This window comes from Pseudomonas inefficax, from assembly GCF_900277125.1.
GTDB classification, from domain to species: domain Bacteria; phylum Pseudomonadota; class Gammaproteobacteria; order Pseudomonadales; family Pseudomonadaceae; genus Aquipseudomonas; species Aquipseudomonas inefficax.
Window position 1 is genome coordinate 114,381 of record NZ_OPYN01000232.1, and the last position, 49,734, is coordinate 164,114.

Genomic DNA, 49,734 nt, shown 5'->3' on the forward strand with positions numbered 1-49,734 from the left:
TGGACGGCCGCCGCATGGAGTGTGGCCGCGGCAAGGGCCTGGGCGGCTCGTCGCTGATCAACGGCATGTGCTACATCCGCGGTAACGCCATGGACTTCGACGGCTGGGCAGAACTGCCAGGCCTGGAAGACTGGACCTACCTGGACTGCCTGCCGTACTTCCGCAAGGCCGAAACCCGCGACATCGGCCCGAACGACTATCACGGCGGCGAAGGTCCGGTCAGCGTGACCACGCCAAAAGCTGGCAACAACCCGCTGTTCCACGCCATGGTCGAAGCCGGCGTGCAGGCCGGTTACCCGCGCACCGAAGACCTCAACGGCTACCAGCAGGAAGGCTTCGGTCCCATGGACCGTACCGTGACCAAGAACGGCCGCCGTTCCAGCACCGCTCGCGGCTACCTGGACCAGGCCAAGAAGCGCCCGAACCTGACCATCGTCACCCACGCCCTGACTGACCGCGTGCTGTTCGACGGCAAGCGCGCCATTGGCGTGACCTACCTGGTCGGCGACAGCGAAGAGCGCGTCGAAGCCCGTGCCCGCAAGGAAGTGATCGTCAGCTCCGGCGCAATCGCTTCGCCGCAATTGCTGCAGCGCTCCGGCGTTGGCCCGCGCGCCCTGCTGGAAAGCCTCGACATCCCTGTGGTGCACGACCTGCCGGGCGTTGGCGAAAACCTGCAGGACCACCTGGAACTGTACCTGCAGTACGCCTGCACCCAGCCGGTGTCGCTGTACCCGTCGCTGCTGTGGTGGAACCAGCCGGCCATCGGTGCCGAGTGGATGTTCAACGGCACCGGCATCGGCGCCAGCAACCAGTTCGAGGCCGGTGGTTTCATTCGTACCCGCCCTGAATTCAAGTGGCCGAACATCCAGTACCACTTCCTGCCGGTCGCGATTAACTACAACGGCTCCAACGGTGTGAAGGAACACGGCTTCCAGGCGCACATGGGCTCGATGCGCTCGCCAAGCCGTGGCCGTATCCAGGCCAAGTCGAAGGACCCGCGCCAGCACCCGAGCATCCTGTTCAACTACATGGCCACCGAGCAGGACTGGCAGGAATTCCGTGACGGCATCCGCCTGACCCGCGAAATCATGGCCCAGCCGGCGCTGGACCCGTACCGTGGTCGCGAGATCAGCCCGGGCGCGCACGTGCAGACCGACGAAGAACTGGACAAGTTCATCCGCGAGCACGCAGAAACCGCCTTCCACCCGTCGTGCTCGTGCAAGATGGGCACCGACGACATGGCGGTGGTCGATGGCGAAGGCCGCGTGCATGGCATGAAGGGCCTGCGTGTGGTCGATGCGTCGATCATGCCGATCATCATCACCGGCAACCTCAACGCCACCACGATCATGATCGCCGAGAAGATCTCGGACAAGATCCGTGGCCGCAAGCCGCTGCCGCGCAGCACCGCCAAGTACTACGTGGCGGGCGATGCACCGGTGAAGGGCAAGCCGATGCGTGAAGTGAAGCAGGCCTGATAAATCCCGGGGGCCGCTTTGCGGCCCATTCGCAGCGCAAGGCTGCTCCTACAGGAATACCCACTCCCCTGTAGGAGCAGCCTTGCGCTGCGAAGAGGCCCACCCAGGCAACACCAGAAAGGCACCCACCGCGGTGCCTTTTTTTCATCTGCAGAAACGCTTTACAGCCTGCCAATTCATCAGGTTAGAATCGATTGGCACGCGACTTGCCAGTCAAGTCCTCTTTCCGCAATACCCCGGAGTACCTGCCTTTGGATGCAAGCACCATCAACAGCCTGTTCCTGATCGGCGCATTGCTGGTGGGCGCAAGTATCCTGGTCAGTTCGCTGTCGTCGCGCCTGGGCATTCCTATCCTGGTCATCATCCTCGCCGTCGGCATGGTCGCCGGCGTCGATGGTGGCGGCATCATCTTCAACAACTACCCGACCGCCTACCTGGTGGGCAACCTGGCGCTGGCCGTGATCCTGCTCGACGGCGGCCTGCGCACGCGGGTGGCGAGCTTCCGCGTGGCACTGTGGCCGGCGCTGTCGCTGGCCACCATCGGCGTGATGATCACCACCGCCCTCACCGGCCTGGTCGCCGCCTGGCTGTTCGACCTGAGCCTGATCCAGGGCCTGCTGATCGGCGCCATCGTCGGCTCCACCGACGCCGCCGCGGTGTTCTCGCTGCTTGGCGGCAAAGGCCTGAACGAGCGGGTCACCGCCACCCTGGAGATCGAGTCGGGCAGCAACGACCCGATGGCGGTGTTCCTCACCGTTACCCTGATCGACATGATCGCCAGCGGCCAGACCGGCCTGCACTGGAGCCTGCTCACTCACCTGCTGCGCGAGTTCGGCATCGGCGGGCTGCTGGGCCTGGGCGGCGGCTGGCTGATGCTGCAACTGGTCAATCGCATCAAGCTGGCTGGTGGCCTGTACCCCATCCTGGTGATCGCCGGCGGCCTGGTGGTGTTCTCGTTGACCAACGCCCTGCACGGCAGCGGCTTCCTCGCCGTGTACCTGTGCGGCCTGGTGCTGGGCAACAAGCCGATCCGCAGCCGCCACGGTATCCTGCACATGCTCGACGGCATGGCCTGGCTGGCGCAGATCGGCATGTTCCTGGTGCTGGGGCTGCTGGTCACGCCCCACGACCTGCTGCCCATCGCCCTGCCGGCGCTGGGCCTGGCGCTGTGGATGATCCTGGTGGCGCGGCCGCTGTCGGTGGTCGCCGCGCTGCTGCCGTTCAAGGCTTTCCATGGCCGCGAAAAGGGCTTTATCTCCTGGGTCGGCCTGCGCGGTGCGGTACCGATCATCCTTGCGGTGTTCCCGTTGATGGCGGGTCTGCCGGACGCCCAGCTGTTCTTCAACCTGGCCTTCTTCATCGTGCTGGTGTCGCTGCTGGTGCAAGGCACCAGCCTGCCGTGGATGGCCAAACTGCTGAAAGTGACGGTTCCGCCAGACCCGGCACCAATCTCCCGTTCTGCCCTGGAAGTGCACATCACCAGCGAGTGGGAAATGTTCGTCTACCGACTGGGCGCCGAAAAATGGTGCATCGGCGCCGCCCTGCGCGAGTTGAAAATGCCCGAAGGCACGCGGATCGCCGCGCTGTTCCGGGGCGAACAGTTGCTGCACCCGTCGGGCAGCACCGTGCTGGAAGTGGGTGATATGCTCTGCGTGATCGGCCACGAGCACAACCTGCCGGCTCTGGGCAAACTGTTCAGCCAGGCGCCACAACGTGGCCTGGACCTGCGTTTCTTCGGCGACTTCGTGCTCGAAGGCGATGCCGAACTGGGTGCGGTGGCAGCTCTGTACGGCCTGAAACTCGACGGCCTGGATGCGAAAATGCCGCTGGCCCAGTTCATCCGACAGAAGGTCGGAGGCGCTCCAGTAGTAGGTGACCAGGTCGAATGGCATGGCACGATCTGGACCGTGGCCACCATGGACGGGAACAAGATCCAGAAAGTGGGCGTCAGATTCCCCGAAGGAACGCGACCCGGACCAGGATTGTTCCTCTAAACTTCGTTTCTGCCGGATCCACAAGTAATCTGCCTATGTCTCTGCGCGTGTACCTTCGCACAGCCCTCCTCGGGCTGTGTCTGTCTCTCTCTTTTGCAGCCACTGCAGCAGAAGCCCCGACCACCGCCAGCATCCAGAACAGCCTCGACAAGATCGCCGAGCGCAAGCTGCCCGAGGCCGAGCAGAAAGCCCTGCAGCAGGTGCTGGAGCAAACCCTCAGCCTGCTCGCCAGCAAGGAAGACAACGAGAAGAAACTCGCCGCGCTGAAGCAGCAGCTGGCCGGCGCGCCGAAAGAAACCAGCGACAGCCAGCGCGAACTGGCCAAGTTCAAGGAAAGCAAGCCTCAGCCGGTCGCCCAGCGTTACGCCACCCTGTCGGTGCCGCAACTGGAGCAGATGCTCAGCGAGCGCAGCACCCTGCAGGGTGAGCTGCAGAAGGCGTTGTCCGAAGCCAACAGCCTGATCATCAACTCGCAAACCCGCCCGGAACGCGCCCAGGCCGAAATCAGCAGCAGCCAGGCGCGTACCCAGCAGATCAACAACATCCTCAAGACTGGCAAGGACGCCGGCAAACCGATCAACGCCGACCAGCGTAATCAGTTGAATGCCGAACTGGCCTCGCTAAACGCGCTGACACTGCTGCGCCGCCAGGAGCTGGCCGGCAACAGCCTGCTGCAAGACCTGGGCAACGCCCGCCACGACCTGCTGATCGAGCGCGCCGCGCGCCTGGAGCAGGAAATCCAGGACCTGCAGACCCTGATCAACGACAAGCGCCTGGCCCAGTCCCAGGAAGCGGTCACCCAGCAGTCGATCGAAGCCCAGAAAGCCGGCGGCAGCAGCCTGCTGGCCACCGAAAGCGCGGTCAACCTCAAGCTCTCCGACTACCTGCTGAAAAGCACCGACCGCCTCAACGAACTGACCCAGCAGAACCTGCGCACCAAGCAGCAACTGGACAGCCTGACCCAGGCCGACCAGGCGCTGGACGAGCAGATCAACGTGCTCAAGGGCAGTCTGCTGCTGTCGAAAATCCTATACAAGCAGAAGCAGACCCTGCCGCACCTGAAGGTCGATCGCGACCTGGCCGACCAGATCGCCGACACCCGCCTGTACCAGTTCGAAGTCAACCAGCAACGCGAGCAGATGAGCAGCCCGGTCACCTACGTCGACAAACTGCTGGCTGCCCAACCACAGGAAGAGGTGACGCCACAGCTGCGCAAGGCCTTGCTGGAAGTGGCGATTACCCGCAGCGACCTGCTCGAGCGGCTGAACCGCGAGCTGTCGGCGCTGCTCAACGAATCGATCACCCTGCAGCTCAACCAGAAGCAGCTGCTGGACACCGCCCAGAGCCTGCGCACCACCCTCGACGAGCAGATGTTCTGGATCCCCAGCAACAAGCCGCTGGACTGGGACTGGCTGCGCTATGTGCCGGAGCGCCTGGCCGACCAGGTGGCCAACCTGCCGTGGGGCTCGGGCCTGAAGGAGCTGGGCGACGGCCTGAGCCAGCGCCCGTTGCTGTTCCTGCCGCTGCTGCTGGTGATCGGCGCCCTGCTGTGGCGGCGCAAATACCTGTACCAACGGCTGGGCAAGGTGCACCAGGACATCGGCCACTTCCGCCGTGACAGCCAGTGGCACACGCCCCAGGCGATCCTCATCAACATCCTTCTGGCGATGCCGGTCAGCCTGGGCCTGGCCCTGTGCAGCTACGCCCTGCAGATCGACGCCCGCGGGCAGAATGCCAACCTCGGCGCCGCCCTCTGGCAACTGGCCCAGGCCTGGCTGGTGTTCTACACCGCCTACCGCATCCTCGCCCCGGGCGGCGTGGCGGAAATCCACTTCCGCTGGCACAAGCCGCAGGTCGAGTTCCTGCGCGGCTGGGTGCGCCGCCTGGGCACCGTGGTACTGGCACTGGTCGGTGTGGTGGCGGTGGCCGAACATCAGCCTTCAGCCCTGGCCGATGATGTGCTGGGCATCGGCGTGGTGCTGACCTGCTACGCCCTGATGGCCTGGCTACTTAGCCGCCTGCTGCTCAGCAGCCCGGCACACCGCGACACCTCGCTGTTCCGCAAGGCCGTGGGCGTGGCCTTCACCGCCCTGCCCATCGCCCTGTTCGTGGCCGTGTGCTTCGGCTACTACTACACCGCGCTGAAACTTACCGACCGTCTGATCTATACCTTGTACCTGCTGCTGTTCTGGCTGGTGATCGAAGCCGCCTTCGTGCGTGGCCTGTCGGTGGCGGCACGGCGCCTGGCCTACCAGCGCGCACTGAGCAAACGTGCAGCGGCCAAGGAAGGGCTGGATGGCGAAGTCATCACCGAAGAACCAACGCTGGACATCGAACAGGTCAACCAACAGTCGCTGCGCCTGATCCGCCTGGCGCTGCTTGGCGGCTTCATCGCTGGCCTGTACTGGGTGTGGTCGGACCTGATCTCGGTGTTCGCCTACCTCAACAACTTCGTCCTCTACGAATACACCAGCGGCACCGGCGCCGCCGCCAGCATGGTGCCGATCAGCCTCGGCGACCTGCTGGGCGCACTGGTGATAGTCGGCATCACCTTTGCCCTGGCCGGCAACTTGCCGGGCCTGCTGGAAGTGCTGGTGCTGTCCCGCCTGAACCTCGCCCAGGGCAGTGCCTACGCCACCACCACGCTGTTGTCGTACACCATTGTCGGTATCGGCATCGTCAGCACCCTGTCGACCCTGGGGGTCAGCTGGGACAAGCTGCAATGGTTGGTGGCCGCGCTGTCGGTGGGCCTGGGCTTCGGCATGCAGGAGATCTTCGCCAACTTCATCTCCGGCATTATGATCCTGTTCGAGCGCCCGGTACGGATCGGCGACACCATCACCATCGGCAACCTGTCGGGCACGGTGAGCAAGATCCGCATCCGCGCCACCACCATCACCGATTTCGACCGCAAGGACATCATCGTACCCAACAAGACCTTCATCACCGGCCAGCTGATCAACTGGTCGCTGACCGACACGGTCACCCGGGTAACGCTGAAGCTGGGCATCGACTATGGCTCGGACCTGGACCTGGTGCGCGATCTGCTGCTCAAGGGCGCCCACGAAAACCCACGCGTGCTCAAGGACCCGGAGCCGATCGTGTACTTCCTCAACTTCGGCGAGAGCTCGCTGGACCACGAGCTGCGCATGCACGTACGCGACCTGGGCGATCGCAACCCGACGCTGGACGAGATCAACCGCTACATCAACCGCGAGTTCAAGGCCCACAACATCAAGATCTCGGTACGCCAGGTCGAGGTGTTCCTGATGGACTCGAAGGGCGGCAAGCAGCAGCTGATTCCAATGGAACAGCCGAAACCGGATGGCACTGCTTCGGCCTGAGTGGGCTCTAATACTTTATTCTGTGCAGAATCCCTGCGAGGGCTTCGCCCTCGTTCGCGGGCACGCCCGCTCCCACAAGGGCCGCGCCGCTCTCAGGCACTGCGCAATACCTGTGGGAGCGGGCTTGCCCGCGAAGGGCCGCAAAGCGGCCCCAGTCCATCAATCTCTGGAGCCGGCCCCGTGAAAGCCCTCGACCAACTCACCTTCGACAACCGCTTCGCCCGCCTGGGCGACGCGTTCTCCACCCAGGTCCTGCCCGAACCCATCGCAGACCCACGCCTGGTGGTAGCGAGCGAGTCGGCCATGGCGCTGCTCGACCTCGACCCGGCCCAGGCAGCACTGCCGGTTTTTGCCGAACTGTTCAGCGGCCACAAGCTATGGGAAGAGGCCGACCCGCGGGCGATGGTCTATTCCGGCCATCAGTTCGGCTCCTACAACCCGCGCCTGGGTGATGGCCGCGGTCTGCTGCTGGCCGAAGTGCTGAATGACCAGGGCGAGCACTGGGACCTGCACCTCAAGGGCGCCGGACAGACGCCCTACTCGCGCATGGGCGATGGCCGTGCTGTGCTGCGTTCCTCGATCCGCGAGTTCCTTGCCTCCGAGGCCCTGCACGCCCTCGGCATTCCCAGCAGCCGGGCACTGTGCGTGATCGGCTCGAGCACCCCGGTGTGGCGCGAAACCCGCGAGAGCGCGGCCATGCTCACCCGCCTGGCGCAGAGCCATGTGCGTTTCGGGCATTTCGAATACTTCTACTACACCAGGCAACCAGAACAACAGCGCGTGCTGATCGACCACGTACTGGAGCAGCACTACCCCGAATGCCGCGATGCCGAGCAGCCCTATCTGGCCATGTTCCGCACCATCGTCGAGCGCAATGCCGAGCTGATCGCCCGCTGGCAGGCCTATGGCTTCTGCCACGGGGTAATGAACACCGACAACATGTCGATCCTCGGTATCACCTTCGACTTCGGCCCATATGCCTTCCTCGACGACTTCGACGCCAACTTCATCTGCAACCACTCCGACGGCCGTGGCCGCTACAGCTACGCCAACCAGGTACCGATCGCCCACTGGAACCTCAGTGCACTGGCCCAGGCGCTGACCACGGTGATCGAAGTCGAACCGCTCAAGGAAGCGCTGGGCCTGTTCCTGCCGCTGTACCAGGCACACTACCTGGACCTGATGCGCCGGCGTCTGGGCCTGACCACCGCGGAAGACGACGACATGGCGTTGGTAGAGCGCCTGCTGCAGCGCATGCAGAGCGGTGGCGTGGACTACAACCTGTTCTTCCGCAAGCTGGGCGATCAGCCGGTGGCCGAGGCGCTGAAGGTGGTACGCGACAACTTCATCGACCTGGCCGGCTTCGACGCTTGGGGCACCGACTACCTGGCCCGCTGCGAGCGCGAAGCGGGCAATGCCGAGGGTCGGCGGGAACGGATGCACGCAGTGAACCCGCTGTATGTATTGCGCAACTATCTGGCACAGAAGGCCATCGAAGCGGCCGAAGCGGGGGATTACAGTGAAGTGCGACGGCTGCATGAGGTGCTGAGCAAGCCCTTCGAAGAGCAGCCAGGGATGCAGGCCTACGCCGAACGCCCGCCGGAATGGGGCAAGCACCTGGAAATCAGCTGCTCATCATGAATCCTGGGGCCGCTGCGCGGCCCATCGCGACACAAGGCCGCTCCTACATGGGTACGCGGACTCCTGTAGGAGCGGCCTTGTGTCGCGATGGGCTGCAAAGCAGCCCCAAAAATCTCAAGGAAACGACATGTCCGAACCACTGGTAATCCCCTGCCCCCACTGCAACGGCCTCAACCGCCTGCCCGCCGAGCGCCTGGGCGACGCGCCGAAATGCGGCCGCTGCAAACAGGATGTGCTGCTGAGCACCCCCTTCGAACTTACCGAAGCCAGCTACGCCAGCCAGATTAAAGGCGACCTGCCGCTACTGGTCGACATCTGGGCTGACTGGTGCGGCCCGTGCAAGTCCTTCGCCCCCACCTTCGAACAGGCCGCCCGCCAGCTGTCCGGCCGCTGCCGCCTGGCCAAGCTCGACAGCGAAGCCAACCGCAACCTGGCCGGGCAACTGGGCATTCGCTCGATCCCCAACCTGCTGCTGTTCAGGAATGGCCGTGAAGTCAGCCGCCAGGCCGGGGCGTTCCCACTCCAGTCGTTGCTGGATTGGTTGCGTAGCCAGGGGGTCTAAGCGTTCTCTTCGAGCAGCGAATGCAACTCGACAAACTGCTGGGTCAGCTTGTGCTTGGGCTCAAGGTGAATCAGCGGCAGGCTGGCATGGTGCGACTCACGCATTTTCACCGAGCTACCCAGGTACACCGGTAGCACCGGCAGGCCTTCTTCCAGCAGTTCGTCGAGCATCTGCTGCGGCAGGCTGGCGCGAGACTGGAACTGGTTGACCACGATGCCTTCGACCACCAGTTCTTCGTTGTGATCTTCCTTGAGCTCTTCGATCTCGGCCAGCAGGCCGTACAGTGCCTGGCGCGAGAAGCTATCGCAGTCGAAAGGGATCAATACACGATCGGCGGCGATCAGCGCGGAAACCGCGTAGAAGTTCAGTGCTGGCGGGGTATCGATATAGATCCGCTCGTAGTCCTCGTCCAGTTCGTCGAGGAGCTTACGCAGCTTGTTGATCTTGTGCTTGGCCTCCAGCTTGGGCTGCAGGTCGGCCAGTTCAGCCGTGGCGGTGACCACGTGCAAGTTGTCGAACGGGGTTTCATAGATATCGACCTTGTTCTTCTTGCTGAACGGCCCGCTGGACAGGCTCTGCTTGAAGAAATCGGCAATCCCCATGGGGATGTCCTCGCCGGTGAGGCCGGTGAGGTACTGGGTCGAGTTGGCCTGGGCATCCAGGTCGATCAGCAGTGTCCGGTAGCCTTCATTGGCACTGACCGCCGCCAGGTTGCAGGCAATGCTAGACTTGCCCACGCCACCTTTCTGATTGAACACCACGCGCCGCATGATTGACCTCCGTGTATCAACGAATGCCCGAGTATGTGGCGCCGCTGCGGCAATGGCCAGTGCCATTTGACCGGGAGCGACAGTCTTGCGCTGCCTGCCCTGGCCCATCGCCGGCAAGCCAGCTCCCACACCGACCGCGTTAGCCTTCAGCCATCTGCAGTCCCTGTGGGAGCTGGCTTGCCGGCGATGGGGCCAGATCAGCCAACTACACTACCCCGCCAGCCACCTGCCCCGTAAGCAACTCCGCAAATGCCTTGGCCATCACCGAATTGCCCCGCTCGCGCTGCACCAGCCACACCGCCGACATCGCCCCTTCATCCAGCAGCGTGCGATAAACCACCCCCTCGATGCGCATGCGCTGGAACGACGCCGGCAGCACCGATACCCCAAGCCCTGCCGACACCAGCCCGATGATGGTCATCGCCTCCCCCGCCTCCTGAGCAAAATGCGGGCTGAAACCCGCCTCGCGCGCCAGGCTCAGCAACTGTGCATGCAACCCGCTGCCATAGCTGCGCGGGAAGAATACGAACGGCTCATTGGCCAGGGCGGCCATGTGCACGCCATGCTCCGTGCCTTCGGCCAATGGATGCGAAGCATTGATCACCGCCACCAGCGGCTCGCGAAACAGCTCGGTGACCACCAGCCCTTCCGGCAGCGGCATCGGCCGCATCAGCCCGACCTCGATGGACTCGTCGAACACCCCTTCTGCAACGTCGCGACTGCTCATTTCCTTGAGGCTCAGGTGCACCGCCGGGAAACGCTGACGGAAAGCGTGGATGGCCTTGGGGATCTTCGAAGTGAACGGTGCCGAGGAGGTAAAGCCGATCTTCATCTCCCCCAGCTCCCCCAACTGCGCACGCCGGGCAACATCGGCAGCCTTTTCTACCTGCGCCAGCACCTGGCGGGCTTCCTCGAGGAACAACCGCCCTGCCTCGCTCAGCTCGACTCGACGGTTGGTACGCTCGAACAGCCGGGCCCCCAGCTCCTGCTCCAGCGCCTGGATCTGCTGGCTCAAGGGTGGCTGCGAAATACCCAACTGCTGGGCGGCGCGGCCAAAATGCAGCTCGTCGGCCACGGCGATGAAGTAACGCAGATGGCGCAGTTCCATGATCACCTCCGAACAGGTCGTCAAACCTATCAAATAGGTCGAACAATATATTGGATCTAATCATTAGCCAGCTATATGCTTTTTTCATTGCGCCAGAGGTACCCGCCCGTGAAAACTGCTGTAGCTCCCCTTTCCAACGAGCCCGAACCTGCCCCGCTGAACGAAATGTGGATCGAAAAAGGCACCCCCGCCTTCATGAAGACCGTGCTGGCGCTATTCAGCGGCGGCTTCGCCACCTTCGCCCTGCTGTACTGCGTGCAGCCGATGATGCCGTTGCTGTCGAAGGAATTTGCCATCAACGCGGCGCAGAGCAGCCTGGTGCTATCGGTGTCCACAGCCATGCTGGCGTTCGGCCTGCTGATCACCGGCCCTATCTCCGACCGCATCGGGCGCAAGCCGGTGATGGTGTTTGCCCTGGTTTGCGCCGCCCTCTCCACCCTGGCCAGCGCGGTGATGCCGAGCTGGGAGCTGGTACTGGCTACCCGCGCCCTGGTCGGCTTGTCGCTGAGCGGCCTGGCGGCTGTGGCGATGACCTACCTGAGCGAAGAAATCCACCCGCAGCACATCGGCCTGGCCATGGGCCTGTATATCGGCGGCAACGCCATTGGCGGCATGAGCGGGCGCCTGATCACCGGCGTGCTGATCGACTTCGTCAGCTGGCACACAGCGATGCTGACCATCGGCGGCCTGGCCCTGGTGGCGGCGCTGGTGTTCTGGAAGGTGCTGCCCGAATCGCGCAATTTCCGCCCGCAGGCGATGAACCCACGCAGCCTGCTGGATGGCTTCGTCATGCACTTCAGGGATGCCGGCCTGCCCTGGCTGTTCCTCGAAGCCTTCCTGCTGATGGGCGCTTTCGTCACCCTGTTCAACTACATCGGCTACCGCCTGCTGGCCGAGCCCTACCACATGAACCAGGCGCTGGTCGGCTTGCTGTCGGTGGTTTACCTGTCGGGCATCTACAGCTCGGCACAAGTCGGCGCGCTGGCCGACAAGCTGGGCCGGCGCAAGGTGTTCTGGGCCAGTATCGTGGTGATGGCTAGTGGCTTGCTGATGACGCTGGCCAGCCCGTTGGTGATGGTTATCATCGGCATGCTGGTATTCACCTTCGGCTTCTTTGGCGCGCACTCGGTGGCCAGCAGCTGGATTGGCCGGCGGGCTTTGAAGGCCAAGGGGCAGGCGTCGTCGCTGTACCTGTTCAGTTATTACGCAGGGTCGAGCGTGGCCGGGACGGCGGGCGGGGTGTTCTGGCACCAGTGGGGCTGGAATGGCATCGGGCTGTTCATCGGCAGCCTGCTGGCGGTGGCTCTGCTGGTGGCGTTGCACCTGAGCAAGTTGTCGCCTAAATCGAGCTGAACCTCGGGGGCCGCTTTGCGGCCCATCGCGACACAAGGCCGCTCCTACAGCGGAACGCGATTTCCCTGTAGGAGCGGCCTTGTGTCGCGATGGGCTGCAAAGCAGCCCCAAAATCTCGGATCAGTTGATGATCTCAACCATATCCACATCAACCTCCCGGCTCATCAGGTGTTTCTCCACCTCACCGGTCAGCTTGACCTTGGTCTTGTCATTGAACGGCGTCGGCGGCAGGTCCTCATCATCGATTTCCACGCTGATAGTGCCGGTGTTGTCCTTGAACTCGTATTTGTCGTCGTTGTTGATCTTCTTGGTCACGAACCCCTGCAGCACCACCGGGGTGTCATCAGCGGCATCGTTGGCAGCAGCAACAGTCGTCACCGACTGGGCACCAGGGCCGGTATAGCCGGCAGCCAGGGCGGCAGTGCTGAACAGTGGGGCGAGGATCAAGGCGAGGTAACGGTTTTTCATGGTGGCATGTCCTGATTCGGCTTCGATGGAAACAGCCTACTGCGGCAGGCTGAAGCCAACCTTAATCGGCGCTCGCTTCATCCAGCGCCAACCCCAACTGCGCCTGCAGCTGCTCGCCGACTTTTTGCAATTGCAGGTTGCGGACCTGGGCGCCGTCATGCTCCAGCGCATGCAACCAGCCCAGTAATGGTGCAGGCTCACCCTCCAGGCTGATATCCACCTGACCGGCCTTGGCCTGCAACCCGATAATCTGCAAACCGGCAGCCAGTGCGCGCTCGTTCAGCCCGGCAGGTGTCAGCACTGTCAGCGTTTCCCGAGCCATGGCCGGGCCTGTGGAAACACGTTGCAGTTGCCCGGCAAGCTGCAACTCATGCGCATAGGCAGCTTGCGCTTGTTGCAGGCGCTGCTGGCTTGATACCCAGACAAGCTGCCATAGCACGAGCAAGGCCGAGCCCCAGAGTGTTATCAGGATTGCACCCCGCCGACTGCCGGGTATCGATTGCCATTGGGCTAGCCAGGCTTGCTCAAACCAGCGCATTACCGAGCCTCCTTCCAGATCAGGGTCGCCCGCACCCCTTGCTCGGCCTGGCGGGCTTGGTCCATCAACACTGCAGGAGCTCGTTTACGCAGGCGCTCAAGGTCATCGAAGCCCTGTGCAACCACGTCCATGCGCCAACCTTCCGTGGGGCTGGACACGGCCCGTTCGACAGTGATGTTGCCGGTCTCCACCAAGTGCTCTGTCAGGGACACCAGCCCCTCGACGGTAGTCGTCGGCCTGGGGCGAAACGCCAGTGCACTTATCTGCGTGGCCAGGTCACCGGCGACCGCTTGCCCAGGCGCCCAGCGCTGAAAGGCCTGAATGTTCTCGGCGTGCAGCTGCGCCGTGCTTTGCGACAGCCGCTCCACCCGCAGATACTCCGCAAAGCCTATCATCGCGAAGGCCAGCAACGCCCCGCCCGCCAGGGGATGCCAGGGCACGGCCGGGCCACGTCGCCGGAATGGCCCCTGACGCAGGTTCAAAGCCAGTGCCCGCCCTTTGGCGAAGATGTGCAAGGCATCGTCGACGGTTTGGTGATTGAGCGCCTGCCCGGCATGCGCCGCCGGTTGGTCCTGCCACGCCACCGCCGGCAGCTGGCGCGCCAGCACCTCTGCCGCCTGAGGGCCAGCGACCAGCCATGGCCCAGCATGACCGCCTAGCAACCAGCGGCCCTCGAGCCACAGCGCGCAGGGCTGCTCGGCGCCCAGCAAGTTGGCGTCTACGTGAATGCCGAGCGGGTCGATACCATGGGTTTTCAACAAGCCGATCAGCTCAGCCATGACCTGGCGCTCTATCACCAGGGCCCGACGATGCCCCTGCGCATCTGCCGGGCCGAATACCAGATGCAACGTTTCCAGCGGCGCCGCCAATTGATCTTCGGCAGCATAAGCCAACGTTTCAGGCTTGGGTCGTTTGCCCGGTACAGGCCCGATTTCACAACTGCCCAGCATTTCCATAGGTACCACCACGACTGTGGGTTCGACAAGCGTTGAGGCCAGCTCCCCCAGCCGCCCTTTAGTCAGGTTGCCGTCCGCCGTACGCAGCCACACAGGCCACTGCGCATCGGCCGCCGCAGCCCCTTCGGGCAAAAGGTACAGCCAATTTTCACTCATCTGCTCTTCGCTCCCGCATCGCAGCAAATACACGCCGCACCACACGAACCTGGTGCGTGTTCAAATCGATTTCCAGGTCGCTGTACAGGTACACGCGCTTGCCGGCCCGCTCCGCCTGCACCTCCAGGCGGAACCAGCGGCTATTTACCGCCAGTCCACGTCTGTCCACACCCTGCCCCTCCAGCTCGGGCAGGGCCAGAAAACGCTCCACCGAGGGGTAACCCGCCTCGGGCTGCTTGCTCGCCAGGTCGGCCGCTGCCTCCGGCGACAGTTCGGCAACCGCCGCCAGCAAGCGCGCCGGTGCCGTGTTGATGTTGAGTCGCGCATTCCGAGGCAACACCACCACCCAAGGCTGTAAACGCGCCATTACCTCAGCGGTTACACCCGGTAGCATGCGTAACTGAAAGGGATCGAGCAGCGGCTGGCCAGCGAGGCTGTGCAGATCCGGCGGTTGCACCTGCAGCGACTGGCACAGGCGCTCCCAACGTTCGAGCATAAGCGGGTCGGGTGTCTTTCCGGCCATGAGTGCGCCGAGGTTGAAGCGCCCGGAGAGGTCTTCCAGCTGGAGACTCAGCTGCCCCTCCTCAAAAGTGAGCGAGCGCGGCTGAGCCCAGGGTTGTCGACGATGGGTGGCCTGCAATATCTCACCCACCTCGCGGCGCAGGTGCGCCAGGGCGTGCTGCTCGCCGGCCTGAGCCAAGCGCATCAGGCGCGCCCCTTCGACTTGATGGGTGACGCCGCCAAGCAGTAAATGATGGCTACGCAGCATGCCGGCTACGAGCAATGTGAGCAGCGCCATGATCAGCAGCACGGTGACCAGCGCAAGCCCCTCCTGACCTCGCCCCCTCATTGGCTGGCGCCTCCCAGCGGCAGGACCCGCCGAATCTGCGCAAGACGCCTGGTCGACAGGGTGATCTCCAATGCCTGCGGAGCCACCGGCCGACGCTGGGCCACGGGCCAGCGCGCCTGCCACCCGCTACCAGGCACATGCAGACGCCAATGGAGCTCGTTCACCCCTTCGAGCAATCGCTGCGGCCGAGCCTGACCTTGCCCCAGGGTGCGCCGTTGGCGCCACAAAGCGCCCTCCTCCAACCAATATTCGACAATCCTTGACTCACTGCGCTTGAGACCGTGGCTGTCTTGTTCGCTGGCGAGCCAATGGGCCCGCGTACCATCCAGCAAGATGCCGTAACCGCCCTTGCCCAAGCTCGCCGGCAAGTATCCCGACAACGCATCACGCTGGATCAGGCTCATGGCCCTGCCCAATGCTCGCAACTCATCGGCCTGTAGCTGGCGTGCGCTCTCGGCACGCATGAACACATCCAGCACGCGAGCGCTTCCCATCGCCAACAAGGCAAATATGCTGATCGCGATCAGCAGCTCGATCAAAGTGAAGCCGCGCTGGCGGTTACCCCTGCCTGGCCTAACGAGGCGCATCGCCCACCCCCAACCATCCCGTGGCCTCATGCAATACCTGGCGATCCGCGGCAAGCCCCACCCGTACATGCACTTCCAGCAGGCCAGGCTCCCCCAGCCGGCGACGGTTTTCGTCCAAGGTCCAGCGACGCTGGCCGAACATTACTTCTAGGTTTCGCTGGCCCGGAGCCGGCGCAGGCTGCAGGCGGAGTTCGGTCAGGTGGTTGTCGGCTATCCAGCTGGCCAGCAAGCGTTGCTCAAGCCCGTGTGACTGCACCAGTATCAGCTGGCTGGCCGTGGTCACCGCCACGGCGAGGACTGCGAAGACCGCCAGCGCCACCAAGACCTCCAGCAAGGTAAAACCGCGTTCAGCGCACGAACTGTGGATCATTGAGGCCATCGCTCGACAAAGAGACAAGGCGCGCACTGTCCGCCTCGAAATGCAGGGAAAACGGCGTGTACTCGTCATATGGGTAGATCACCAGCTGCGGCGCAAGGCCAGGCTGGGCGAGCGGCACCGGCACCCCTTCGATCTCCATGCGAATATCCAGGCCTGTCTCGCGCTGCTTGCCAGCTGCCTCCCAGCTGTGCTCGACGGTTTTGAGCAACTGGTAGCCTTGGGCATCGATACGAATACCCAGCGTGACGCCTTCCAGCACCGCCTGGTGCCGTGCGTGCTGTAGCAACTGGAGAAAGAGGCTGGCTTCCTGGTTGGCCACACGCTGGGGGTCACGCCCGAACGTGAACCCGGCCATGCCCATCACGATGCCGAGCACGACCATGACCAGAAGCAGCTCCAACAACGTGAAGCCGTTGCAGCGGCGCTTTTTCATTCAGACCAGTTACCGATATCGGCATCCATCCCTTCGCCGCCCGCCTGGCCGTCCGCTCCTAACGAGTAGAGGTCATATCCCGCGTTCGAACGCGTGCCCGGGCTCGCGTACTGGTAATGCGAGCCCCAAGGGTCGATTGGGTTGCTTTTGAGATAACCCTGGGTACTCCATTGACGAGGTAGTGGGGCCACGGTCGGGCGTTGCACCAAAGCCTGCAGACCTTGCGCAGTAGTCGGATAACGGCCGTTGTCCAGACGGTAGATTTCCAGCGCGGTGGAAATGGACTGAATATCGGTCCTGGCCGCTGTCAACTTGGCGTGGTCCGGGCGGCTCATCACGTTAGGTAGCACCAGCGCACCAAGCACACCCAGGATGATGACGACCACCATGATTTCGATAAGAGTAAAGCCACGTTGGGCGCGGCGTGATGAACGCATGGGCATGTCAGTTGACCAGTTGATTGAGGTTGAGGATTGGCAGCAGGATGGCGAGCACGATGAACAGCACGATGCCTCCCATCACCAGCAGCATCAGGGGCTCGCAGAGGCTTACCAGCAAGGAGATGCGGGCGGCCAGTTGCTTGGCCTGAAGGTCCGCAGCGCGTTCTAGCATGGTGTCCAGTTCGCCTGCGCGTTCGCCGCTGGCGATCATGTGCAGCATCAGCGGTGGCAGGGTTTCGCTGCGTGCCAGGCAGCTCGCCAGCGTAGTGCCCTCACCCAGCTCGCGGGCGGCCTGCAGCAGACGCTCGCGCAGAATCAGGTTGCCGATCACCGCCGCACCAATGTTCATTGCCTCTACCAGGACCACGCCGCTGCGCCCCAGGATGGCGAGGGTGCTGATGAAGCGGGCCGCCTCGCTGGCTCGCACGAACTCGCCATAACCCGGCAGGCGCAGTGAAAGGCCGTGCCATTGCCTACGCCGAGCGGGCTGGCGCAGGGTCCAGGCAACCAGTGCAACAGCCATTGCCATTAGCGCCAGCACTGCCAGGCCGTGACGGTTGGTAGCATCACTCAGGGCAATCAGTACCTGCGTTGCCAGCGGCAGCTGTGCGTGGTCGCGCGAAAAGGCTTGCACCACATCTGGCACCACATAGCCCAGCAGAAACCCCACCACCAGCAGCGAGACGAGCAGCAGGATCAGCGGATAAACCATGGCCAGCTGCACTTTCTGGCGCAGGGCCTGATGGTTCTCGCCATGCTCGGCCAAGCGCTCAAGCACGTTCGCCAAGTGCCCCGAGCGCTCGGCAGCGGCCACCGTGGCTCGATAAACCACGGGGAACGCCTGCGGGAAGTACGCCAAGGCTTGAGCCAGCGCATGGCCTTCGGCAACCCGCTCAGCCACCCCNCGCAACACCTGACGCACCTGGCGCCGGGCAGTCTGCTCGGCGACTGCCTGCAAAGCCTCGGTCAATGGCACCCCTGCATGTAGCAGCGTCGCTAGCTGGCGCGTCAGTAGCGAGCGCTGGGCCAGACTCAGGTTGTTGCGGGCAAACAAACGGGCCAAAGGCGACGCTCGCACAGGCGCCAAGCGCAGTACCAGCAGCCCTTGTTCACGCAGCGTTTGCCGGGCCTGACGCGCACTTGGCGCGTCCAGGGTGCCTCGCTGGCGTTCACCTTTCGCGTCCTGTGCCTGATAGCGAAACAGCGCCACCTCAGTCGTGCCCCGTCACGCGCAGCAATTCAGCCACGCTTGTCTGTCCTTGGCATACACGCTGGACGCCATGCTGGAACAGGCTTGGTGTGTCATCTCGGATCAATTCGAGCATCTCGCCCTGAGACACCCGAGCGTGAATCGCCTGGGCCAGCGCCGGCCTCACTTCCAGCATCTCGTGCAACGCCAGCCGCCCGCTGTACCCCAATTGGCATTGGCTACAGCCCAGCGCCTTGTAGACCTGCGCCGGCAGTTCGAGCGGGTGACCAAGGGCGCTGGCCGTGGCCTCGTCAACTTCATAGGGAATTTTGCAGTGGGGGCAAAGCCTGCGGACCAGGCGCTGGGCCATGACGCCAGCCAGCGAGGATGCGAGCAGACAGGTGTCAATGCCCATGTCGGCAAGTCGTGTGATTGCGCCAAGCGCGCTGTTGGTATGCAGGGTAGACAGCACCAGGTGGCCGGTCAGCGAGGCCTGCACCGCGATGTCGGCGGTCTCCCGATCGCGGATCTCGCCCACCATGACCACATCAGGGTCCTGCCGCAGGATGGCACGCAGACCACGGGCGAAAGTCATGTCGACCTTGGTGTTGACCTGAGTCTGGCCGATGCCGGGAAGGTAGTACTCGACCGGGTCTTCGACGGTGAGGATATTGCGCGACACCTGGTTGAGGTAGGAAAGTGCGCTGTATAGCGTCGTGGTCTTGCCGGAGCCGGTGGGCCCGGTGACCAGGAAAATACCGTGCGGTCTGTGCAACATGCGCATGAAGCCGGCACGCACCGAGTCGGACATCTGCATATGGTCGATGTCCAGGCGCATCGCCTGCTTGTCCAGCAAACGCAGCACCACCCGCTCGCCATGGGCGGCGGGCAAGGTCGACACCCGCACGTCCACTTCGTGGCCAGCCAGGCGCAGGCTGATCCGGCCATCCTGCGGCACGCGCTTCTCGGCTATGTCCAGGCGCGCCATGACCTTGATGCGCGAAACCAGCAGGGCCGAAAGCTCCCGCGGAGGCGTCAGCACTTCACGCATGACGCCATCGATACGCATGCGAACGCGCAACTGATGCTCGAAGGTTTCCAGGTGAACGTCCGAGGCCCTGGCTCTTACCGCCTCGCTGAACAAGGCATTGAGCAGCCGGATTATCGGCGCATCGTCTTGCTGCTCCAGCAGGTCGCAGGTTTGCGGCAAGGCTTCGGCCAGCCGCGACAAGTCGATTTCCTGGTCCAGGCCCTGTACAACCGTCTGCGCCGCGTCCTGGCCGGCACCGTAGCAACTGGCCAGGCGCTCGGCGAACTCTGCATCGGTCACGCGCCGCAGGTTCCAGGTGCTGCCGACCACGCGGCAGGCCTCGGCCATTGCGGCCAGCGAGGTGTCGTCGCGCATCAGCAAGGCAGGCTCAGCCGCGCCACGGTCGAGCAGGATGCCGTGACGTCGGGCGAAGCTGAACGGCAGCTCGACAGTCATGAACGTGGCCCTGGCGCGCTTGGCAGGCTGCGCGTCTCGAACATCCGCTGGGCATCTTCCGGCAGGCTCGAATCATCCCCGGCGCGCACCCCTTCATAGGCACGCCGGCCCGCCTCGATCAACTCGGCTTGGCTACGCAGGATGGTCGGCCTCAGGAAGACCATCAGGTTGGTTTTTTCTTCGGTGTCACTGCGCCAGCGGAACAAGCCGCCCACCCATGGAATACGGCTGAGCAACGGTACACCGCGCTCCACTTTGCGCACGCTGTCCTTGATCAGGCCGCCGATAACGATGATTTCGCCATCGGCGGCGAGGATGGTGCTCTTGAGCGTGCGCTTGTTGGTGATCAGATCGTTCTCGGCGGTACTTGGGGCAATCTCCGAGCTCTCCTGCTCGACCTCGAGGCGCAGGCTGCGCCCTTCATTGATGTGCGGGCGCACCTTGAGGCTTATACCGATGTCCTTGCGCTCGACGGTGGTGAAAGGGTTCTCCGAACCACTACCGGGGGTAACGTAGGAACCAGTCTTGAACGGCACGTTTTGCCCGACCAGGATCTGTGCCTCCTGGTTGTCCAAGGTCAGCAGGCTTGGCGTGGACAACAAGTTGCTGCGACTGTTACTGGCCAACGCCGAAACCAGCGCGGCAAACCGGTCCGAGCCAACGGCCAAGGCAGCGCCACCGGGCAGCTTGGCCTCCGTACCCAGCAGGTCGGCCAAGGTAGCGCCGCTTTCACTGAAGGTGACACCGCCCTTGAGCCCACCTTTGTCCAGGCCCCATTGCACACCCAACGCCTCATCGATGCTGCCAGTGACTTCGACGATTGCCGCATGAATAAGCACTTGCGCCCGAGGCTGGTCGAGTTGCTGGATGATCTGCTGCACGCTGCCCAGCGTCTGCGGCTCGCCCAGCAGCACCAGAGCGTTCTGGCTGGCATCGGCCTTGACCATGGCCTGGCCATCAAGAGCAGCGCCCAGCGCAGCGGTGCCAGGAGTGCCATCCAGGCGCTTGCCCACCTCGCCCAACACCTCGGCAAGCTGTTCGGCACTGCTGTGCTGCAGACGTACCACGCGCCAATTCTGCGAGGTAGCCGGCGCCGGTACATCCAGCGAGCGGGTCAGTTGCGCAAGGCGTTGCCGGGATTTGGCCGGGCCCAGAATCAGGAGGCGGTTACCGCCTGAGTCAGCCAGCACCCGAACGCCGCTGTCGGGGCCACCGGCTGCGGCTTCGACCACCGGGAACACGGTTTCAGCCTGGGCTTTGTGCAACGCCACCAGCTCATAGTCATGCCGCTGGCCACTGTCGAGCTGCCGCACCAGGTTCTCCAGGCGCTCCAGGTTGGCTGCAGAGTCGGTTACCACAAGCGCATTGGCCGAGCTGGATGGCCCAATGTAGCCATTGCTGGAGACCAATGGCCGTAACAAACCGGCCAGATCGGCAGCCACGCTGCCGGACAGGGTGAAAACCCTGGTGGTGAACGCAGCCGGTATGGATTCCACCTGCTGGTTCGCCCACGCCTTGGCTTCGCTCGCCGGCAGCACCAGCAAGCGGTCACCATCGTTCACGGCAGCGAAGCCTTGGGCGTTGAGCACCGAGTAGAACAGCCGGCGTATCCCCTCGCGATCGAGCGCTTGGCTGGAAAGGACGGTTATCCGCCCCTTCACGCGGGGGTCGAGGATGATCGTCTGGTCGAGGATGGCCCCTACCTCACGCACCACCTCGCGCACGTCGGCATCGCTCATCGCCAGTTGCCAGGTCGGTTCCTCCGCCAGCGCCTGCGAGCAGGCCAGGAAAAGACAGGCGCCGAACGAGGCGGCGCGCAGAGATCGCACGAAAGTCATTGCACCTCCCGCAACAGGCGGGGTGAGGGGTTGGAAACGTGGTGCGAGCGAGTAGCCGCACCCTTGGGTAGAAACACAGAGGGGACATTGCCGACCAACGACACTACTTCCTCGCGGCCGTCGATCCACAACACGATGGAATCCACGTTGATACGGCGCAGCACGCCGTGGCCTGGTAACCGATCGCCGACGCGGTAGATCACCTCGCCGCTTTGGCTTTTCACCAGTGCCCGGGCGTCGCCATCGCTGGACACGAAGCTGGCCTTGAGCGCGATATCTTCCCGCCTCGATGGGCGCCGGCCTGGTACCTCGAAACCGAACGCCAAAGCCAAGGTGGCCGCTGACAGGGGTTGTTCCGGCAGGGCAGCGGTCGCCATCGACGGTGCCTGGACGACCGGCCGAGCTGCGATGTGGCTAACACCAACGGGGCTGGCGCTCTCACGCCATACCAGCCCTCCAAGTGTTACCAGCGGCAACGCTAACCAGCTCAGTTGCAACAAGCGCTTCATGCCAATCAGGGCAGCATCCGCCGCAGCACACGCCGCCCGGATAGCTCGTGCAACACCACCGCAGCGATGTGCATCGACACACCCAGCGCTAGCAGCAGGCACGAAGCAATGTGAACCCTGAACCAGACCCGGTGCCAGAATGGGTCGCTCACCAATGGTGCGATGCTGAACCACCCGAACACGTCGATGGCCCGGTCCATCATCAGCACGCCGGACAGCAGCACGATAGCCGTGATCCAGTACAAACCCTCGTGGACCAAATGAGCAAGGCGCCGACCTTGAGGATCGTCATGCAGGCTGCGCGGCTTGCACTTGGTCAGGCGCACCAGCCAGCGCAACAGGAATACAGGGATGAAGAGCGTGGTCATCGCAACATTGATGAATGCGATCAAGTGATGCGTGTCCTGGGTGACCTCCAGGTACGCTACATAGAACCCACTGACCAAAACCCAAATGATGACCGTGGCAGAGATCCAGTGCAGGAGGACCTGCTGCCAGCAATATTTTTCTGCTTGCATTGAAACTACTCGAAGAGCCTGGCCCCCGGAGGGACCAGGCTGGAGACATTACTTCTTCTCGGTCCAGGCCATGTTCCAGTGGAGGCCAACGCCTGGCTCATACTGGTTGGAGCCTGTGGAGTACTGCACGCAGAAACCCGAATTCGGAAACGCCTTGCACTCGTAGACCTTGCCATTCTTTGGCTGCAGTACTTTGGTGCCTGCCTTGTAGCTGGAAATCGACTCGGGGAAGACGAATTTATAACCCTCATCGCCAGCCGTCTTGAGCTGAACCTTCCTCTCGTCCTGCAGCAGCACCCGCTCACGCTTGTCCACGCCCACGACCTTGAGGGTATGTTCGCCATCGGTACTTTCGACATTCAGCACGAATGGCTCGGTGCCGTTGGCGTTCTGGCGCGAGTAGGAAACTTGCTTGTTGTTGGCGTCAAACAGCCGCGCCGTCACGGTGAGGGCTTTGTTTGTCATGACGCTGAAGTCCACGCCACCCTTGCCATCGGTGAGCGTGTATTCTGGTTTGACATCGTGCAGATGCATGGTGGTCGGCTCACCAGCGGCGGCGTCAAAATGCAGTATGTAGTTGGTCAGACCACTTTCTTTTTTGGCAAATATGCTATTGGAGCCCTGCACAGGCTCGATATTGCCGTCCGCATCCATTTTACCGGCACGTACCAACGTCTTGGTGTCGTTGATCTGCTTGGCGAGTTTGTAGGCCCAGTTGGCGGCGATGGTCTCTTCTGGGCTATCAATGGTAATGCTTACATGGTCGGAAGTGCGCTCGCCATTGGCATCAAACGCACGGGCAGTAACTTTATCCCCTACTTCAAGATCACGGTTGGCACTGATTTCAGCCAGGCGCGGCCACTCCGGGACCGGGCCACCATCAAGCTGGATATCAACGTCAGCAACACTGTGGAACGCCTTGTCGGTGTCGCCCACCTTCCAGACGCCCAGAATCACGTGTTGCCCCGTACGGTCAGCGGGCAAGGTGCAGCTGTGCTTTGGATTGGTGCCGGTGCCCTGCGCTGGCATTTGGTTTTTGCCGTCTACAGAACAGAACGGGGTGGAATCGAACGAGGCACGGGTCAGGGCAGCGTTAGCGTCCCAATCCGCCTTGGTAATGAAGTATTCCCACGAGGCCGCCGGATGCGGGGCGTTATAATGCCAATCGAACTGCAAATTACGGTCGACAATCGGGGTCAAATGCCAGCGGTTGGCTGATTGCTCATCAAGTGCGCTGAAGTCGGTCCGGACTCCGCCACTGGCAATCTTTCCATCAACCGGACCTTCGCTTGGGAAGCGCCCTACTGCCTCACCGACCGACCACGGTTCGTACTGGGCAGACCCGCAATTAACATTGAGGTTTTTAGAGTTTTCGTGGCACAGCGCCGCCCGCGAAGGAGGGTCTGCCAGGTAGCCGTGTGCATTGGCAATTTGGGCGTGCAAGCCTGCTCCTGCGATTGCCATCCACACACTGGTGGCGACAACGCTTTTTCGCAGGGTCTTTGTTTTACTCATGACAAACTCCGTACGCATTGCTGGTTAAATGCGGAAAGGCACACTGATTGGAATGCAAAGCGCCTCAGCGCGAGTGTGCTCGGAGTTTATGGACAGACACTTTTATAATATGTAGGAAAAATCCTGCCAGAGCGCGGTATTTACCTGTGCTCTATTTAACGAAAAACTCCCGAGCACATAACTTGCGCTCGGGAGAGTCTTGAATCAAACGTGATACTGCGCCGACAGCTCATGCACCGCATTGATAAAGACACCAGCATGCTCCGGGTCAACTTCCGGGGTAATACCATGGCCCAGGTTGAACACGTGGCCAGAACCGTGGCCATAGCTGGCCAGGATGCGCGCCACTTCCTGGCGGATAGCCTCGGGTTTGGCGTACAGCACGGTTGGGTCCATGTTGCCTTGCAGGGCGACCTTGTCACCCACGCGGCGGCGGGCATCGCCGATTTCGCAGGTCCAGTCCAGGCCCAGTGCGTCGGCACCGGCTTCGGCGATGCTTTCCAGCCACAGGCCGCCGTTCTTTGTAAACAGAATCACCGGCACCTTGCGCCCTTCGTGCTCGCGGATCAGGCCGCTGACGATCTTGCGCATGTAGGCCAGGGAGAACTCCTGGTAAGCCGCCGCCGACAGGTTGCCGCCCCAGGTGTCGAAAATCTGCACGGCCTGGGCACCAGCGAGGATCTGGCCGTTGAGGTAGCTGGTGACCGACTGGGCCAGCTTGTCGAGCAGCAGGTGCAAGGCTTGCGGATTGTCGTAGGCCATGGCCTTGGTTTTGCGGAAGTCTTTCGACGAGCCGCCTTCGATCATGTAGGTGGCCAGGGTCCAAGGGCTGCCGGAGAAGCCGATCAGCGGCACGCGGCCGTTCAGTTCACGGCGGATGGTGCTGACCGCGTCCATCACGTAGCCGAGGTCTTTCTGCGGGTCGGGGATCGGCAGCGCTTCGATATCGGCCGGGGTGTTGATGACTTTCTTGAAACGCGGGCCTTCGCCGGTTTCGAAGTACAGGCCCAGGCCCATGGCATCGGGGATGGTAAGGATGTCCGAGAACAGGATCGCCGCGTCCAGCGGGTAGCGGTCCAGCGGCTGCAGGGTAACCTCGCAGGCGAACTGCGGGTTCATGCACAGGCTCATGAAGTCACCGGCCTTGGCGCGGCTGGCGCGGTACTCCGGCAGGTAGCGGCCGGCCTGGCGCATCATCCACACCGGGGTGACGTCTACGGGTTGCTTGAGCAGTGCACGCAGGAAACGATCGTTCTTCAGGGCAGTCATGTCGGCATCCGGAAAAAAAGTGCGGGCATTTTCTCAGACGCCAGCCCAAAAGGCACGGCCATGGCCATGCGTTTTGTCTATTGGATGCCATGGATCAAGGATTTTTGTATACAAAAATGCCTTTGGGGCTGCTTTGCAGCCCGTCGCGACACAAGGCCGCTCCTACAGGAAGTACGCGCCCCCCCTGTAGGAGCGGCCTTGTGTCGCGAAAGGGCCGCAAAGCGGCCCCGACGATGGATCAGACTTCAAGGTAGTCCAGGATACCCTCGGCAGCAGTACGCCCCTCGAAGATAGCCGTCACCACCAGGTCCGACCCACGCACCATGTCGCCACCGGCAAACACTTTCGGGTTGCTGGTCTGGTGCTTGAACTTGCCCTTCTCCGGTGCCACCACGCGGCCCTGGCTATCCAGTTGAATATCGTGCTGCTCGAACCACGGCGCCGGGCTCGGGCGGAAGCCGAAGGCGATGACCACGGCATCGGCCGGCAGGATTTCTTCGGACCCCGGGATCGGCTCGGGGCTGCGGCGGCCACGGGCATCCGGCTCACCGAGACGGGTCTCGACCACCTTCACGCCTTCGACCTTGTCCTCGCCGACGATGGCGATAGGCTGGCGGTTGTAGAGGAACTTCACGCCTTCTTCCTTGGCGTTCTTCACCTCTTTGCGCGAACCCGGCATGTTGGCCTCGTCACGGCGATAGGCACAGGTTACCGACTTGGCGCCCTGGCGGATCGAGGTGCGGTTGCAGTCCATCGCGGTGTCGCCACCACCCAGCACCACCACCTTCTTGCCCTGCATGTCGACGAAGTCTTCCGGCGACTTCTCGAAGCCCAGGTTGCGGTTGACGTTGGCGATCAGGAAATCCAGCGCGTCATGCACGCCAGGCAGGTCCTCGCCCGGGAAGCCGCCCTTCATGTAGGTGTAGGTACCCATGCCCATGAACACTGCGTCGTACTCGGCGAGCAGTTGTTCCATGGTCACGTCCTTGCCCACCTCGGTGTTCAGGCGGAACTCGATACCCATGCCGGTGAATACCTCACGGCGGTTGCTGAGCACGGTCTTTTCCAGCTTGAACTCGGGGATGCCGAAGGTCAGCAGGCCGCCGATTTCCGGGTTGCGGTCGAACACCACAGGGGTGACGCCGGCACGTACCAGCACGTCGGCACAGCCCAGCCCGGCCGGGCCGGCGCCGATGATGGCAACGCGCTTGCCGGTTGGCTTGACCTTGGACATGTCCGGGCGCCAGCCCATGGCGAAGGCGGTGTCGGTGATGTACTTCTCCACCGAGCCGATAGTCACCGCGCCGAAGCCGTCGTTCAGGGTGCAGGCACCTTCGCACAAGCGGTCTTGCGGGCATACGCGGCCGCATACTTCCGGCAGGGTGTTGGTCTGGTGCGACAGTTCCGCCGCGGCCAGGATGTTGCCTTCGGAGACCAGCTTCAACCAGTTGGGGATGAAGTTGTGTACCGGGCACTTCCACTCGCAATAGGGGTTACCGCAGCCCAGGCAGCGGTGCGCCTGCTCCACGGACTGCTGCGGCTTGAACGGCTCGTAGATTTCCACGAACTCCTTCTTGCGCTGGCGCAGCAGCTTTTTCTTCGGGTCCTTGCGGCCCACTTCGATGAACTGGAAGTCGTTGTTCAGACGTTCAGCCATTTTTCAAAACCTCTTTACCGCAGTTGCCAGCCTCAGGCTGCAAGCTGCAAGACGATCACTTGAGCACGACAGGCCCCGCGCACGGGGCCGTCACTTGCAGCTGTTGTTACTGCGGGTTGGCACGGGTGCTGGACAGCAGTTGCTTCAGGTTGGCTGCCTTCGGCTTGACCAGCCAGAAGCGCCGCACGTAGTCGTCCAGGTTCTCCGAGAGCTCACGCCCCCACTCGCTGCCAGTCTCTTCCACGTACTCGGCAAGGACCCGCGCCAGGTGGCTGCGATAGGCCTCCATCGCTTCACCACTGATACGCTGGATTTCCACCAGCTCATGGTTGAGCTTGTCGACGAAGGTATTGTCCATGTCGAGCACGTAGGCGAAGCCGCCAGTCATGCCAGAACCGAAGTTGTAACCGGTCTTGCCCAGCACGCAGACAAAGCCGCCGGTCATGTATTCACAGCAGTGATCGCCAGTGCCCTCGACAACAGCGTGGGCGCCGGAGTTACGCACAGCGAAGCGCTCGCCAGCAGTACCGGCGGCGAACAGCTTGCCGCCAGTGGCGCCGTACAGGCAGGTGTTGCCGACGATGGCGCTGTGCTGGGTTTCGAACGGGCTGCCGGCTGGCGGCACGATGGTGACCTTGCCACCGGTCATGCCCTTGCCGACGTAGTCGTTGGCATCGCCTTCCAGGTGCAGGTTCAGGCCACCGGCGTTCCACACGCCGAAGCTCTGGCCCGCAGTGCCCTTGAAGCGGAAGGTGATCGGCGCTGCGGCCATGCCCTGGTTGCCGTGCAGGCGGGCGATTTCGCCCGAAACGCGCGCACCGATGGAGCGGTCGCAGTTGCAGATGTCGAGGCTGAACTCGCCACCGGCCTGGTCACGGATGGCCGGCATGGCCATTTCCACCATCTTCTCGGCCAGCTCACCCTGGTCGAACGGCGGGTTCTTGTCGACCTCGCAGAACTGCGGCTTGTCAGCCGGGATGTGCGAGCTGCCCAGCAGCGGCGTCAGGTCCAGGTACTGCTGGCGCTCGGTGTCGCCTGGCAGCACATCGAGCAGGTCGGTACGGCCGATCAGTTCGCCGAGGCTGCGCACGCCCAGCTTGGCCAGCCACTCACGGGTCTCTTCGGCGACGAAGGTGAAGAAGTTGATCACCATGTCGACGGTGCCGATGTAGTGGTCCTTGCGCAGCTTGTCGTTCTGGGTAGCCACGCCGGTGGCGCAGTTGTTCAGGTGGCAGATGCGCAGGTACTTGCAGCCCAGGGCGATCATCGGCGCGGTACCGAAGCCGAAGCTTTCGGCACCGAGGATGGCCGCCTTGATCACGTCCAGGCCGGTCTTCAGGCCACCGTCGGTCTGTACCCGCACCTTGCCGCGCAGGTCGTTGCCGCGCAGGGTCTGGTGGGTCTCGGCCAGGCCCAGCTCCCATGGAGCGCCGGCGTACTTGATCGAGGTCAGCGGCGAAGCACCGGTACCACCGTCGTAGCCGGAAATGGTGATCAGGTCGGCATAGGCCTTGGCCACACCGGCGGCGATGGTGCCGACGCCGGCTTCTGCCACCAGCTTGACCGAAACCAGGGCCTGCGGGTTGACCTGCTTGAGGTCGTAGATCAGCTGGGCCAAGTCTTCGATCGAGTAGATGTCGTGGTGCGGAGGAGGCGAGATCAGGGTCACGCCAGGTACCGCGTAACGCAGCTTGGCGATCAGGCCGTTGACCTTGCCGCCTGGCAGCTGGCCGCCTTCACCGGGCTTGGCACCCTGGGCAACCTTGATCTGCAGCACTTCGGCGTTGACCAGGTATTCCGGGGTCACGCCAAAGCGGCCGGTGGCCACCTGCTTGATCTTCGAGCTCTTGATGGTGCCGTAGCGCGACGGGTCTTCACCGCCCTCGCCAGAGTTGGAACGCGCGCCCAGGCGGTTCATCGCCTCGGCCAGCGCTTCGTGAGCCTCCGGCGACAGTGCGCCCAGCGAGATACCGGCGGAGTCGAAGCGCTTGAGGATCGCCTCCAGCGGCTCGATCTGCTCCAGCGCCAGCGGCTGGTCGGCCACTTTCACCTTCAGCAGGTCGCGGATCATCGACACCGGACGCTGGTCCACCAGCGTGGTGTATTCCTTGAACTTGGCGTAGTCGCCCTGCTGCACGGCGGCCTGCAGGGTGTTGACCACGTCCGGGTTGTAGGCGTGGTATTCACCACCATGGACGAACTTCAGCAGGCCGCCTTGCTGGATCGGCTTGCGCGCGCTCCAGGCTTCGGCTGCCAGCAGCTTCTGGTCGCTCTCCAGGTCTGCGAAACGCGCACCCTTGATGCGGCTGGAAACGCCCTTGAAGCTCAGGCCGACCACTTCCTCGGCCAGGCCGATGGCTTCGAACAGCTGCGCACCACGGTACGAGGCGATGGTGGAGATACCCATCTTCGACAGGATCTTCAGCAGGCCCTTGGAGATGCCCTTGCGGTAGTACTTGAAGACTTCGTCCAGGTCGCCCAGCACTTCGCCGGTACGGATCAGGTCGGCCAGCACTTCATAAGCCAGGTACGGGTAGACGGCCGAGGCACCGAAGCCCAGCAGCACGGCGAAGTGGTGCGGGTCGCGAGCGGTGGCGGTTTCCACCAGGATGTTACTGTCGCAACGCAGGCCCTGTTCGGTCAGGCGGTGGTGCACCGCACCAACGGCCAGCGAGGCGTGCACCGGCAACTTGCCCGGGGCGATGTAGCGGTCGCTCAGCACCAGCTGGGTCTTGCCAGCGCGCACGGCCTCTTCAGCCTGGTCGGCGATGTTGCGAATGGCCGCTTCCAGGCCAACGCTCTGTTCATAGTTGAGGTCGATCAGCTGGCGGTCGAAGCCTTCGCGCTCCAGGTTCATCAGCGAACGCCACTTGGCGGGCGAGATGACCGGCGAGCTGAGGATTACCCGCGAAGCATGCTCCGGGGATTCCTGGAAGATGTTGCGCTCGGCACCCAGGCAGATTTCCAGGGACATGACGATCGCTTCACGCAGCGGGTCGATCGGCGGGTTGGTCACCTGGGCGAACTGCTGGCGGAAGAAGTCGTATGGCGAACGCACGCGCTGCGACAGCACGGCCATCGGCGTATCGTCGCCCATCGAGCCGACCGCTTCCTGGCCCTGCTCGCCGAGCGGGCGCAGCACCTGGTCACGCTCCTCGAAGGTGACCTGGAACATCTTCATGTACTGCTTGAGCTGGTCGGCGTCGTAGCTGGCCACGCCCTGATCGTCGGTCAGCGTCGCCTGTATGCGCGTGGCATGCTGACGCAGCCAGCGCTTGTACGGGTGGCGCGACTTCAGGCGGTTGTCGATGGCGTCGGTATCAAGGATCTGGCCGGTTTCGGTGTCCACGGCCAGGATCTGGCCCGGGCCGACACGGCCCTTGGCCAATACATCCTCAGGCTGGTAGCCCCATACGCCGATTTCCGAGGCGATGGTGATGTAGCCATTGGTGGTGGTAACCCAGCGCGCCGGGCGCAGGCCATTACGGTCGAGCAGGCACACCGCATGGCGGCCTTCGGTCATGACGATACCGGCCGGGCCATCCCACGGCTCCATGTGCATGGAGTTGTATTCGTAGAAGGCGCGCAGGTCGGCGTCCATGGTCTCGACGTTCTGCCAGGCTGGCGGTACCAGCATGCGCACGCCACGGAACAGGTCGATACCGCCAGTGACCATCAGCTCCAGCATGTTGTCCATGCTCGAGGAATCGGAACCGACGCGGTTGACCAGCGGGCCGAGCTCTTCGAGGTCGGGGATCAGGTCATTGGCAAACTTGGTGCGACGGGCCATGGCCCAGTTGCGGTTGCCGGTGATGGTGTTGATCTCGCCGTTGTGGGCGAGGAAGCGGAACGGCTGCGCCAGCGGCCATTTCGGCAGGGTATTGGTGGAGAAGCGCTGGTGGAACACGCAGATCGCGGTTTGCAGGCGCTCGTCACCCAGGTCCGGGTAGAAGGCCGCGAGATCGCGCGGCATCATCAGGCCTTTGTAGATGATGGTCTTGTGCGAGAAGCTGCAGATGTAGTGGTCGGCGTCGTGGGCGTTGGCCACGGAAGAACGGCGACGGGCACTGAACAGCTTGATGGCGAATTCCTGGTCGCTCAGGCCTTCACCGCCGATGAACACCTGCTCGATCTGTGGCAGGCGCTCGAGAGCCAGGCGGCCAAGCACGCTGGTGTCGATCGGCACCTTGCGCCAGCCGACCAGCTTCAGGCCAGCGGCAAGGATTTCGCGGTCCATGTTGGCGCGAGCGGCTTCGGCTTTGACCGGGTCCTGATTGAAAAACACCATGCCGACGGCGTACTGCTTGGGCAGTTCGACGGCGAAGTGCTCCTGGGCCACGGCACGCAGGAATTGATCGGGCTTCTGCATGAGCAGACCGCAACCGTCACCGGTCTTGCCGTCGGCGTTGATGCCGCCGCGGTGGGTCATGCAAGTCAGGGCCTGCATGGCGGTTTGCAGAAGGTGGTGGCTCGGTTCGCCCGTCATATGGGCGATCAGGCCAAAACCACAGTTGTCCTTGAATTCTTCGGGATGGTACAGACCTGTTTTCATAGACACATTCTCACCAGGTTCACCTCTCAACGGAGGTAAATCTCTTTTTTAACAACCACTTACCATCCACGCCGATCAAACGCCAGCTTTTTTGCGGTGGCCATGGAAAACCATTGTTGCACAGCGACAGCGATGCCCACAAATTTTCATGTCTCACCATTGAAAATTTATGTCGCAATTTTGAATGTTTTTGCGCCATGCGCCGTGATAGCGGCTTGGCTCGAGTCTGAAGCGTTTCAGCCATGACTGCAAGTAAGGCTTGTGGCCGGCAGTCTGGGACAGAAAAGCCTGCCGCGTGACAACGCAGCAGGCTAGTCGAAAGTCAGTAATCGCTCAGCAACTGGGCAGCGGGGTGTTGCCGCCCGGAAGGTATCAGCGGGCCGAGGCCAGCTCTTGTTGGACGCTGGCGACGGTACGTGGCCAAGGTTTACCAGCCTGGACCTTCGCTGGCAAGTTCTTGATTGCCGCAACCGCTGCGTCGCGGTTGGCAAAGTTGCCGTAAGTGACTACGTACAGCGGCTTGCCCTGCAGGTTTTTCTTGAAGTAGCGATAGTCGCCACCCTGGGCCTTGACGAATGCCTGGGCCGAAGCCTCGGAGCTGGTACCCAGGATTTGCACCACGTAATTGCCCGGTTTCTGACCGGCGTACCAGCCGCTGTTGCCGCTGCCACCGGCTGCCGGCTTCTCGACAGGCTTGGCGGCCGGCTTGGCCACGGCGACCTGAGTCGGTGCTGGCGCAGGCTTGGCAGGTGCAACCGGCTTGGCCGGCTGGGTTGCGACAGGCTTCGGTGCAGGCGCAACCGGCTGCGGTTGCGGCTGGGTCGGCGCCGAGGCTACTGGCTGGGCAGGCACCGGGGCCGGGCCCGCCGGCACACCTTGCGGTGGTGCGATGGTGGTCACGGTTGGCGGCGGGTTGCCTGGCTGCAGGGCGGTATCGCCGGCCGGGCTACCCTCTTCACCCTCGCCCATGCCCGCAGCCTGGGCCAGCGGCTCGCGCATCACCGGCTGCGACTGGCCAACCAGCGGCAATGGCATCGGCTGGGAAGAACCCGAGAACTCGATGGCCGGGTTGCCACCATTGGCCTGGCCTTCGCCAAGCGGCAGCTGGGCCTGGGCGACAGGCGCTTCGGCAGGCGCCTTGTCACCTTTCTTCGGCATCAACACCGCGGCCGCAACGGCGACCACAACCACAGCGGACAGCGCGAGCACATGTTTTTTAGGCATCTTGAACCCCATGGATGGTCGCTTGGCCGTCGAGCGGCTGGCGATCATGGCTTCGATCAAAGTGTCACGGGCGACCTGGTTGATGTTGCCAGGCCAGCCGTCGGAGTTTTCATGGATATCGACGATCTGTTCACGGCTGAACACCTCGATGCCCCGGCCAGCACCTTCCAGGCGCTGCTCCAGGTACTCGCGGGTTTCTTCTTCACTGTAGGGGGCGAGTTCGATGATGTGGAAGCGTTCTTCCTCGATATTGATCTCGTCCAGCCCGGCAATCAGCGACGGCTCACCGAACAGGAACACGTGCGGGCGCCCTTCCGGTACACCCGCCGCCAATTCCAGCAACGCTTGGAGTGCCGACTCGTCGAGTTGTTCCGCATCGTCCACCAGCAAATACACTTCCTGGCCAGTCAGTGCCAATTGCACCACCTTGGCCAGGATCGCCTGCATTTCGGCCTCGGCCACATCCAGGTTCTGCGCGACCTGGCCGAGTACGCTGGCGGCATCGCTGGCACCACGAGCGGAAACCACCACGCTCTGCACCGCCTGCTTGTTGGTACTGGCCACCAGGGCCTGGCGCAGCAGGGTCTTGCCACTGCCCAGCGGGCCGGTGACAACCAGCATCAGCTGGCTGTAGCGCGCCAGGTGGTGCAGTTGGCCGAGCACGGGCTTGCGCTGGGCCGGGAAGAACTTGAAACCGGGCACGCGGGGCGCGAACGGATCGTGGCTCAACTGGTAATGGTCGAGAAAGGCCTCATCGGCATGCAAACTGGTCATTGCGCTGTCACAACCTCAAAGCTGGGCCACGATCGCGCGGTAATCCGCCGACAACGTGGCCTGTAGAATCTCTTTCGGATAGTCGTCGGTCACCACGGCCTCGCCCATCTGGCGCAGCAGCACCAGACGCAGGCGGCCGTCGAGCACCTTCTTGTCGACCGCCATGTGCTCCATGAAATGCGCCGGGGTCATTTCCTGTGGTGGCACCACCGGCAAACCTGCGTCCTGCAACAGGCGGATTCCGCGATCGCGCTCGGCCTGGTCGATCCAGCCAAGGCGCATGGACATCTCCAGGGCCATCACCGTGCCCGCCGCCACGGCTTCGCCGTGCAGCCACACGCCATAACCCATGTGGGTCTCGATAGCATGCCCGAAGGTATGCCCCAGGTTCAGCGTGGCGCGCACGCCGGACTCGCGCTCGTCAGCACCCACCACCGCGGCCTTGGCCGCGCAGGAGCGGCTGATGGCTTCGGTCAGCGCCGCCGGGTCGAGGGCACGCAGCGCCTGCATATTGTCCTCGAGCCAGGCGAGGAACGGCTTGTCGCAGATCAGGCCGTACTTGATCACTTCGGCCAGACCGGCAGACAGCTCGCGCGCCGGCAGGGTCTTGAGGCTGGTGGTGTCGATCAGCACCGCATTGGGCTGGTAGAAGGCACCGACCATGTTCTTGCCCAGCGGGTGGTTGATGCCGGTCTTGCCGCCCACCGAGGAGTCGACCTGGGACAGCAGGGTGGTCGGCACCTGGATGAAGTCGACACCGCGCTGGTAGCAGGCGGCGGCGAAGCCGGCCATGTCACCGATCACACCGCCGCCCAAGGCGACCACGGTGGTGCGGCGGTCGTGCCGTGCAGTCAGCAGGCCATCGAAGATCAGCTGCAGGGTTTCCCAGTTCTTGTGGGCTTCGCCATCGGGCAATACCACCGGCAGCACCGAATAGGCACCCAGGGTCTTGCTCAGGCGTTCGAGATACAGGGGCGCGACGGTCTCGTTGGAAACGATGGCAACCTGCCGCCCGGCGATGTGCGGCGCCAGCAGTTCAGGCTGGTCCAGCAGGCCTTCGCCAATGTAGATCGGGTAGCTACGCTCGCCCAGGTCGACCTTTAGTGTCTGCATGTATCCCCACAATGTACTTGAGCGCTGCGCTGTTCGGGCGCCCGCGCGGTAACGTTGAACCTAGCCTCGGCGCTGGTGGCCGAGAATAGTCCCGGGCTAACGGGGCGGCAACTGCTGCAAGCGCTCGAGAATATCAATCACCACCATGCGAGGCGGCCGCTCGTCGGTTTCCACCACCAGGTCGGCGATCTCGCGATAGAGCGGGTCGCGGGTTTCCAGCAGGGCGCGCAAGGTCGCCTCGGGATTGGCGGTGCGCAGCAGGGGGCGATTGCGATCACGTGCGGTGCGGCCAACCTGCTGCTCCACCGAAGCATGCAGATAGATCACCCGGCCACCCTGGTGCAGGGCCTGGCGGTTGGCTTCCCGCATTACCGCGCCACCGCCGGTCGCCAGGACCACGCCGTCGAGTGCGCACAGCTCGGCGATCATCGCCTGCTCGCGGTCACGGAAACCCGGCTCGCCTTCCTTGTCGAAAATCCACGGTATGTTGGCGCCGCATCGCAGTTCGATTTCCTTGTCGGAATCCTTGAACAGCAGGCGCAGCTCTTTGGCCAATAGGCGTCCGATGGTGCTTTTACCAGCGCCCATGGGCCCCACAAGTATCAAATTTCGCACAGAATCAACGACTCACAGCAATCGCCTGGTCACTCATGATACGCGGAGTCAGGAAGACCAGCAGCTCGGATTTTTTCTCTTGTAATGCATCGCGTCGAAACAGCCGCCCAACATACGGCAGATCGCCAAAAAATGGCACCTTGTCGACCACATTGTTTTGCGAAGTCGAGTACACGCCACCGATCACGATCGTTTCACCGTCCGTCACGCGAACCTTGGCATTGACCTCGTTCTTGCGGATCGGCGGTACGTTGTTCAAGGCATTGACGTAATCCGGCTCGTCCTTGGTCACCCTGACGGTCATGATCACCTTGTTGTCGGGGGTGATCTGCGGAGTTACCTCCAGCGACAACGAGGCTTCGCGGAACGCTACCGAGGTGGCGCCGCTCTTGCTGGTTTCCTGGTACGGCACCTCGGTACCCTTGAGGATCCTGGCCGTTTCCTTGTCGGCCGTGACCACCTTGGGCTGCGAGATGATTTCGCCGTTGCCGCTCTTTTCCATGGCACTGAGTTCCAGGTCGAGCAACACGTCGCCACGCAACAGGCCCAGGCCAATGCTGCCACCCACCCGCTCAACCCCCAGGTCGACGAACAGATCCTTGCCCGGGCGCGGGCTCTCGACATACAGCGGCCCGCCCCAGCGCACCCCCAGGCTTTTCTCGTAATCGACGTTAGCCTCGACGATACGTGCCTCGATCGCCACCTGGCGCACCGGCACATCCAGCTGCGCTACCAATTGCCGAAGCTCGGCAAGGCGGTCGGCCGGCTGGTGCACCACCAGCGTATTGGTGCGTTCATCGACACTCAGGCTGCCCCGGCCGGTGAGCTCGCCGTCATCCGCCAGGCTCTCCAGCAGCAACTCCGCCAGCTCGGCAGCCTCGGCGTGATGGATGGGCAACAGTTCCCGGTGCAACGGCTGCAACTGCGCATCCAGCGCCTGGCCCACACGGGCATCGACAGATTGCGCGGCAAACTCGGCCGCGGGCGCCACCAGCAGCACATTGCCCTCCTGTCGCCGGGCCAGGCCCTTGCTGCGCAGCACCAGGTCCAGCGCCTGGTCCCATGGCACATCATCCAGGAGCAAGGTGACGCTACCCTGCACAGCATCGCTGGCGACCAGGTTGACACCGGCGTAGTCAGCCAGCACCTGCAGCACCGAGCGCACTTCCACATCCTGGAAGTTCAGCGACAGTGGTTCACCCTGATAAGGCATCGCCCATGCCAGCGGGACCGGCAGCAGGGCTGCCAGTACCCATTTCATCAATGTTTTCATCCTCGTCCCGGGCCTCCTTGCCCTGGTGCTTCGCGAGCGTGATGAACGCCATGCGTTCATGCCACACGCCCGCCATGAACAGCCGTTCGCGTACTTCGACCTGAGTTCGATCAACCCTCGCCACCACCCCCTGGTCACGCCCGACCCGGTCCCCAGGGCGCACGCGATAGAGCCTGCCGGCCGCCATCAGCAGTGCTTCGTGTTCCGCCCCACGCGACAGGCTGCCTACCATCTCCAGTTGCGCCAAAGGCACGCCGCCCAACCCGCTATCCGTCAACCGTGTCGCTCCGGGCGCAAACGGGTCGACTTGGGGCGCTGCCGTCACGCCCCTGGCCGGCATTCGCGCAAGCGTCACAGGCTCAGGCACTGGCACCAGCGCCTGATAGGCATCAACCCGCAACTGCAGGCGTAGCAGCCCAGGCTTGCCATCGGCCGGAGCCAGCTGCAAGTCACCGCTGCGCAGCACACGCGCCTGGCCCAACCAGTCGTCCAGCCACTGCCGCAGGGCCACGTATCGCCCTACCACTTGTAACTCCAACGGTACCTTGCGGAAACCGGCCTGCTGTTCGTCGTCATGTACGTCGAAGCGCTCGATCAGCAAACCATGTGCATGCCCCGATGCCGCCAGGCGCTCGAGCAGGTCACTCATGCCCTCCCCGGCCGCCAGGTGCCAGTACGCCTCCCGCAAGCGTTGCTCGGCAATGGTCACAGAGGCCTGGATTTGCTCCAGCTCGGCCAACTGCGCCGTGCTGGCTGACTGTTTTTCGTGCAACTCGGCGTAGCGGGCCTCCTCCTGCGTCTGTTGCTGCAACGCTGCAGGCAGACGTATGGCGCAGCCCAGGCCGAACAACGTCAAGGCCACCAGCACTGGCGCCAGTTGCCGGAAGCGGCTGGAGCGCTCGGCCATGGCCAGCCAGCCGAGCACCTGCGAAGCATTCACGACCAGAACGCCGAAACGCGCGCGCCCAGCACGAATTCATCGCCGCCCGGCAGGCCCCTGATGCGCTTGAGCTCCAGACCGATCAGCGCACTCGAACGGCTCAGGTCACGCATGAACTGCGCGACTACGGCACCGGATGTGGCCAGCCCAGTCATCTGCAGGCTGCCGTCTTCCAGGCTGAGTTCGAGCAGTTGCACACCCACTGGCAACGCCCGCTCGAGGTCAGCCAACACCCCGGCCAGCACATCCTGGTGGGCGCGCAGTCCTTCCAGCGCCGCCGCGCGTGCCAATAGCGCCTCATGCTGCGCACGCACTTCGGCCAGCGGCTGCAACTGCTCGCCCGCCACCTCCAGGGCAGCCTGGCGCTGAGTGTTGGCCAGCGCCTGCTGCTGCCCGCGCTGGCGGGCCAGCTGGTCGACCAACGTCACTCCACACAGGGCCAGCAGCGCACCGGCAATCAGTTGCCTGCGAAAACACCGCAACACGGCCTGGCGTTGCCGTTCGCGCCAGGGCAGAAGGTTCAGCCGCATCATCGACGCAACCCTCCGAGAGCAAGGGCGCATGCCAGGATCATCGCGCCATCGACGGGCTCCAGGCGCGCCACATCGGGCAGCAGGCGACACGGCAAGTTCAACCGGGAGCCGAGGCTCTGCATATGGCCCGTTTCGATCGGAGAACGGCCGGCGATCAACAGGCAATCGGGCAAAGGCTCACTGGCGAGCAGGGCCAGCAGGCGCTCCGGCAGTTCCCCCGTTATGGTCGACAGCCCCAGGCTCAGCTCACGCCTTTGCTGAGGCCGACCCGACTGCCAGCCATAAAGGGTGCTGCTGTGCGCCTCGATACGCAGCAGCGCCGAGCTCTGATGCCTGCCCCGCGGCAGCATGCGCCCCAAGGCAATGCTGTCGACCTCCACGGCATCCAGTTGCAACCCGGCCTCCTCGACGATGCCTTCAAGTGGCGCCAGTGCGCTCTGCCGACACGCCGCCACCATCACTTCGGCGCAGCCCGGCTGAACGCGAGAGCCTCCCAGGACCTGAAAATCCAGGGCCAGGTCTTCCAGCGGGAATGGGAACAGCCGTTCGGCGTCAGCCAGCAGTTGCGCCTCCATTTCTGCCCCGCCCTGTTCTGCCGGCAGGTGGCACAGCTTGCAGATCACCTGGTTGCCCGGCAGTGCCAGCGCGACCCGGCGCTGCCTGAGGCCGCTGCGTCGGTAGGCGCGCTTCAAGGCAGCCGCCACCGCGCCAGGCTCCGCTGCCCAATCACTGCCAGGCGGTGATTCGAACGGCTCTTGTACCGAGGCAAGCACCCGACAGCGCCGGTTACGCCGCTGCAGTTGCACAATCCGAATGGTGTCAGGGGCAATTTCCACCCCCACGAGTGAACCGGCATCCTTGCCGAAGCGTCCTAGCATCGTGGCATCCTTGTTGTCTGTCGCCGCCATCTGTCGCGGCTACCTGCCTCAACCCCGCGTCAACACTAGGCCGCGCCGGCCCATCGAGGCGACGGGCAGCCTGGCCGGTAACCCGGAGAGGCGAAAAAATGCTTATAATGCCCAGCGTTTTTTGGTCCGCCGGACCTGCGTGCAATCCACTCCCAACCTGGACACCGAAAAGCCTTGATACGTCTGCTGAAGTTCTTCTGGTGGTCTTCCGTCGCAGTCATCTGCGCGCTCGTACTCGGTGTGAGCGGTGCGTTTCTGTATCTTAGCCCCAGCCTGCCCTCGGTCGAGTCGCTCAGAAGCATCCAGTTGCAGATCCCCCTCAGGGTGTACAGCAGCGACGGCAAGCTGATTGCCGAGTTCGGCGAAATGCGCCGCTCGCCGATACGCTTCGCGGAAATTCCCCCACAATTCATCCAGGCGCTTCTGTCGGCCGAGGACGATAATTTCCTCAACCATTACGGTGTCGATCCCAGCAGCCTGATGCGTGCCGCGACCCAGCTGGTAAAAACCGGCCATATCCAGACCGGCGGCAGTACCATCACCATGCAGGTGGCGAAGAACTTCTTCCTCACCAGCGAACGCAGCTTCTCGCGCAAGACCAACGAGATCCTGCTGGCCCTGCAGATCGAACGTGAGCTGACCAAGGACGAGATCCTCGAGCTGTACGTGAACAAGATCTACCTGGGCAACCGCGCCTACGGTATCGATGCCGCCGCGCAGGTGTACTACGGCAAGTCGATCCGCGACGTGAGCCTGGCGCAGATGGCGATGATCGCCGGCCTGCCCAAGGCACCTTCGCGCTTCAACCCGCTGGCCAACCCGGTGCGCGCCAAGGAACGCCGCGACTGGATCCTCGGCCGCATGTACAAGCTGGGCAAGATCGACGAAGCCAGCTACCAGGCAGCCCTGGCCGAGCCGCTCAACGCCAGCTACCACGTGCCCACGCCTGAAGTGAATGCGCCTTACATCGCCGAAATGGCCCGCGCCGAAATGGTCGGCCGCTACGGCAGCGACGCCTACACCGAAGGCTTCCGCGTCACTACCACGGTGCCCAGCGACATGCAGGAAATGGCCAACAAAGCCATCCTCAACGGCCTCTCCGACTACGATGAGCGCCATGGTTACCGTGGCCCCGAAGCACGCTTCCCGGGCCGCACCCAGGCGGCCTGGCTGCAGGAGCTGGGCAAGCAGCGCAGCCTTGGCGGCCTGGAGCCGGCCATCGTAACCCAGGTCGAAAAAACCGGCCTCAAGGTGCTGACCCGCAGCGGCCAGGAAGAGCTGGTGGCCTGGGACACCATGAAATGGGCGCGCCCATTCATCAACAGCAACTCTCAGGGCCGTGCGCCGCAGTCGCCGGCAGATGTGGCGCAGGTCGGTGACCTGGTACGCCTGCAGCGCCTGGAAGATGGCAAGTTCAAGTTCAGCCAGGTACCTGGCGCGCAGAGTGCGCTGGTCACCCTCGACCCTTACAACGGCGCCATTCGCGCCCTGGTCGGCGGCTTCTCGTTCGAGCAGAGCAACTACAACCGCGCCATGCAAGCCAAGCGTCAGCCGGGCTCGAGCTTCAAACCGTTCATCTACAGTGCCGCCCTGGATAGTGGCTACACCGCATCCAGCCTGGTCAACGACGCACCGATCGTGTTCGTCGACGAGTACCTGGACAAGGTCTGGCGGCCAAAGAACGACACCAACACCTTCCTTGGCCCGATCCGCATGCGCGAAGCGCTGTACAAGTCGCGCAACCTGGTTTCGATCCGCCTGCTGCAGGCCATGGGCGTAGACCGCACCATCGACTACATCGCCAAGTTCGGCTTCAACAAGCAGGACCTGCCGCGCAACCTGTCGCTGGCACTGGGCACGGCCACCCTGACCCCAATGGAAATCGCCACAGGCTGGAGCACTTTTGCCAACGGCGGCTACAAGATCACCCCATACCTGATCGATCGCATCGAAAGCCGCAGCGGCGAGACGCTGTTCACCGCCAACCCGGCCCGGGTACCGCAAGGTGCCGAGGACCAAGCGGGCGTGGCCGCGCCCGAACAGCCGATCAGCACCGCTGCCATGCCGGGCGAGGCCCCCGCAGCCTTCAGCCAGGTGGCGTCTGCACCGCAGGCGCCGGCCGTGGCCGAGCAGATCATCGACGGGCGCACCACCTACATCCTCACCAGCATGCTGCAGGATGTGATCAAGCGCGGTACCGGCCGCCGGGCGCTGGCCCTGGGCCGTACCGACCTGGCAGGCAAGACCGGTACCACCAACGAGTCCAAGGACGCCTGGTTCTCCGGCTACAACGCCGACTACGTGACCACCGTGTGGGTCGGTTTCGACCAGCCTGAAACCCTCGGGCGCCGCGAGTACGGCGGCACGGCGGCACTGCCGATCTGGATGAGTTTCATGGGAGCGGCGCTCAAGGACAAGCCTGCGCATGCGCCGGCAGAGCCGGAAGGCATCCTCAGCCTGCGCGTCGACCCGGTCAGCGGCCGTGCCGCTTCGCCGAGCACGCCGAATGCCTACTTCGAGCTTTTCAAGGCCGAGGACTCGCCGCCGTCGGTGGACGAGCTGGGCACTGGCGCAGCACCGGGCAGCCCGTTGCCGGCGGATGAAGCTGCGCCGATGGATCTGTTCTAAAGAACAGCGGCTAACGCCATTCGTGTAGGAGCGGCCTTGTGTCGCGAAAGGGCCGCAAAGCGGCCCCAGCAATGTCTGCTTGATGCATGAACTCCGGGGGCGCTTCGCACCCCTTTCGCGACACAAGGCCGCTCCTACAAGGGGACCGCGTCAGCCGGAACACCGGCAAACAAAAAGCCCCGGCTCATACGAGCCGGGGCTTTTTTGTGTCGCCAGGCAGCAATCAGCCGTTGAACACTTCATCCACGCTGGTCAGCGGGTAGTGCTTCGGATACGGCAGGGTAGCCACGCCGGATTCGATGGCAGCCTTGGCCACAGCGTCGGAAACGACGGTGATCAGGCGGGCGTCCAGCGGCTTCGGAATGATGTACTCACGGCCGAACTCCAGGCCTTCCACGCCGTAGGCCTCGCAGACTTCCTTCGGCACTGGCAGCTTGGCCAGGTCTTTCAGGGCGATGGCGGCAGCGATCTTCATTTCTTCGTTGATGCGCTTGGCGCGAACGTCCAAGGCACCACGGAAGATGAACGGGAAGCCCAGTACGTTGTTGACCTGGTTCGGGTAGTCGGAACGACCGGTAGCCATGATCACGTCGTTGCGAGTGGCGTGCGCCAGCTCTGGCGAGATTTCCGGGTCCGGGTTCGAGCAGGCGAACACGATCGGGTTGGCAGCCATCGACTTCAGGCCTTCGGCGCTCAGCAGGTTCGGGCCGGACAGGCCTACGAACACGTCGGCACCGTCGAGTGCATCAGCCAGGGTGCGCTTGTCGGTAGCGTGGGCGAACTGCGCCTTGTACTGGTTCAGGTCGTCACGGCCAGCGTGGATCACGCCGCTGCGGTCGATCATGTAGATGTTCTCGACCTTGGCGCCCATGCTCACCAGCAGCTTCATGCAGGAGATGGCGGCAGCGCCAGCACCCAGGCAGACGATCTTGGCGTCTTCCAGCTTCTTGCCGGCGATTTCCAGGGCGTTGATCATGCCGGCCGCAGTCACGATGGCGGTACCGTGCTGGTCATCGTGGAATACCGGGATGTCGCACTGTTCGATCAGGGTGCGCTCGATTTCGAAGCACTCAGGCGCCTTGATGTCTTCGAGGTTGATGCCACCGAAGGTGATCGAAATGCGGCGAACGGTGTCGATGAACGCCTGCGGGCTTTCCGATTCCACTTCGATGTCGAACACGTCGATACCGGCAAAACGCTTGAACAGAACACCCTTGCCTTCCATGACCGGCTTGGAAGCCAGTGGGCCGAGGTCACCCAGACCGAGGATGGCGGTGCCATCGGAAATCACCGCAACCAGGTTGCCTTTGCCGGTGTATTTGTAAGCCAGCTCTGGATCACGGCCGATTTCACGCACGGGCTCAGCAACACCTGGGCTGTAGGCCAGGGCGAGGTCACGGGCGGTGGCGGTGGGCTTGGAAAGTTCGACGCTCAGTTTCCCCGGACGAGGTTGAGCGTGATATTCGAGAGCGGCGGTTTTCAGGTCTGACATGGTGGGCATTCCGCTATTTACTGTTCTGACGGACCGCCGAGGATACGCAAAGAGCCGGGGAGCCACAAGACTGGTCGGTCACTTGTGTCAAGGCCTTTAGCCTACGACTTTACGCTATAACCCACGGGGCATACGGCTAACAGTGTGTACAATCTAGTAGCGAAATGTCTACATCTTTTAGCCTGAAATGCGCTCTAACATGCTCGGATCGGTCAATGGCAACACCCAGCGTCGCTGCCCGGGCCTGAGGCCGCCCTTGCGGGAACGATCCAGCACCCAACCACGCGCCTCGACCTGGCGTCCCTTGAGGTTATCGAAGAAGCTGGCGGGGAAGTTACGCTGCAGACGAGCGGGAACCTGCAGCACCACGGCACCGTTCAGGTTCAGCCAGATTCCGCCACGGTTGCGCTCCACGCTTTCGATGCGGCCCGCAATGACCGCGAAACCTGAGCGCCTCACATCCCCCGCACGCACCACCGGCGAACGGCGCCACAGGCCGGAGCCAGCCTTGCGCGCAGCCTGTTCGGCAAGCTGCTGGCAAGCACTGAGGCGCACGTTGGGGGCAACCGCGACGCGATAGCCCAGGCCCTCGCTGAGCAACTGTGCTTCGATATTGTCACCATTGCGGCCGTAGATATGCGCCAGCGTCCGGCCGTATTTGTCCTTGGCCTCGATACCTGGCTCCAGCCCTACACGCCCGTCGCTAGCCTTGACCAAGGCCTGCAAGCGCTGCCTGGCGGCCTCCGCATAGGGTTCGCTGGTGCGCCCGTTGCGGCCGATCTCCGGGGCGTTGATGCCGATCAGTCGCACGCTGCGGCCATCGACCAGGCGCAAGGTATCGCCATCAACCACCTGGCGCACCGCCACCTGCTGCGGGCTGTCCGGTAGCGGGCAGAACGCCAGGGCCGGGAAATGCCAGATGACGCCCATAAAAAAGGCGCCCACAAGGGGCGCCTTTTTTTGCAGCAATGCGAAACCCGAGGGGTTCGCCATGCGCATGATTACTTCTTGGTACCGAACATACCGAAGCGATCGGCGAACTTCTGTACGCGACCACCGGTGTCCAGGACTTTCTGCTTACCGGTGTAGAACGGGTGGCACAGGTTGCAAACGTCGATCGACAGGGTGCTGCCCAGGGTCGAACGGGTTTCAAACTTGTTGCCGCAGCTGCAGGTGACTGCAACTACTTCGTAGTTCGGATGAATATCTGCTTTCATGGTCACTTCCTCGAGCTGCGTGCCGCCACCCAACACCAATTGTTGAATACCGCACGTAATTAGGCGGCGAATAATACCAGAGCATCACGCCAACGCAAGTTGTCGCTTGCACCGACCGTCGTCTGCTAGGCTCGCCAGTCTTTGAAACGCCCTCCGAGACTTTCCGCGTGTCCGACGTCATCCTGCGCCTTGCCCTGCCCTCTCCGCTGCGTCGCCTGTTCGACTACAAGGCGCCGGCGAGCATGGCGCGCCAGGCCTTGACCCCGGGCATGCGTATTCGCGTGCCATTCGGTCGCCGCGAAATGATCGGCGTGCTGGTGGAGGTGTGCGAACAGAGCGAAGTGCCCGCCGACAAGCTCAAGCCGGCCAGCGCCCTGCTCGACCCGGTATCGCCGATTCCGCCAGCACTGTTCAAGTTGTGCCTGTGGACCGCCCAGTACTACCAGCACAGCCTGGGTGACACGCTGAGCTGGGCCCTGCCGACCTTGCTGCGCCAGGGCGAACCTGCCGAGATGCGCCAGGAGCGCTTCTGGCACGTCGCCCCCGGCGCCCGCCTGGAAGACCCGCGCATCGCCCGCGCACCGCGCCAGCGCGATGCCCTCAAGACTCTGGCCCAGCACCCGCACGGCGTCGCCCACAGCCTGCTGGCCAAGCTCAACCTGAACAAGGACAGCCTCGACCTGTTGCTGGCCAAGGACCTGGTGCAGATCGAGGTCCGCCGCCATCTGCCGGCGCTGCGCCATGAACACTGGCTGGCACAGCCGGAACTGCCGCTCAACGAAGAGCAACGCGACGCCTTCGACGCCGTGCGCGAAGGTTTTGGCGGCTTTGGTGCCTTCCTGCTGGCGGGTGTCACCGGCAGCGGCAAGACCGAGGTATACCTGCAGCTGATCCGCGAAACACTCGAAGCCGGTAAGCAGGCACTGGTGCTGATCCCGGAGATCAACCTCGGCCCACAGACCCTGGCCCGCTTCGAGCAACGCTTCAACGCCCGCATCGCCCTGCTGCACTCAGCGGTAAATGACCGCGAACGCCTGGATGCCTGGCTGGCAGCCCGGGATGGCGAGGCCGACATCATCATCGGCACCCGCTCGGCGCTGTTTACGCCGATGAAGAACCCCGGCCTGATCATCATCGACGAGGAGCACGATGGCTCCTATAAACAGCAGGAAGGCCTGCGCTACCACGCCCGCGACCTGGCGTTGGTACGTGCCCACCAGGAAAACATCCCGATCCTGCTCGGTTCCGCCACGCCATCACTGGAAACCCTGCACAACGCCCTGACCGGTCGCTACCGCCTGCTGCGCATGAACCAGCGCGCTGGCGGCGCCCGCCCGCCGCGCATGCTGCGCCTGGATGTGAAGAGCCTGCCGCTGGACAGCGGCATCAGTGGCCCACTGCAGCAGGCCATCCGCCTAACCCTGGAGGCAGGGCAGCAAGTGCTGGTGTTTCTCAACCGCCGCGGCTTCGCCCCGACCTTGCTGTGCCACGATTGCGGCTGGCTGTCCGAATGCCCGCGCTGCGATGCGCGCATGACCGTGCACCAGCGCTCCGGCGTGCTGCGCTGCCACCATTGCGGCTATGACGAGCGCCTGCCGCAACAGTGCCCGCAGTGCAACCACGTTGACCTGCGCCCGGTCGGCGCCGGCACCGAGCGCGCCGAGGAGCGCCTGAAAGTGCTGTTTCCCGACTACCCGATCCTGCGGGTGGACCGCGACAGCACGGCGCGCAAGGACGCCATGCACAACCTGTTCAGCACCATCCAGCGCGGCCAGCCAAGCATCCTCGTAGGTACCCAGATGCTCGCCAAGGGCCACCACTTCCCGCGGGTGACGCTGGTGGCCATCCTCGATGCCGATGGCGGGCTGTTCTCCGGCGACTTCCGCGCCAGCGAACGCATGGCACAGCTGATCGTGCAGGTTGCCGGGCGGGCCGGGCGGGCCGAGGAACCCGGCAAGGTCATCATCCAGACCCACCTGGCCGACCATCCGCTGCTGGTGCAGCTTACCGAGCAGGGCTACTTCGCCTTCGCCGAACAGGCCCTGGACGAACGCCGCGCCGCCGGGCTGCCGCCTTACTCACACCTGGCGCTGCTGCGCGCCGAAGCGCACAAGCCCGGGCAGGCCGAAGGTTTCCTCGACGAGGCCTGCGCCGCTGCCGAGCGCCTGGTGGCCGAACAGCGCCTGCAGGGCATCGAGCTGCTGGGCCCCGTGCCGGCACCGATGGAACGACGCGCCGGGCGCTTCCGCGCACAACTGTTGATACAGGCCAACACCCGGGCGCCCTTGCATCGACTGATCAGCGCCTGGTTGCTAGTGTTGGAGCAGATACCGAGCGGGCGCCAGGTGCGCTGGTCGCTGGATGTCGACCCGGTAGACCTGTACTGATTTTAGGGGCTGCTTTGCAGCCCATCGCGACACAAGGCCGCTCCTGCACAAGTACCTCCTGTAGGAGCGGCCTTGTGTCGCGATGGGCCGCAAAGCGGCCCCAAAGGTTGGCAACCCGCCTCCAGCCACGGATAATGCCCAGTTTTTCCACCTGCGCATCCAAGCGCTCCACCGCGCTTGCGGTCGAAAAGAGATCCCCATGAAAGACACCATTCGCCAGCTGATCCAGCAAGCCCTCACCCAACTCGTCACCGACGGTGTGCTGCCTGAAGGGCTGTCGCCGGCGATCCAGGTGGAAAACGCCCGGGACAAGACCCACGGCGACTTCGCCAGCAACATCGCCATGATGCTGGCCAAGCAGGCCGGCATGAAGCCGCGCGACCTGGCCGAGAAACTGATCAATGCCCTGCCGGCCAGCACCGACATCAGCAAGGTCGAGATAGCCGGCCCCGGCTTCCTCAACTTCTTCCAGAACACCGACGCCCTGGCCAACCGCCTGGATGCCGCACTGGCTGACGCCCACCTGGGCGCGCGCAAGGCCGGCCCTGCGCAGAAGGTGGTGATCGACATGTCGGCACCCAACCTGGCCAAGGAGATGCACGTCGGCCACCTGCGTTCGACCATCATCGGCGACAGCGTGGCGCGCGTGCTGGAGTTCCTCGGCGATGACGTGATCCGTCAGAACCACGTGGGCGACTGGGGCACCCAGTTCGGCATGCTGCTGGCCTACCTGGAAGAAAACCCGATCACCAGCGACGAGCTGTCCGACCTGGAAAACTTCTACCGCGCCGCCAAGAAGCGCTTCGACGAATCCGAAGAATTCGCCACCCGCGCCCGTGGCCTGGTGGTCAAGCTGCAGGCCGGCGACCCGGACTGCATGGCCCTGTGGACGCGCTTCAAGGACATTTCGCTGTCCCACTGCCAGAAGACCTACGAGCTGCTCAACGTCAAGCTGACCATGGCCGACGTGATGGGTGAAAGCGCCTACAACGACGACCTGGCCAACGTGGTCGCGGACCTCAAGGCCAAGGGCCTGCTGGTCGAAGACCAGGGCGCCCAGTGCGTGTTCCTCGACGAGTTCAAGAACAGCGAAGGCGAACCACTGCCGGTTATCGTGCAGAAGGCTGACGGCGGCTATCTGTATGCCACCACCGACCTGGCCGCCGTGCGCTACCGCAGCAACGTGCTCAAGGCGGACCGCGCACTGTACTTCGTCGACCAGCGCCAGGCCTTGCACTTCAACCAGGTGTTCGAAGTTGCACGCCGCGCAGGCTTTGTCGGCCACCCGATGCAGATGGAACACATGGGCTTCGGCACCATGAACGGCGCCGATGGCCGCCCGTTCAAGACCCGCGACGGCGGTACCGTGAAGCTGATCGACCTGCTCACCGAGGCCAAGGAGCGCGCCTACGCGCTGGTCAAGGAGAAGAACCCGAGCCTGGCCGACGAAGAACTGCGCCACATCGGCGAAGTGGTAGGCATCGGCGCGGTGAAGTACGCCGACCTGTCCAAGCACCGTACCAGCGACTACAGCTTCAACTTCGAGCTGATGCTCAACTTCGAAGGCAACACCGCGCCTTACCTGCTGTACGCCTACACCCGCGTGGCCGGCGTATTCCGCAAACTGGGCAAAGGCTTCGATGAAGTTGAAGGCAACATCGTGCTGCAGGCTGCCCACGAGCAGGACCTGGCCGCGCGCCTGGCGCAGTTTGGCGAAATCCTCAACAACGTTGCCGACAAGGGCACGCCGCACGTGCTGTGCAGCTACCTGTACGACCTGGCCGGCCTGTTCTCCAGCTTCTACGAGAACTGCCCGATTCTGGCCGCCGAAACCCCGCAGCAGCAGCAGAGCCGCCTGCGCCTGACGGCGCTGACCGGCCGCACCCTCAAGCAAGGTCTGGAACTGCTCGGCCTGGAAACCCTGGAGCGCATGTAAGTTGGCTGCCAAGAAAAAACCCGCACCCAAACGCGGCGCCAGCCGCCAGACGGCGCCGGCCAAGCAGCCGATTCCCGGTTGGGTATGGCTGGCGGTCGGCCTGACCGTAGGCGCGTTCATTGTGTTCCTGATGAAGCTCGAGCCCGGTGGCGAAGACATCAAGCGCACCAAGCCCGAGCAGCAGAAGGCGGAGAAAGTGGCCGAAGCCGGCAAGCCGGCACAGGCCACTGCGCAACAGCCGGTGAAGCCGAAGTATGACTTCTACACGCTGCTGCCGGAGTCCGAGGTAATCGTGCCACCGGAGGCCGTGCCAGAGAAGACGCCACCCGTCCCGGCCCAGCCGGTGACACCGGTGACGCCGGCCGAAGCGGCGAAGATCGACACGGCGCGAGCGCAGGCGGCGCTGATGGGGCAGACCCCGCCACCGGCACCGCCGGTGATCAAGCCGGCGGCAACCACCCAGTTCTTCCTGCAGGCTGGTTCGTTCCGCAAGCAGGCCGATGCCGACAAGGTGCGCGCGCAGATCATCCTGCTGGGCCAGTCGGTGAAGGTGGAGTCGGGCACGGTCAAGGACGAAACCTGGTACCGCGTGCTGGTCGGCCCGTTCAGCAACCGTGAACAGCTGACCGGGGCGCAGAAGCAGCTGGCCGGGGCAGGGTTCAGCAACCTGTTGCTGCAGCAGCGGCAGACCCGTCAGTAATTTTCATTCAGGGGCGCTTTGCGCCCCTATCGCGACACAAGGCCGCTCCTACACCGACCGCCAGTCAGGTTTACCCGGCCCCTGTAGGAGCGGCCTTGTGTCGCTAAAGGGCTGCAAAGCAGCCCCAGCACCTTCAACCTCGCCCGGCGTTGCGCTCTGAAACCTGGCTGTTCAGCGTCCAGAAGTCATACAGCACCCCCACCAAGAACAGCCCGCCGGTAAAGAAGTAGATGATCGCGGTGATCCACTTGCCCTGATACAACCGGTGCAGCCCAAACACGCCGAGGAAGGTCAGCAGGATCCAGGCGATGTTGTAGTCAATGCGCCCGGACTGGAACCTGAGGTCGGCTTCACGGTCCATGGACGGGATCAGGAACAGGTCAATCAGCCAGCCGATNCCCAGC

Annotated in this window: 40 protein-coding genes (1 of these 40 cut by a window edge); 10 read left to right on the forward strand and 30 right to left on the reverse strand. The window is 63.4% G+C overall.

The window, feature by feature from the left end:
* The 5 genes from betA to trxC all read left to right on the forward strand — a co-directional run.
* Positions 1-1,478, forward strand: the 3' portion of a protein-coding gene (gene betA, locus JV551A3_RS29310; RefSeq protein ID WP_112249615.1) for a choline dehydrogenase. It extends 220 nt beyond the left edge of the window; the window shows 1,478 of its 1,698 coding nt (coding positions 221-1,698); its start codon lies beyond the left edge, outside the window; its stop codon occupies positions 1,476-1,478.
* 251 nt (positions 1,479-1,729) lie between these two features.
* Complete coding sequence (locus JV551A3_RS29315) at positions 1,730-3,472, forward strand: potassium/proton antiporter (protein WP_025340945.1); 1,743 nt, start codon at positions 1,730-1,732, stop codon at positions 3,470-3,472.
* 35 nt (positions 3,473-3,507) lie between these two features.
* Positions 3,508-6,816, forward strand: coding sequence for a mechanosensitive channel MscK (mscK, locus tag JV551A3_RS29320; protein WP_133975994.1), 3,309 nt, complete (start codon positions 3,508-3,510; stop codon positions 6,814-6,816).
* 180 nt (positions 6,817-6,996) lie between these two features.
* Positions 6,997-8,457 carry a protein adenylyltransferase SelO gene (selO, locus tag JV551A3_RS29330; RefSeq protein ID WP_133975998.1) on the forward strand — a complete coding sequence of 487 codons (1,461 nt, stop codon included), beginning with the start codon at positions 6,997-6,999 and terminating at the stop codon, positions 8,455-8,457.
* Positions 8,458-8,584: 127 nt separating this feature from the next.
* Positions 8,585-9,019 (forward strand): thioredoxin TrxC, encoded by a 435-nt coding sequence (trxC, locus tag JV551A3_RS29335; protein WP_133976000.1) that lies wholly within the window; start codon positions 8,585-8,587, stop codon positions 9,017-9,019.
* Here trxC and JV551A3_RS29340 read toward each other — a convergent pair.
* Together JV551A3_RS29340 and JV551A3_RS29345 are read right to left on the reverse strand one after the other, a co-directional pair.
* Entirely contained in the window at positions 9,016-9,789 is a 774-nt protein-coding gene (locus tag JV551A3_RS29340; protein WP_133976002.1) for a ParA family protein, read from the reverse strand. The genes trxC and JV551A3_RS29340 overlap by 4 nt on opposite strands.
* A 205-nt stretch (positions 9,790-9,994) precedes the next feature.
* Complete coding sequence (locus tag JV551A3_RS29345) at positions 9,995-10,897, reverse strand: LysR family transcriptional regulator (RefSeq protein ID WP_133976004.1); 903 nt, start codon at positions 10,895-10,897, stop codon at positions 9,995-9,997.
* 75 nt (positions 10,898-10,972) lie between these two features.
* Here JV551A3_RS29345 and JV551A3_RS29350 point away from each other — a divergent pair, with 75 nt between their 5' ends.
* Entirely contained in the window at positions 10,973-12,250 is a 1,278-nt protein-coding gene (locus JV551A3_RS29350; protein WP_372239062.1) for an MFS transporter, read from the forward strand.
* 120 nt (positions 12,251-12,370) lie between these two features.
* Here the strand turns inward: JV551A3_RS29350 and JV551A3_RS29355 are convergent, their stop codons facing one another.
* The 24 genes from JV551A3_RS29355 to pilM form a co-directional block, all read right to left on the reverse strand.
* Positions 12,371-12,718 (reverse strand): YgiW/YdeI family stress tolerance OB fold protein, encoded by a 348-nt coding sequence (locus tag JV551A3_RS29355; RefSeq protein ID WP_133976008.1) that lies wholly within the window; start codon positions 12,716-12,718, stop codon positions 12,371-12,373.
* Between the two features lie 61 nt (positions 12,719-12,779).
* Positions 12,780-13,163 (reverse strand): hypothetical protein, encoded by a 384-nt coding sequence (locus JV551A3_RS29360; protein WP_235874654.1) that lies wholly within the window; start codon positions 13,161-13,163, stop codon positions 12,780-12,782.
* Between the two features lie 92 nt (positions 13,164-13,255).
* Positions 13,256-14,368 carry a type II secretion system protein GspL gene (gene gspL / locus JV551A3_RS29365; protein WP_133976012.1) on the reverse strand — a complete coding sequence of 371 codons (1,113 nt, stop codon included), beginning with the start codon at positions 14,366-14,368 and terminating at the stop codon, positions 13,256-13,258.
* Positions 14,361-15,179 (reverse strand): type II secretion system minor pseudopilin, encoded by an 819-nt coding sequence (locus tag JV551A3_RS29370; RefSeq protein WP_166674315.1) that lies wholly within the window; start codon positions 15,177-15,179, stop codon positions 14,361-14,363. Before JV551A3_RS29370 ends, gspL begins: the two co-directional genes overlap by 8 nt.
* Positions 15,180-15,214: 35 nt before the next feature.
* Positions 15,215-15,874, reverse strand: a complete 660-nt coding sequence (locus tag JV551A3_RS29375) for a type II secretion system protein GspJ (RefSeq protein WP_133976017.1) — start codon at positions 15,872-15,874, stop codon at positions 15,215-15,217.
* Positions 15,792-16,175 (reverse strand): type II secretion system minor pseudopilin GspI, encoded by a 384-nt coding sequence (gene gspI, locus JV551A3_RS29380; protein ID WP_133976019.1) that lies wholly within the window; start codon positions 16,173-16,175, stop codon positions 15,792-15,794. The genes JV551A3_RS29375 and gspI overlap by 83 nt, the downstream gene beginning before the upstream one ends.
* On the reverse strand, positions 16,153-16,617 hold the full coding sequence (gene gspH / locus JV551A3_RS29385; protein WP_133976021.1) for a type II secretion system minor pseudopilin GspH: 465 nt from the start codon (positions 16,615-16,617) through the stop codon (positions 16,153-16,155). Before gspH ends, gspI begins: the two co-directional genes overlap by 23 nt.
* Positions 16,614-17,060: a type II secretion system major pseudopilin GspG gene (gspG, locus tag JV551A3_RS29390; RefSeq protein WP_133976023.1), complete on the reverse strand. Its 447-nt coding sequence runs from the start codon at positions 17,058-17,060 to the stop codon at positions 16,614-16,616. Before gspG ends, gspH begins: the two co-directional genes overlap by 4 nt.
* Before the next feature lies 1 nt (position 17,061).
* Positions 17,062-18,267: a type II secretion system inner membrane protein GspF gene (gene gspF / locus JV551A3_RS29395; protein ID WP_133979343.1), complete on the reverse strand. Its 1,206-nt coding sequence runs from the start codon at positions 18,265-18,267 to the stop codon at positions 17,062-17,064.
* A gap of 1 nt (position 18,268) precedes the next feature.
* Positions 18,269-19,732: a type II secretion system ATPase GspE gene (gene gspE / locus JV551A3_RS29400; protein WP_133976028.1), complete on the reverse strand. Its 1,464-nt coding sequence runs from the start codon at positions 19,730-19,732 to the stop codon at positions 18,269-18,271.
* Positions 19,729-21,570, reverse strand: a complete 1,842-nt coding sequence (gspD, locus tag JV551A3_RS29405; protein WP_133976030.1) for a type II secretion system secretin GspD — start codon at positions 21,568-21,570, stop codon at positions 19,729-19,731. Before gspD ends, gspE begins: the two co-directional genes overlap by 4 nt.
* Positions 21,567-21,947, reverse strand: coding sequence for a type II secretion system protein N (locus JV551A3_RS29410; RefSeq protein ID WP_177421388.1), 381 nt, complete (start codon positions 21,945-21,947; stop codon positions 21,567-21,569). Before JV551A3_RS29410 ends, gspD begins: the two co-directional genes overlap by 4 nt.
* Positions 21,948-22,084: 137 nt before the next feature.
* The gene (locus tag JV551A3_RS29415) at positions 22,085-22,597 is read right to left on the reverse strand and encodes a cytochrome b (RefSeq protein ID WP_133976034.1); all 513 of its coding nucleotides are present in this window, start codon (positions 22,595-22,597) and stop codon (positions 22,085-22,087) included.
* Positions 22,598-22,645: 48 nt separating this feature from the next.
* A complete protein-coding gene (gbpA, locus tag JV551A3_RS29420; protein WP_235874655.1) occupies positions 22,646-24,112 on the reverse strand; it encodes an N-acetylglucosamine-binding protein GbpA in 1,467 nt (488 codons plus the stop codon).
* A gap of 204 nt (positions 24,113-24,316) precedes the next feature.
* Positions 24,317-25,381 (reverse strand): uroporphyrinogen decarboxylase, encoded by a 1,065-nt coding sequence (gene hemE / locus JV551A3_RS29425; protein WP_133976037.1) that lies wholly within the window; start codon positions 25,379-25,381, stop codon positions 24,317-24,319.
* A gap of 238 nt (positions 25,382-25,619) precedes the next feature.
* Positions 25,620-27,038, reverse strand: a complete 1,419-nt coding sequence (locus JV551A3_RS29430; RefSeq protein WP_133976039.1) for an FAD-dependent oxidoreductase — start codon at positions 27,036-27,038, stop codon at positions 25,620-25,622.
* Between the two features lie 106 nt (positions 27,039-27,144).
* Positions 27,145-31,590 carry a glutamate synthase large subunit gene (gltB, locus tag JV551A3_RS29435; RefSeq protein WP_133976041.1) on the reverse strand — a complete coding sequence of 1,482 codons (4,446 nt, stop codon included), beginning with the start codon at positions 31,588-31,590 and terminating at the stop codon, positions 27,145-27,147.
* Positions 31,591-31,962: 372 nt separating this feature from the next.
* Entirely contained in the window at positions 31,963-33,588 is a 1,626-nt protein-coding gene (locus tag JV551A3_RS29440) for an SPOR domain-containing protein (protein WP_133976043.1), read from the reverse strand.
* Between the two features lie 15 nt (positions 33,589-33,603).
* A complete protein-coding gene (gene aroB / locus JV551A3_RS29445; RefSeq protein WP_133976045.1) occupies positions 33,604-34,701 on the reverse strand; it encodes a 3-dehydroquinate synthase in 1,098 nt (365 codons plus the stop codon).
* A 96-nt stretch (positions 34,702-34,797) separates the two neighbouring features.
* Positions 34,798-35,316, reverse strand: coding sequence for a shikimate kinase AroK (aroK, locus tag JV551A3_RS29450; RefSeq protein WP_025340956.1), 519 nt, complete (start codon positions 35,314-35,316; stop codon positions 34,798-34,800).
* Between the two features lie 4 nt (positions 35,317-35,320).
* On the reverse strand, positions 35,321-36,589 hold the full coding sequence (locus JV551A3_RS29455; protein WP_133976047.1) for a type IV pilus secretin PilQ: 1,269 nt from the start codon (positions 36,587-36,589) through the stop codon (positions 35,321-35,323).
* A complete protein-coding gene (locus JV551A3_RS29460; protein ID WP_133976323.1) occupies positions 36,513-37,514 on the reverse strand; it encodes a pilus assembly protein PilP in 1,002 nt (333 codons plus the stop codon). The genes JV551A3_RS29455 and JV551A3_RS29460 overlap by 77 nt, the downstream gene beginning before the upstream one ends.
* 11 nt (positions 37,515-37,525) lie before the next feature.
* Positions 37,526-38,062 (reverse strand): PilN domain-containing protein, encoded by a 537-nt coding sequence (locus tag JV551A3_RS29465; protein ID WP_133976049.1) that lies wholly within the window; start codon positions 38,060-38,062, stop codon positions 37,526-37,528.
* Positions 38,059-38,940 (reverse strand): type IV pilus biogenesis protein PilM, encoded by an 882-nt coding sequence (pilM, locus tag JV551A3_RS29470; protein ID WP_133976052.1) that lies wholly within the window; start codon positions 38,938-38,940, stop codon positions 38,059-38,061. Before pilM ends, JV551A3_RS29465 begins: the two co-directional genes overlap by 4 nt.
* A 207-nt stretch (positions 38,941-39,147) precedes the next feature.
* On the opposite strand from pilM, the gene JV551A3_RS29475 reads away from it, so the two are divergent.
* Positions 39,148-41,598 carry a penicillin-binding protein 1A gene (locus JV551A3_RS29475; protein ID WP_371257969.1) on the forward strand — a complete coding sequence of 817 codons (2,451 nt, stop codon included), beginning with the start codon at positions 39,148-39,150 and terminating at the stop codon, positions 41,596-41,598.
* Positions 41,599-41,821: 223 nt separating this feature from the next.
* On the opposite strand, the gene JV551A3_RS29480 is transcribed toward JV551A3_RS29475, so the two are convergent.
* From JV551A3_RS29480 to rpmE, 3 genes are all read right to left on the reverse strand, one after another.
* Positions 41,822-43,090 (reverse strand): malic enzyme-like NAD(P)-binding protein, encoded by a 1,269-nt coding sequence (locus tag JV551A3_RS29480; RefSeq protein ID WP_133976054.1) that lies wholly within the window; start codon positions 43,088-43,090, stop codon positions 41,822-41,824.
* A gap of 177 nt (positions 43,091-43,267) precedes the next feature.
* Positions 43,268-44,089 carry a thermonuclease family protein gene (locus tag JV551A3_RS29485; RefSeq protein ID WP_133976056.1) on the reverse strand — a complete coding sequence of 274 codons (822 nt, stop codon included), beginning with the start codon at positions 44,087-44,089 and terminating at the stop codon, positions 43,268-43,270.
* 2 nt (positions 44,090-44,091) lie between these two features.
* Positions 44,092-44,307, reverse strand: a complete 216-nt coding sequence (rpmE, locus tag JV551A3_RS29490; RefSeq protein ID WP_046613534.1) for a 50S ribosomal protein L31 — start codon at positions 44,305-44,307, stop codon at positions 44,092-44,094.
* 167 nt (positions 44,308-44,474) lie between these two features.
* Between rpmE and JV551A3_RS29495 the strand changes: the two genes are divergently transcribed.
* The 3 genes from JV551A3_RS29495 (at position 44,475) to JV551A3_RS29505 (ending at position 49,330) form a co-directional block, all read left to right on the forward strand.
* Positions 44,475-46,694, forward strand: coding sequence for a primosomal protein N' (locus JV551A3_RS29495; RefSeq protein ID WP_133976058.1), 2,220 nt, complete (start codon positions 44,475-44,477; stop codon positions 46,692-46,694).
* Between the two features lie 199 nt (positions 46,695-46,893).
* The gene (argS, locus tag JV551A3_RS29500; RefSeq protein WP_133976060.1) at positions 46,894-48,630 is read left to right on the forward strand and encodes an arginine--tRNA ligase; all 1,737 of its coding nucleotides are present in this window, start codon (positions 46,894-46,896) and stop codon (positions 48,628-48,630) included.
* A 1-nt stretch (position 48,631) separates the two neighbouring features.
* The gene (locus JV551A3_RS29505) at positions 48,632-49,330 is read left to right on the forward strand and encodes an SPOR domain-containing protein (RefSeq protein WP_112249676.1); all 699 of its coding nucleotides are present in this window, start codon (positions 48,632-48,634) and stop codon (positions 49,328-49,330) included.
* Between the two features lie 133 nt (positions 49,331-49,463).
* Here JV551A3_RS29505 and JV551A3_RS29510 read toward each other — a convergent pair.
* Positions 49,464-49,734: TM2 domain-containing protein (locus JV551A3_RS29510; protein WP_133979345.1), on the reverse strand; the 271-nt coding region annotated here is incomplete at its 5' end.

Excerpts from the sequence above, each read along its gene's own strand:
- JV551A3_RS29480 (WP_133976054.1), bottom strand. The coding sequence starts at position 43,090 with ATGTCAGACCTGAAAACCGCCGCTCTCGAATATCACGCTCAACCTCGT.
- JV551A3_RS29430 (WP_133976039.1), bottom strand. The coding sequence starts at position 27,038 with ATGGCTGAACGTCTGAACAACGACTTCCAGTTCATCGAAGTGGGCCGC.
- trxC (WP_133976000.1), top strand. The coding sequence starts at position 8,585 with ATGTCCGAACCACTGGTAATCCCCTGCCCCCACTGCAACGGCCTCAAC.
- gspG (WP_133976023.1), bottom strand. The coding sequence starts at position 17,060 with ATGCCCATGCGTTCATCACGCCGCGCCCAACGTGGCTTTACTCTTATC.
- JV551A3_RS29485 (WP_133976056.1), bottom strand. The coding sequence starts at position 44,089 with ATGCGCATGGCGAACCCCTCGGGTTTCGCATTGCTGCAAAAAAAGGCG.
- JV551A3_RS29350 (WP_372239062.1), top strand. The coding sequence starts at position 10,973 with ATGCTTTTTTCATTGCGCCAGAGGTACCCGCCCGTGAAAACTGCTGTA.
- JV551A3_RS29455 (WP_133976047.1), bottom strand. The coding sequence starts at position 36,589 with ATGAAAACATTGATGAAATGGGTACTGGCAGCCCTGCTGCCGGTCCCG.
- argS (WP_133976060.1), top strand. The coding sequence starts at position 46,894 with ATGAAAGACACCATTCGCCAGCTGATCCAGCAAGCCCTCACCCAACTC.
- JV551A3_RS29345 (WP_133976004.1), bottom strand. The coding sequence starts at position 10,897 with ATGGAACTGCGCCATCTGCGTTACTTCATCGCCGTGGCCGACGAGCTG.
- gspH (WP_133976021.1), bottom strand. The coding sequence starts at position 16,617 with ATGAAAAAGCGCCGCTGCAACGGCTTCACGTTGTTGGAGCTGCTTCTG.
- JV551A3_RS29465 (WP_133976049.1), bottom strand. The coding sequence starts at position 38,062 with ATGATGCGGCTGAACCTTCTGCCCTGGCGCGAACGGCAACGCCAGGCC.
- aroB (WP_133976045.1), bottom strand. The coding sequence starts at position 34,701 with ATGCAGACACTAAAGGTCGACCTGGGCGAGCGTAGCTACCCGATCTAC.
- JV551A3_RS29375 (WP_133976017.1), bottom strand. The coding sequence starts at position 15,874 with ATGTACGGGTGGGGCTTGCCGCGGATCGCCAGGTATTGCATGAGGCCA.
- gspE (WP_133976028.1), bottom strand. The coding sequence starts at position 19,732 with ATGACTGTCGAGCTGCCGTTCAGCTTCGCCCGACGTCACGGCATCCTG.
- JV551A3_RS29410 (WP_177421388.1), bottom strand. The coding sequence starts at position 21,947 with ATGGCGACCGCTGCCCTGCCGGAACAACCCCTGTCAGCGGCCACCTTG.
- gspI (WP_133976019.1), bottom strand. The coding sequence starts at position 16,175 with ATGATCCACAGTTCGTGCGCTGAACGCGGTTTTACCTTGCTGGAGGTC.
- gspD (WP_133976030.1), bottom strand. The coding sequence starts at position 21,570 with ATGACTTTCGTGCGATCTCTGCGCGCCGCCTCGTTCGGCGCCTGTCTT.
- JV551A3_RS29355 (WP_133976008.1), bottom strand. The coding sequence starts at position 12,718 with ATGAAAAACCGTTACCTCGCCTTGATCCTCGCCCCACTGTTCAGCACT.
- hemE (WP_133976037.1), bottom strand. The coding sequence starts at position 25,381 with ATGACTGCCCTGAAGAACGATCGTTTCCTGCGTGCACTGCTCAAGCAA.
- JV551A3_RS29440 (WP_133976043.1), bottom strand. The coding sequence starts at position 33,588 with ATGACCAGTTTGCATGCCGATGAGGCCTTTCTCGACCATTACCAGTTG.
- JV551A3_RS29340 (WP_133976002.1), bottom strand. The coding sequence starts at position 9,789 with ATGCGGCGCGTGGTGTTCAATCAGAAAGGTGGCGTGGGCAAGTCTAGC.
- gbpA (WP_235874655.1), bottom strand. The coding sequence starts at position 24,112 with ATGAGTAAAACAAAGACCCTGCGAAAAAGCGTTGTCGCCACCAGTGTG.
- rpmE (WP_046613534.1), bottom strand. The coding sequence starts at position 44,307 with ATGAAAGCAGATATTCATCCGAACTACGAAGTAGTTGCAGTCACCTGC.
- mscK (WP_133975994.1), top strand. The coding sequence starts at position 3,508 with ATGTCTCTGCGCGTGTACCTTCGCACAGCCCTCCTCGGGCTGTGTCTG.
- JV551A3_RS29415 (WP_133976034.1), bottom strand. The coding sequence starts at position 22,597 with ATGCAAGCAGAAAAATATTGCTGGCAGCAGGTCCTCCTGCACTGGATC.
- pilM (WP_133976052.1), bottom strand. The coding sequence starts at position 38,940 with ATGCTAGGACGCTTCGGCAAGGATGCCGGTTCACTCGTGGGGGTGGAA.
- gltB (WP_133976041.1), bottom strand. The coding sequence starts at position 31,590 with ATGAAAACAGGTCTGTACCATCCCGAAGAATTCAAGGACAACTGTGGT.
- gspL (WP_133976012.1), bottom strand. The coding sequence starts at position 14,368 with ATGAGTGAAAATTGGCTGTACCTTTTGCCCGAAGGGGCTGCGGCGGCC.